Source organism: Dyella choica, from assembly GCF_003977665.1.
In the GTDB taxonomy this organism is placed as follows: domain Bacteria; phylum Pseudomonadota; class Gammaproteobacteria; order Xanthomonadales; family Rhodanobacteraceae; genus Dyella_B; species Dyella_B choica.
Genome location: NZ_RYYV01000004.1, coordinates 172,513 through 230,183, shown reverse-complemented (window position 1 = coordinate 230,183; position 57,671 = coordinate 172,513). Strand labels below are relative to the sequence as shown.

44 protein-coding genes and 1 pseudogene (2 of these 45 only partly in view) are annotated in these 57,671 nt (G+C 59.8%); 29 read left to right on the top strand and 16 right to left on the bottom strand.

Annotated elements, in window-relative coordinates; translation table 11 throughout:
• Positions 1–124: the end of a 2-hydroxycarboxylate transporter family protein gene (locus EKH80_RS07135; RefSeq protein ID WP_126684036.1), read on the top strand. The gene continues 1,229 nt to the left of window position 1, outside the view; 124 of the gene's 1,353 nt are visible here — the last part of the coding sequence; its start codon lies off the left edge, out of view; it ends in the stop codon at positions 122–124.
• Between the two features lie 95 nt (positions 125–219).
• Here the strand turns inward: EKH80_RS07135 and EKH80_RS07130 are convergent, their stop codons facing one another.
• Positions 220–1,191, bottom strand: a complete 972-nt coding sequence (locus EKH80_RS07130) for a hypothetical protein (RefSeq protein WP_126684035.1) — start codon at positions 1,189–1,191, stop codon at positions 220–222.
• Between the two features lie 249 nt (positions 1,192–1,440).
• Between EKH80_RS07130 and pxpB the strand changes: the two genes are divergently transcribed.
• Together pxpB and EKH80_RS07120 are read left to right on the top strand one after the other, a co-directional pair.
• Entirely contained in the window at positions 1,441–2,148 is a 708-nt protein-coding gene (gene pxpB, locus EKH80_RS07125; RefSeq protein ID WP_126684034.1) for a 5-oxoprolinase subunit PxpB, read from the top strand.
• A gap of 93 nt (positions 2,149–2,241) precedes the next feature.
• A complete protein-coding gene (locus tag EKH80_RS07120; protein ID WP_126684033.1) occupies positions 2,242–3,237 on the top strand; it encodes a 5-oxoprolinase subunit C family protein in 996 nt (331 codons plus the stop codon).
• A gap of 33 nt (positions 3,238–3,270) precedes the next feature.
• Here EKH80_RS07120 and EKH80_RS07115 read toward each other — a convergent pair whose 3' ends face one another.
• Positions 3,271–4,158: a LysR substrate-binding domain-containing protein gene (locus tag EKH80_RS07115; RefSeq protein WP_126684032.1), complete on the bottom strand. Its 888-nt coding sequence runs from the start codon at positions 4,156–4,158 to the stop codon at positions 3,271–3,273.
• 338 nt (positions 4,159–4,496) lie between these two features.
• Here EKH80_RS07115 and EKH80_RS07110 point away from each other — a divergent pair, with 338 nt between their 5' ends.
• From EKH80_RS07110 to EKH80_RS07055, 12 genes and pseudogenes are all read left to right on the top strand, one after another.
• On the top strand, positions 4,497–6,206 hold the full coding sequence (locus EKH80_RS07110) for a GMC family oxidoreductase (RefSeq protein ID WP_126684031.1): 1,710 nt from the start codon (positions 4,497–4,499) through the stop codon (positions 6,204–6,206).
• Between the two features lie 3 nt (positions 6,207–6,209).
• Positions 6,210–6,641, top strand: coding sequence for a tautomerase family protein (locus EKH80_RS07105; RefSeq protein ID WP_126684030.1), 432 nt, complete (start codon positions 6,210–6,212; stop codon positions 6,639–6,641).
• 116 nt (positions 6,642–6,757) lie between these two features.
• Positions 6,758–7,564, top strand: coding sequence for a LamB/YcsF family protein (locus EKH80_RS07100; RefSeq protein ID WP_230473477.1), 807 nt, complete (start codon positions 6,758–6,760; stop codon positions 7,562–7,564).
• Positions 7,561–8,238: a DUF969 domain-containing protein gene (locus tag EKH80_RS07095; RefSeq protein WP_126684029.1), complete on the top strand. Its 678-nt coding sequence runs from the start codon at positions 7,561–7,563 to the stop codon at positions 8,236–8,238. The genes EKH80_RS07100 and EKH80_RS07095 overlap by 4 nt, the downstream gene beginning before the upstream one ends.
• 2 nt (positions 8,239–8,240) lie before the next feature.
• Positions 8,241–9,209, top strand: a complete 969-nt coding sequence (locus EKH80_RS07090; RefSeq protein ID WP_126684028.1) for a 5-oxoproline transporter, DUF979 family subunit — start codon at positions 8,241–8,243, stop codon at positions 9,207–9,209.
• 26 nt (positions 9,210–9,235) lie between these two features.
• Positions 9,236–9,883 carry a pyroglutamyl-peptidase I gene (pcp, locus tag EKH80_RS07085; protein ID WP_126684027.1) on the top strand — a complete coding sequence of 216 codons (648 nt, stop codon included), beginning with the start codon at positions 9,236–9,238 and terminating at the stop codon, positions 9,881–9,883.
• Positions 9,884–10,098: 215 nt separating this feature from the next.
• Positions 10,099–10,335, top strand: coding sequence for a hypothetical protein (locus EKH80_RS07080; RefSeq protein ID WP_126684026.1), 237 nt, complete (start codon positions 10,099–10,101; stop codon positions 10,333–10,335).
• A gap of 635 nt (positions 10,336–10,970) precedes the next feature.
• Entirely contained in the window at positions 10,971–14,063 is a 3,093-nt protein-coding gene (locus EKH80_RS07075) for a TonB-dependent receptor (RefSeq protein ID WP_158628783.1), read from the top strand.
• 35 nt (positions 14,064–14,098) lie between these two features.
• A pseudogene (locus tag EKH80_RS07070) lies at positions 14,099–15,505 on the top strand (sulfotransferase family protein); the annotation flags it as partial.
• A gap of 417 nt (positions 15,506–15,922) precedes the next feature.
• Entirely contained in the window at positions 15,923–17,905 is a 1,983-nt protein-coding gene (locus EKH80_RS07065) for a hypothetical protein (protein WP_126684023.1), read from the top strand.
• 444 nt (positions 17,906–18,349) lie between these two features.
• Entirely contained in the window at positions 18,350–19,327 is a 978-nt protein-coding gene (locus tag EKH80_RS07060; protein WP_126684022.1) for a zinc-binding dehydrogenase, read from the top strand.
• A 300-nt stretch (positions 19,328–19,627) separates the two neighbouring features.
• A complete protein-coding gene (locus tag EKH80_RS07055) occupies positions 19,628–21,025 on the top strand; it encodes a serine hydrolase domain-containing protein (RefSeq protein WP_126684021.1) in 1,398 nt (465 codons plus the stop codon).
• Here EKH80_RS07055 and EKH80_RS07050 read toward each other — a convergent pair.
• On the bottom strand, positions 21,018–22,139 hold the full coding sequence (locus tag EKH80_RS07050; protein WP_126684020.1) for a helix-turn-helix domain-containing protein: 1,122 nt from the start codon (positions 22,137–22,139) through the stop codon (positions 21,018–21,020). The two genes, EKH80_RS07055 and EKH80_RS07050, sit on opposite strands and share 8 nt — an antisense overlap.
• 186 nt (positions 22,140–22,325) lie before the next feature.
• Between EKH80_RS07050 and EKH80_RS07045 the strand changes: the two genes are divergently transcribed.
• Positions 22,326–22,886 (top strand): hypothetical protein, encoded by a 561-nt coding sequence (locus tag EKH80_RS07045; protein WP_126684019.1) that lies wholly within the window; start codon positions 22,326–22,328, stop codon positions 22,884–22,886.
• Positions 22,887–22,989: 103 nt separating this feature from the next.
• On the opposite strand, the gene EKH80_RS07040 is transcribed toward EKH80_RS07045, so the two are convergent.
• Positions 22,990–23,769: an alpha/beta hydrolase gene (locus EKH80_RS07040; RefSeq protein WP_126684018.1), complete on the bottom strand. Its 780-nt coding sequence runs from the start codon at positions 23,767–23,769 to the stop codon at positions 22,990–22,992.
• Between the two features lie 274 nt (positions 23,770–24,043).
• Between EKH80_RS07040 and EKH80_RS07035 the strand changes: the two genes are divergently transcribed.
• On the top strand, positions 24,044–24,769 hold the full coding sequence (locus EKH80_RS07035) for a DUF1223 domain-containing protein (RefSeq protein ID WP_126684017.1): 726 nt from the start codon (positions 24,044–24,046) through the stop codon (positions 24,767–24,769).
• 152 nt (positions 24,770–24,921) lie between these two features.
• On the opposite strand, the gene EKH80_RS07030 is transcribed toward EKH80_RS07035, so the two are convergent.
• The gene (locus EKH80_RS07030; RefSeq protein ID WP_230473491.1) at positions 24,922–25,917 is read right to left on the bottom strand and encodes a cytochrome-c peroxidase; all 996 of its coding nucleotides are present in this window, start codon (positions 25,915–25,917) and stop codon (positions 24,922–24,924) included.
• Between the two features lie 95 nt (positions 25,918–26,012).
• On the bottom strand, positions 26,013–26,468 hold the full coding sequence (locus tag EKH80_RS24090) for a hypothetical protein (RefSeq protein WP_230473475.1): 456 nt from the start codon (positions 26,466–26,468) through the stop codon (positions 26,013–26,015).
• Between the two features lie 302 nt (positions 26,469–26,770).
• Between EKH80_RS24090 and EKH80_RS07020 the strand changes: the two genes are divergently transcribed.
• The 7 genes from EKH80_RS07020 (at position 26,771) to EKH80_RS06990 (ending at position 39,839) form a co-directional block, all read left to right on the top strand.
• A complete protein-coding gene (locus tag EKH80_RS07020; RefSeq protein ID WP_126684016.1) occupies positions 26,771–30,178 on the top strand; it encodes a pre-peptidase C-terminal domain-containing protein in 3,408 nt (1,135 codons plus the stop codon).
• A 66-nt stretch (positions 30,179–30,244) separates the two neighbouring features.
• Complete coding sequence (locus EKH80_RS07015) at positions 30,245–35,536, top strand: RHS repeat-associated core domain-containing protein (RefSeq protein ID WP_230473474.1); 5,292 nt, start codon at positions 30,245–30,247, stop codon at positions 35,534–35,536.
• An 11-nt stretch (positions 35,537–35,547) separates the two neighbouring features.
• A complete protein-coding gene (locus EKH80_RS07010; protein WP_126684015.1) occupies positions 35,548–36,177 on the top strand; it encodes a hypothetical protein in 630 nt (209 codons plus the stop codon).
• 568 nt (positions 36,178–36,745) lie between these two features.
• Positions 36,746–37,360, top strand: coding sequence for a HEAT repeat domain-containing protein (locus tag EKH80_RS07005; protein ID WP_126684014.1), 615 nt, complete (start codon positions 36,746–36,748; stop codon positions 37,358–37,360).
• Between the two features lie 130 nt (positions 37,361–37,490).
• Positions 37,491–38,051: a hypothetical protein gene (locus EKH80_RS07000; protein WP_126684013.1), complete on the top strand. Its 561-nt coding sequence runs from the start codon at positions 37,491–37,493 to the stop codon at positions 38,049–38,051.
• Between the two features lie 637 nt (positions 38,052–38,688).
• Positions 38,689–39,120, top strand: coding sequence for a hypothetical protein (locus tag EKH80_RS06995; RefSeq protein ID WP_126684012.1), 432 nt, complete (start codon positions 38,689–38,691; stop codon positions 39,118–39,120).
• 107 nt (positions 39,121–39,227) lie between these two features.
• Positions 39,228–39,839, top strand: coding sequence for a hypothetical protein (locus EKH80_RS06990; protein ID WP_126684011.1), 612 nt, complete (start codon positions 39,228–39,230; stop codon positions 39,837–39,839).
• Positions 39,840–40,299: 460 nt separating this feature from the next.
• On the opposite strand, the gene EKH80_RS06985 is transcribed toward EKH80_RS06990, so the two are convergent.
• Entirely contained in the window at positions 40,300–40,509 is a 210-nt protein-coding gene (locus EKH80_RS06985) for a hypothetical protein (protein ID WP_126684010.1), read from the bottom strand.
• Positions 40,510–41,041: 532 nt separating this feature from the next.
• Positions 41,042–42,079: a hypothetical protein gene (locus EKH80_RS06980; protein ID WP_126684009.1), complete on the bottom strand. Its 1,038-nt coding sequence runs from the start codon at positions 42,077–42,079 to the stop codon at positions 41,042–41,044.
• Positions 42,080–42,208: 129 nt separating this feature from the next.
• Between EKH80_RS06980 and EKH80_RS06975 the strand changes: the two genes are divergently transcribed.
• The gene (locus EKH80_RS06975; protein ID WP_126684008.1) at positions 42,209–43,423 is read left to right on the top strand and encodes a bifunctional alpha/beta hydrolase/OsmC family protein; all 1,215 of its coding nucleotides are present in this window, start codon (positions 42,209–42,211) and stop codon (positions 43,421–43,423) included.
• Positions 43,424–43,428: 5 nt separating this feature from the next.
• Here the strand turns inward: EKH80_RS06975 and EKH80_RS06970 are convergent, their stop codons facing one another.
• From EKH80_RS06970 to EKH80_RS06950, 5 genes are all read right to left on the bottom strand, one after another.
• Positions 43,429–43,977 (bottom strand): hypothetical protein, encoded by a 549-nt coding sequence (locus EKH80_RS06970; RefSeq protein WP_126684007.1) that lies wholly within the window; start codon positions 43,975–43,977, stop codon positions 43,429–43,431.
• Between the two features lie 452 nt (positions 43,978–44,429).
• Positions 44,430–46,973, bottom strand: a complete 2,544-nt coding sequence (gene galA, locus EKH80_RS06965; protein WP_126684006.1) for a beta-galactosidase GalA — start codon at positions 46,971–46,973, stop codon at positions 44,430–44,432.
• Between the two features lie 173 nt (positions 46,974–47,146).
• Entirely contained in the window at positions 47,147–47,545 is a 399-nt protein-coding gene (locus EKH80_RS06960) for a cupin domain-containing protein (RefSeq protein WP_126684005.1), read from the bottom strand.
• Positions 47,546–47,569: 24 nt separating this feature from the next.
• Positions 47,570–48,589: an alpha/beta fold hydrolase gene (locus EKH80_RS06955; RefSeq protein ID WP_126684004.1), complete on the bottom strand. Its 1,020-nt coding sequence runs from the start codon at positions 48,587–48,589 to the stop codon at positions 47,570–47,572.
• Positions 48,590–48,630: 41 nt separating this feature from the next.
• The gene (locus EKH80_RS06950; RefSeq protein ID WP_126684003.1) at positions 48,631–49,038 is read right to left on the bottom strand and encodes an organic hydroperoxide resistance protein; all 408 of its coding nucleotides are present in this window, start codon (positions 49,036–49,038) and stop codon (positions 48,631–48,633) included.
• A 318-nt stretch (positions 49,039–49,356) separates the two neighbouring features.
• Here EKH80_RS06950 and EKH80_RS06945 point away from each other — a divergent pair, with 318 nt between their 5' ends.
• Genes EKH80_RS06945 through EKH80_RS06930 form a run of 4 tightly spaced genes read left to right on the top strand, consistent with a single transcriptional unit; the run spans position 49,357 to position 52,891 of the window.
• Positions 49,357–49,908, top strand: coding sequence for a redoxin domain-containing protein (locus EKH80_RS06945; protein ID WP_126684002.1), 552 nt, complete (start codon positions 49,357–49,359; stop codon positions 49,906–49,908).
• A gap of 29 nt (positions 49,909–49,937) precedes the next feature.
• On the top strand, positions 49,938–50,678 hold the full coding sequence (locus tag EKH80_RS06940; protein WP_126684001.1) for a response regulator: 741 nt from the start codon (positions 49,938–49,940) through the stop codon (positions 50,676–50,678).
• Positions 50,675–51,997, top strand: coding sequence for a sensor histidine kinase (locus tag EKH80_RS06935; RefSeq protein ID WP_230473473.1), 1,323 nt, complete (start codon positions 50,675–50,677; stop codon positions 51,995–51,997). Before EKH80_RS06940 ends, EKH80_RS06935 begins: the two co-directional genes overlap by 4 nt.
• Before the next feature lie 51 nt (positions 51,998–52,048).
• Positions 52,049–52,891 carry a class I SAM-dependent methyltransferase gene (locus EKH80_RS06930; RefSeq protein ID WP_126684000.1) on the top strand — a complete coding sequence of 281 codons (843 nt, stop codon included), beginning with the start codon at positions 52,049–52,051 and terminating at the stop codon, positions 52,889–52,891.
• Positions 52,892–52,976: 85 nt separating this feature from the next.
• Here EKH80_RS06930 and EKH80_RS06925 read toward each other — a convergent pair whose 3' ends face one another.
• From EKH80_RS06925 to EKH80_RS06915, 3 genes are all read right to left on the bottom strand, one after another.
• Positions 52,977–53,525 carry a hypothetical protein gene (locus tag EKH80_RS06925; RefSeq protein WP_126683999.1) on the bottom strand — a complete coding sequence of 183 codons (549 nt, stop codon included), beginning with the start codon at positions 53,523–53,525 and terminating at the stop codon, positions 52,977–52,979.
• A gap of 71 nt (positions 53,526–53,596) precedes the next feature.
• Complete coding sequence (locus tag EKH80_RS06920; RefSeq protein ID WP_126683998.1) at positions 53,597–57,133, bottom strand: hybrid sensor histidine kinase/response regulator; 3,537 nt, start codon at positions 57,131–57,133, stop codon at positions 53,597–53,599.
• Between the two features lie 200 nt (positions 57,134–57,333).
• On the bottom strand, positions 57,334–57,671 hold the 3' portion of the coding sequence (locus EKH80_RS06915; RefSeq protein ID WP_126683997.1) for a hypothetical protein. Its footprint extends 13 nt past the window's final position; the window shows 338 of its 351 coding nt (coding positions 14–351); the start codon falls outside the window, past its right edge; the stop codon is at positions 57,334–57,336.

Genomic DNA, 57,671 nt, shown 5'->3' with positions numbered 1-57,671 from the left:
CGCTATCCTCTCCGCTTCGGAGCGGATGGCCTTGATGCCCTTTGCGCAGATTGCCACCCGTATCTTCGGCGCCATCACCGTGACGCTGGTGCTGATGGTGTTTGCCTACGCAAGCGGCTTCTAGTGCGTAGGCTGGGATGACAATCCCAGCTTTCCACACGACATACCGATGCTGGGATTGTCATCCCAGCCTACATCTTTCGCCTATGGGAATGGCATTTACAGTTTGCCACCACCGATCAGGCGCACAAAATCCCTGGCCGAATTCGTAAAACTGTAAGGCGCCGAGTCGGGCAGCACGGTCTTGGGCTGGCCGGTCCAGCTCTCGATGACATACTGGTCGGGCTTTCCACCGGCGGCGGCATACGAGCGCTGTTCTTTCATGATGCCGTCATACCAGGTCTTGTCGCTGAGCGTGCCGGATTGCTTGGCTTGCCAGAAATCCGAATCCCAATAGATCAGGCTGAATTTCACGCCGCTCGCATGGCAATGGTCTTCGATCTTCTTCAGATCGCTCCACGAGCCCTTGTGCGCGACTTGAAAGGCCACCCAGTCGGGATCGACACGATAGAAGTCCAGCCCCTTTTCCCCGAGCTGATGCAGCCTTGCCTGCAGACGGTCCAGCCAGCGAACGTGCTCATCGACGCTTCTTGAGGGAAATGGCTCGATATCGCCGATCAGCGCGTCCGGATAGTTCCTTCTCACCGCGATGATGAATCGTATCGTCTGTTCGAGGGTGGCGTCCTCAGACATGTGCAGGCTCATCGCCTTGGACAACGGCTCGTCCATGGCGAAACCGCTGATGATCCAGCCGTGCTGGCCGAGGCGATCGAATTCCGCCTTTTGCAGTTGAAAGCTCTTTTCGCCGTCCTGCGACCACTCCTTGATGGCGCCGACCTCCAGATCCAGCGTTTTGTGCCAGGACTTCATCTGGGAACCGAACTGCTGCAGATCATCGTCGGAAAAGTGCTTGAACGTGAACGGCACCGCGAGTAGACCGTTCACCATGGATCGCGTCGACGTCCACTTATCGTCTTCGTAAAACAGCTGTTGAAAGTCTTGGGAGGTAGGGGCATTGATGACGAGCCTTGACATGGGCTGTGCCGCAGTAGCCGAGGTCATGGGGCCGGCCAAGGCCATGGCGGCAAAAAAAGGCAACACCTTCCAGGAAAGCTGCTTGCATGCAGTCATGCTGTGCTCCATGAGTTTTCGTTGCGGTGTGGGAAAGGCTTGGGAAAAATCGTATACCAGGAAGGTGGGATGCGTAGCGGGTCAGGTCCCGCAGGAAGATGGGTCTGGTTAGCTGCCATTCGGTCAACAGGTCGTGAACTCAGGAGCGTAGGCTGGGATGACAATCCCAGCATTGCATGCGACATCCCGATGCTGGGATTGCCATCCCAGCCTACACTCCGCCAGACGTGCAGGTGAGCTGAGATTGACATGACACAAGCCTGGCCGCAGGTGCAAATCGATCCGCTGGCGGAGGATGCGTGGCTCTTGCGCTTCGGTGAAGCCATCGATGAAGCAGTGAACGCGCGCGTCCTGCAGGTAGCCGCGAGGCTGCAGTCCTGCCTTGCCAGCGTGGAATGCGTGCCGGCTTATGCGAGCCTGCTATTGCGCTTCGATCCGCTCGGCTGGCGGGAGGATGAGGGCCGCTTTTCCGAACAGTACTTGCGCGAGGCCATCCAGTCTGCGTTGGATCAGGCAAGCGGCGCGGAAATCACGTCACGCGAAATGACCCTACCGGTTTGCTACGGCGGAGCAGCGGGTGAAGATCTGCAAGAGGTCGCGGAATACACGCACTTGACGCCGGAAGAGGTCGTCGCGCGTCATACCCGCGCGACTTACCGCGTGGCCATGCTCGGATTCGCCCCCGGGTTTCCTTATCTGCTTGGTCTCGATCCGGTGTTGGCGGTGCCGCGGCGGAGCAGTCCACGCATCAGCGTGCCGGCCGGCAGCGTCGCCATCGGCGGGCAACAGACGGGCATCTACCCGCAGGAACTCCCCGGTGGGTGGCAATTGATCGGTCGCACGCCGTTGCGCTTGTTCGATCCGGCTGCCGATGCGCCGTCCTTATTGTGCCCGGGCGATCGTGTTCGCTTCCAAGCGATAGATGAGCATGAATATCTACGCCGCGTCACTCCGTAGGCTGGGATGCCAATCCCAGCGTCGCGGGTATTGCACGCATGGCAATGCTGGGTTTTGCAACGCAAGGCTGCAAGTTGTTACGGGCACCGAGGCATGAGCATCGAAGTCATCAAGCCCGGCCTGCTCAGCAGCCTGCAAGATGCGGGGCGCCGCGGCTTTGCTTCGCTTGGCGTGGGACGCGCGGGCGCGATGGATCAGCCGGCATGGCGGCTGGCCAATGCGCTGGTGGGCAACGCCGATGGCGAAGCCGCACTGGAGATCACGCTGGCCGGACCCCTGCTGCGTTTCCTACAGGATGCCGTGATTGCCGTGACGGGCGGGATCATCGAAGCCCGTGTAGAGGACCAGCCCTTGCCGCCCTGGACGAGCTGCTTTCTGCCTGCAGGAGCCGTGCTGCGCCTCGGTGGCGTGCACCATGGCTGCCGCAGTTATCTCGCTGTGCGGGGTGGTTTCGACTGTGCGCCGGTGCTGGGTAGCCGCAGCGCCGATCTGCACGCACGGATCGGTCCGCTGGATGGACGAGCAATCCAGGCCGGTGACGTCTTGACGATCGGCGAGCGCGCCGCAGTCCCCTGGTTTCATTCAGGCAAGCAGGTGCGTGCACTGCGCTGGGGGCTCGATCCGCAGCCGTGGCTCGACTATGCGCAGGCTCCGCTGGCGCTGATGCGCGGCCATCATTACGCGGCCCTTGACGACGCCTCGCAGCAGGCGTTGTTTTCGCGGCCTTTTCTCATCAGCAAGGACAGCAACCGTACGGGCAGCCGCCTGGATGGCGCGCCACTGGGTCTGCGCCAACCGCTGGAGCTGCTATCCGAAGCCACGTTGCCCGGCACGCTGCAATTGCCACCCTCCGGACAGCCGATCCTGCTGCAGGCGGATGCGCCGGTTACGGGCGGCTATCCGCGCATCGGCCAGCTCGCCGCAGTGGACCTTCCGCGCCTCGCGCAACGCCGGCCGGGCGATGCCGTATATTTTCGCGAGACTGGCATGGACGAGGCGTGTCAACGCCAGCGCGAGCGCGAGGAATCGCTGCGAAGCCTGCTTCAACGCACCGAACAGCGCCTGCTTTCCACATCGCCTGCTGCATAAGTTGTCTGTCCAGGCAGGAGCAAGGACGGCCGTTCAGACACCTCGCGTCATGTCGATCCAGGCGCGAGCAGCGCGCGACAGGTGCGCCGATCGACGCCAAGCCAGCACCAGGCTCCAGCGAATTTCCGGTTCAATGAGTGGCATGGACACAAACCGAGTTGCGTCGGCGTCAGTGCAATAAGGCTCGGGAAGCAGCGCGACGCCCGTTCCTTTATCGGCCAGCGTGGAAATCAAGTCCCATTGACTGCTGCGGCACGCGATACGGGGCGAGAAACCCGCTTTCCGGCAGGCCCGATCAATGACCTCATTGAGCCGGAACGTCTCGTCGTACAGAAGAAATGACTCGCTGGCCAGTTCCGCCAAGGCCACCGCTTTGCGTTTGCGATCGTTCCAGCGAGAAGTTCTGGAAGCAAGCAGCTGAAGCCTGTAATCGCAGATCGGAATGAAATCGAGATCCTCCTCGACAGGTGCCAAAAAGACCCCAAGCTGGAGCGCGTCGGCGCGCAGTGCCTCGCCAATCGCGTGGGAGCCGGATTCGATCGATTTCAGCTCGATGCCGGGCCAGCGCGCATGAAAGGCGGCGATAAACGGAGCCATAAGCTTTGCGCCCAGGGGTGGGATGCCAATCGTCAGTTCACCTCGTTCAAGCGTGCCCAGCGATTCCAGGTCAGCCCGCAAAGCAGTCGCTAATGCGAGCATCTCCTGCGCGCGCGCCTGCACTAGGTGCCCGGCATCGGTCAGCACGACCCGTCGCTTGCGTGCGCCGCTGTCGCGCACGAGCAATGCGGTACCCATTTCTTCCTCCAGGCTTTGCACCATCTTGCTGACCGCCGACTGGGTTACACAGAGTGTGTCGGCGGCTGCCGTAAAGCTTTCGCGGCGAACCAATTCCACAAAATACCGCAAAGCGCGCAGTTCCATAGCTGTAGCTCCATGAGAAAAATTCAAGACACATTAGTCCGGCAAGGCATGATGATTATATAAATAATTCCATTGATGCGATGTATGCACGGTAACTACACTGAATGCAACGAAATACTGTGCTTAAAAAGGTTCGTGATCTTGAATTATTTGTTGCTTACTCAGTCGCTGGTGCGACCCCCATCGCCAACCGGCTCCGCCGCCGACTCAGCGACGATTCAGGCCAGGGTGTCGATGCATCCTCCTTGACGTCGTTCCCCTTCAATGCGCAGTGATGGGCGATGTCGTGCCATGCCGGCGTCGCGGTGGACACGTTCTCCAAAGGGAAAATGAAATTCATGAGCAGTTGCAAATTCGACTATATCGTCATCGGTGCGGGATCAGCGGGCGCCCTGCTCGCAAACCGCCTCAGCGAAGATCCGACCAAAAACGTGCTGTTGGTCGAAGCAGGTGGACGGGACGACTACCTATGGATTCACATCCCGGTCGGCTATCTGTATTGCGTCGATAATCCACGCACCGATTGGCAGTTTCGTACGCAGCCGGAAAGAGGGCTTCATGGACGCCAATTGGTCTATCCACGCGGCAGGACGCTGGGCGGAAGCTCCAGCATCAACGGCATGATCTATATGCGCGGTCAGGCGAACAACTATGACCAATGGGCGGAGCTGACGGGGGACGAGGAGTGGGCGTGGAGTCATTCGCTGAAAGATTTCATGGCGCACGAGAATTATTACAAGCTTGACCCCGAGAATCGTGCATTGCTCAATGGACGGGCCGGGGAGGTTGCCGCTTTCCATGCGCATGGCGGCGAATGGCGTGTGGAAAAGCAGCGCTTGAAGTGGGAACTGCTCGATTCATTTGCACTGGCTGCACAGCAAGCCGGCATTCCGCCCATCGACGATTTCAATACGGGCGACAACTACGGCGTCGGCTACTTCGATGTGACCCAGAAGGCCGGCTGGCGGTGGAATACCTCGAAGGCGTTTCTCGCGCCCATCGAAGGTCATCGCCCCAACTTTACAATTTGGACGGATTCAGTCGTCAAGCAGCTGAGCTTTGGCCGCCATGCCGATGGGTCACAGCGGTGCACCGGCGCGGAAATCGTCCGGGAACGGGAGCTTGTCACTGTTCACGCCGGATGCGAGGTGATTCTGAGTGCCGGCGCGATCGGCTCGCCGCACATCCTGCAGCGCTCCGGCGTCGGCCCCGCCGCCTTGCTTAGGCAGTTCGGGATCGACGTCATTCATGACGCGCCTGGCGTTGGCGCCAACTTGCAAGATCACTTGCAACTTCGCACGATCTACAAAGTCAAGCATGCCGAGACATTGAACGTCATGACTTCCAGCCTGTTAGGCAAGGCGGAGATCGGCATCGAATACGCCCTGCATCGTTCAGGGCCGATGAGCATGGCGCCGTCTCAATTGGGCGTCTTCGCGAGGAGCGATCCATCGCGACCCTACGCCAACCTGCAGTACCACGTGCAACCGTTGAGCCTCGATGCATTTGGCCAGCCGCTGCATACGTTCCCGGCCTTTACGGCCAGCGTCGCCCATATCAATCCGACCAGCCGAGGAACGGTGCAGCTGAAGAGTGCGGACTTCGAACAGGCGCCGGCGATATCGCCGAACTATCTGAGCACGGATGAAGACCGGAAAATAGCCGCCGACGCACTGAGGCTGACGAGGCGTATCGTGCAACAGCAGGCACTCGCCCGTTATGAGCCCGAAGAATACAAGCCGGGTATTCAGTACCAGACGGAAGAGGAACTCATGCAGAGCGCCAGCGACATTGGTACGACGATCTTCCACCCAGTAGGTACCGTCAAGATGGGCAAAGCCGATGACCCCATGGCCGTGCTCGATAGCCACCTGCGGGTGCGCGGCATTGCCGGGCTTCGGGTGGTCGACGCGAGCGTGATGCCTACCATCACGAGCGGAAACACCAGCGCGCCGACCATGATGATCGCCGAGAAAGCCTCGCATTGGATACGCAACGAGAACGGATTGATGGCAGATGCTTTTACACGCAACGGTACCAAGGATTGAATCATGCCGCTAATTAAATTTGACATCTTCGAAGGGCGCAGCAACCAGCAAATCCGTGTCATGCTCGATGCGGCGCACCGGGCTATGCTCGCCGCCTTCAAGGTGCCCCAGCGCGATCGCTATCAAATCGTCAACGAGCACCATGCGTCCCGCATGATAGTCGAGGATACCGGCCTGGGCATCGAGCGGACCGACAAGGTGGTCGTCGTGACGGTCATTTCCCGCCCGCGCAGCGAGCAGGAAAAGACATTTTTCTATGCCGAGCTTTGCCGTGAACTGAAGATCAGCTGTGGTATCGAAGAGAGCGACGTTGTGGTGTCGTTTGTGAACAATACCGACGCTGATTGGAGCTTCGGCAACGGGCGTGCGCAGTTTCTCACCGGCGAGCTGGGCGGTGGTGCGTGCCAACGGGCGAAGCCCAATCCGAGCCAGTGACCGGGCTGTCGTAGGCAGCTCGTCCCGGGCCTGATTTCGGGCTAGGATGAGGACGCCCAGAGCACCCCTGTCGGGCGCGAGGAGGCATGGCGGTACCTGCACCGAAGCATCGAACCATGTCCGGAATCCACATGAAAGGCGCCTTCACCAAGACCATCGACCTCAACAGCGACTTGGGCGAATCCTTCGGCGCGTGGCGCATGGGCGACGACGTCGCACTGCTCGCCATCGTCAGCTCGGCCAATATAGCCTGCGGCTTTCACGGCGGTGACCCGGACGTCATGCGCGGCACCGTGGCCATGGCCGTGCAGCGTGACGTGGCCATAGGCGCGCACGTGTCGCTGCCCGACCTGCAGGGTTTCGGCCGGCGCGAGATGGCAGTGACACCGAATGAGGCCTATGCGCTTACGTTGTATCAGGTCGGTGCGCTGCATGGATTTGCGCAGGCGGCGGGTACGCGGCTGCGGCACGTGAAGCCGCACGGCGCGCTGTACAACATGGCGGCGCGCGATGCAAAGCTGGCCGCGGCGATCGCGCGTGCCGTGCATGATTTCGATCCCACGCTGTACCTGTTTGGCTTGGCCAACTCGGCCCTGATCGATGCGGGCAGGGCAGTGGGCATACCGGTTGCCGCGGAGGCCTTTGCCGATCGCCGCTACCGTCCCGACGGCAGCCTGCAACCACGACGCGAACCCGATGCCCTGATCCAGGAAAGCGACGAAGCCATCGCGCAGGCGATGGCGATGGCACGTGAAGGGCGAGTGCGCGCCGTTGACGGCAGCATCCTCGAACTGCAGGCCGACACTGTGTGCGTGCATGGCGACAGCGCGCATGCGGTCACCTTGGCGCGCCAGTTGCGCGCCGCACTGGAAGCCGCTGACATCGGCATCGCTCCTCCGCACGGGAGCGGGCGGCAGGCATGAACTACTGGCCGCTACTGGGCGTCGCGGTCATCATCGTCGGTTTCGCACTGCGCCTGAATGCGGTTCCTGTCGTGGCCTGTGCGGCGCTCGTCAGCGGCTTGCTGGCCGGGCTGCCGCTGCCAGACGTGCTGGCGCTGCTGGGCAGGAGTTTCGTCTCCTCACGCATGCTGTTGCTGTTCGTACTCACGCTGCCCGCCATCGGCTTGCTCGAGCATGCCGGATTGCGCGAGCACGCCCAGCAATGGATGGGACGATTGCGCGGCCTCACCCTCGCGCGCCTGCTGATCGGTTACCTGCTGCTGCGTGAAGGGCTCGCCATGCTGGGCCTCACTGGCGTCGCAGGCCCGGCGCAAACGGTGCGTCCCCTGCTGGCGCCGATGGGCGAGGCTGCCGCCGAAAAGATGGATCCGGGCCTGAGCGACGCCGATCGCGATGCGCTGCGCGCCGTCGCTGCCGCAACCGACAACATTGGTCGCTTCTTCGGCGAAGACGTCTTCGTTGCGCTGGGCGCAGTGCTGCTCATCCAGAGTTTCTACGCGCAACACGGCATCGATCTCACGCCGTTGAGCATCGCATTGTGGGCCCTGCCGACGGCGATCGCCGCACTGGTGATCCAGTCGGTGCGCATATGGCTGTTCCAGCGGCGCCTCGTACGTCACGCCGGCGGAGATTGAGCATGCTGCGCATCGAATATGTGTATGGATTGATCGCAGCCTTTCTGCTTTTCACCGCATGGCGCAATTTGCGTGAGCGAAAGCTCGCACGCGCCGCCTTCTGGTTGCTGCTTGGTTTGCTGCTTGGCGGTGGCGACAGCGTACTTGCGCAACAGCATGCCGGCCGAGTGTGGCCGGCTCAGCTCGCCGGATGCATGGTCATTGCGCTGGCGCTGCTGTCCCCCTTGCTTCGTCGCCGGCCGCATCCGGAAACCGCGGGTAGCTCGATACGACTCGCATCCGCGTTGCGTCTGGGACATAAGCTTTTTTTGCCCGCCTTGCTGATTCCCCTGCTGACGCTGCTGGTGGCATTGTTCGGAGCCCATCTTGCGATTGGAGGTACGGCACTGTTTGCCAAGCCGCAGATGACGCTGATCGGACTGGGCATGGCCTGTGTGGCGGCTTTGTTCGCCGCTGCACGCGTGACACGGGCGCCATTGCATCAGGGGCTGGCGGAGGGTCAGCGCCTGCTCGACGCCATCGGATGGGCGGCCTTGTTGCCGATGTTGCTGGCAGCCCTGGGGGAAATGTTTACGCAAAGCGGGGTGGGGGCCGCGATCGCTGCGTTGGCGAAGGCGCTGCTGCCGGAAGGCAATGCCTTCATGTGCCTATTGTTGTTCGCTTTCGGCATGCTGCTGTTCACCGTGATCATGGGCAACGCGTTTGCCGCATTCCCGGTGATGATGGCCGGTATTGGGCTGCCGCTGCTGGTGCAGCGCCATGGGGCCAATCCGGCCATCCTCGGTTCGATGGGGATGTTGTGTGGTTACTGCGGTACGCTGCTGACGCCGATGGCCGCCGACTTCAACCTGGTGCCGGCGGCGTTGCTGGAGCTGCGCAATCCCTATGGAGTGATTCGCGCGCAGGCGTGGAGCGCCGCCGGCATTTTCATCGCCAATTTCGTCATCCTGTGGCTGCTGGTTTTTCGCTGAGCCATTCACTCTATAGCGAGATCCCCATGAGCGAGCCCCCGCGCATCCTGCTGACTGGCTTCACGCCGTTCGACGGAGCAGACATCAATCCCTCGTGGGAGGCGGTACGTGCTCTCGACGGCAAGTTCATCGGCGGCCACTTGGTGGTATCGCGGCTGCTGCCCACGGCGTTTGCCGAATCGCAACGCGAATTGGCTTTGATGGTGGACGAGGTCAAGCCGTCGATCCTGCTTGGAGTGGGGCAGGCGGGTGGAAGCAGTTGCATTTCCATCGAGCGGGTGGCGATCAACGTGCAGGATGCACGCATCGCAGACAATACCGGTGCGCAGCCCATCGATGAAGCGATCATTGCAGATGGCCCCGCAGCCTACTTCAGTACGTTGCCGATCAAGGCCATGCTCAAAGCTCTGCTCGCTGAGGGATTGCCTGCCGAGGTATCCAACACCGCCGGCACCTTCGTCTGCAACCACGTCGCTTATCTGATGCTGCACGTTGCCGCCAAACATCGCGACCGGCGTGCTGGCTTCATCCACATACCGTATTTTCCCGAGCAGGTGGGCGACCCTACTCCAAGCATGAGTAGGGCAGATGCAGAGCGTGCCCTGCACATTGCCCTGGAAGTTGCTGCAACCCGGCGTGTCGATGAGCATTTTGGCGCGGGCACGCTTGATTGATGTTTCCGCAAGGATGCACTCGTTGCCTCAGGACCTGATTTCAAGCGGCACGTATTTCACCTCGTTCCGCTCAGCATGCCGCTGAGCGGCATCCGGTTCGTAAGTCATTGCCGCGGCGGCTTTCCCTATTTCCTCCTGAGCGGACAGGCATTTCCATTTTTTGGCCGTCAATCGTCGCAGGACATGGTGGTTCGTGTGCGGAGGAATGCAATAACGTGAGCAAGAAGACCAGGACGCTATGGCTTGCCTTGGCTTGCCTGTTGGCGCTGTATGAGTACGTGCATGCCGCCTATGCGCCGAAGGACACTCTCCAGGTACCGCAAAGCGGCGGCGTTTCGCTTCACTATCTGGGTATTCAATTCGGAATCCAGCGCGTAGGCTGGGATGGCAATCCCAGCACTGGGACGCCGCGCGAAAGCTGGGATTATCGTCCCAGCCTACGCGCAGCCTAAAGCGCACGTAGTGCTGCCCAACGGGTCGGGTAGAGGCATTGCGTTATCGAGAGCTTGGGCCGCGAGCCATCCGACGCGTGGCGTTGCGGCCATGCCACGCAGTCCTATTCGTCTATATGTAAACCAGTAATTTATGGGTAAATAGCCGTAACGCCCCAATCCGGGTGCGGCGCTGAGCCTCATTCCGGATTTTCCTTACACGGAGTCGAAAAACGCCTTTGCGGTGCAGCACGGCGTAATCCAAGGAAAACTTGGATCGATCCAAGCTTCTTTGTTGTCATGCAATATCTTCCTTGCCGATGAATCACTTACTTGGATTTGAATCGATATAAATTCCTATTGACATTGTCTTTTTGCTGTCCTATTGATTGGCCCGCTCGTGACATCCGGTACAACGTTGTCACGAGAGCTTGGATCGATTGAAAGCAAGCGTTAGGGAAGCCCTGGCGATGACGTGGGGCGAGGCAGTCTTTTCACCGGCCGCGCACGCTGGTGATCGGGTCGGTTGTGCTTTTTCAAAACAGCAGTGACGGAGGGCCTCGGCAAACGCCATGGCTCAGAGGTGGTTTTGTGCCCACGAAACAACACCCATGCGGGCACGGAAACAGACAAGCCGAAAGAGTAGGGGAGCAGGAATGAGCAAAGTGCAGTTTCGTTTGGGCAGCAGCTTGCGCGCCAGCATCCGCATGGGCCTATGGGCCGCTGCCATGACCAGTGGTTCACTGTTTGCGCAGGACATTACCGGCGGCGTCTACGGCAACCTGCCGCAAGGCAAGGACATCGCCGCTGAAGTGAGCAACCCGGCGACCGGCTACGACAGCACGGTGCATGCCGATTCCAACGGCCATTACACCGTCACCGGACTGATGCCCGGCAATTACGTCGTCAAGCTGTTGCGCGGCGGCCAGGTGGTCGATCAGCGCAACGTAGTCGTTCAGGCCGGCTCCAACAGCGCCGCGATCTTCACCGCGGCTGCGGCAGCCGGTAACGTGAAAGAGCTCAACGCGGTCACCGTGACTGCTTCGCAACCGCCGGTCAATGCGATCGACGTTACGACGAGCCAACAGATCCAGACCTGGAGTTCCAAAGACATCAATCGGCTGCCGTTGATCAATCCGGATCTGCTCGCGGTCGCCTCGATGCAGTCGAACGTCACGGCCATCACCAGCTCGCACGGCAATGCGCCGCAGTTCAACGGCGCGTCGGGTACTGAAAACCGCTACTTCCTCAACGAATTCAACGTCACCGACATGCAGCAGGGCGCGGTGCCGGACAAGATTCCGAACGAAGCTCTTGCCAGCGTCTCCACTGTCGATGGCGGCATGGATGCGAAGTACGGCAGCGCCATGGGCGGCGTCGTTGCCGGCACGATCAAGCAAGGCTCGAACGACTTCAAGGCCGGGGTGGATCTGGCGTTCACGCCCGCCACCGGCGTGCTCAATGAAAACCCCAGGAACACCTACAACTACAATGGCCAGCTGACCAACGCCAACCAGTTGAACCACTGGTCGCCGAGCCTGTTGCAGGACTACTGGGCATCCGGCGCGATCCTGAAGAACAAACTGTTCTACTACGTGCTCGCCGAAATCGAGCCGAACAATTATGGCCAGGGCGTGCAGGGCGTCAACCCGACCACGACCTACAGCTCCAGCAACAAGACCCTCAATGAAAACCGCAACAAGCAGTTCCTCGGCAATTTCACCTGGAACATCGCTGACGGTCATACGCTGAACATCTTCGTCGACCGTCAGAGCAACCTGCAGACGCAGTCGCAGTATGCGCTGTCTAGGCCATTCGATCCTTCCAGTGCGGCCACTGCCCTGGACAACTGGAGCGGCAACGCCTGGCACGACACCCTGGCGGTGGTCAACTACCACGGCCAGATCACCGATACATTGTCCGTCTCTGCGATGGCGGGTACCTCACAGCAGTATTTCACCTCGTATAACCAGTACGGCATCGACGTTCCGTATCTCCAGTTCTACAACCCAGACACGAAGCAGACGTCGCAGCCGCCTGGCAACGGTACCAGCAGCCTGTACTACCTGAAGTACCGCATGATGGGTGCGCGTATCGACTTCACCTGGAGCCCAACCGACAACCACGAAGTGACCTTCGGTGGCGAGCGTTACAGCCCGACCATGGCGCAGGCCAATATCCCGAACCCGAACTCGTGGACCTACAGCTATTGCAGCACGTCACTGGGGCCGACCGAGCCTTGCACCATCAACGGCCAGTCGGTCGCGCCGGGAACGAAGTACGTCACCTTGGCCTATGCGCCGCGCATCTACTACAACAGCTCGCCCACCTACGGCTTCTATCTGGGCGATAGCTGGCATTTCGCACAGAACTGGACCGCCTATGTCGGCGGGCGTTACGACAATTACGCCATGACCGACAACATCAACGTCAAGATGTACAGCAAGGGCAACTTTCTGCCTCGAGTTGGTGTGGCATGGGACGTCCATGGCGACTCCACGCTGAAGATCGGCGCCACGGCGGGCGAGTATTCCGAAGGCATTCCGCTTTACTTCAATGCCTACGGCGGGACGCCGGGTCAGGGCTACATCCACACCAACACCACTTACACCTATACCGGAGTAGGAGCCGATGGCGTTCCAACCGGCCTGACCCAAGTGGGACCCGTGCAAGGTAGCTCCGGCAGCGGCCTGCATTACCTGACACCCGGACAGTTCATTTCGAGCACGACGCAAAACGCCAAGCTGAAGCAATTTTCGATTTACGCGCAGCAAAAGCTCGGCGACAGCTGGACCGCAGGTGCCACGTTCTTCACCAGCAAGCTGACGGGCTTGCCGAATATCTACAACAACATCGATCAATTGAAGGCGTACCTGACCAATAAGGGCTACCCGAATGCGGTATTCCTCGGCCAATACCTGATCACGCCGGGCAAGGACATCAACATTCCGGTGCAGCTGAACGGCGCCAACAGCCCGCTCACGATGGTCAACTTCCCGAACAGCTACATCGGTTTCCCGTCGCTGCGGCGCAAGATCTATCAGCTCAGCCTGAGCATGGATCACGCCTACTCCGAGGAAGAGCCGTATTACCTGAGCGCGTCCTACACGTGGCGTCATGAGTTTGGCAACACCGACGGCACCACTAGCTATGCCGGTGGCGGTAACAACACTGGTGCAACCGGCTATGACGGCGGCTTGAATGCCTCGGGCTTCCTGCAGGGCGCCGCAGGTAATCTGGGCAACGATATCCCGAACACGGTCAAGGTGTTCGGCTACTACAAGTTTGCCCATCAGGACAATTTGTTGAAGGGTCTGCGTGTAGGTGGTGCATTCACGTACTACGACGGCGGTCCCGTCGATTGCCAATCCCAATATCCCAGCAACGGAAGCCTGGCGATCGGCAGCAACCAACTCGGCAACAACAACGCCTTTTACTGCAACACGTTGTCGAATGTGTTGGCTGGCCAATCTCCCATCTCGAACAGCATCAACTACACCCGCGGCAGCTACGGTCGCCTTCCGTCTTACAAGCAGGTGGATCTAGATATCGGTTACGACTGGGCCTATGGCAAGAACGCCTTGTCGCTGGATTTGAAGGTGCTCAATCTGTTCAACAGCAACACCGTTACCTCGTACGTCACCAATATCAGCAACGGCAACGGGCAGTTCAATCCGAACTTCATGCAGCCCAATACGTTCCAGCAGCCGCGTACCGGCGAGCTGGTATTCCGTTGGCAGTACGACTAGACGGCGGGCGTCGGCGCCTTCATACCTTCCACCGCATGAAGGCGCCGACGGACGGCACGCAAGCGAACGCAATGAATTCGGAGGCGAATTTGAATCCGCTACTGCAAGGCCTGGATCCCGCCGCGGCGAATCGGGTGATCGCAGCGGAGCAAGCGCTGGCCATGGGGCGGCCCGATCAAGCTGCCGGCCCCTTGGGCTCGGTACGGGCCAGTCATCCGGACCATCCGGAAGTCTTGCGCCTCCATGCGAGCTTGCTGAGCTTGCGGGGAGAGCACCGGTACGCCCTGCGCGAAATGCGTCGTGCGCTGGAGCAGCGCCCGCAAGAAACGTTGTATCACAATGCACTTGCCATCTTCCTGGCGGAGGCGGGCGAACTTGACCAGGCGGTCGACGTTTTGCAACACGCCTGCCAGCTGCAGCCAAGCTTTGTCCTTGCCTGGTACAACCTCGGCCTGTTCCTAATGCGCAGTGCGCGCTTTGACGAAGCGAGGACGGCGTTGCGGCGCGCCATCCAACTGGCACCCGATTACGCTGCAGCGCGAGCACAGCTCGCCGATTTGCTGCGCATGGACAATTTTCGCGAGGAAGCCATTGCCGAATATAGAAAGCTGCTGGCCGAACAACCGTGGGCCGGCATGGCATGGTGGGGCCTGGCGGAAATCAAGACCTTGCGCTTGGGCGCGGTCGACAGCGATGCGATCCGCCGTGCACTCATACATCCGCGTGCCAGCGACGGCGACCGCGTCGCGATGGGCTTCGCCCTGGCCAAGGCGCTGGATGATCAGGGCTGTTATGCCGAAGCGATGCAGGCATTGGCTGCAGCCAATGACATTGCCCGCAGACGCAGGGCGTGGCATGCGGCGGGTTTTGCCGCGACGATCGAGGCAATCCGCTCCGCCGCCTGTACCACCAATGCCGGGCAAGAGCTGGGCTCGGAAGTGATCTTCATCGTGGGCATGCCGCGTTCGGGCTCGACTTTGATCGAGCAGATTCTCGCTACGCATTCGAACGTGGAAGGAACCGCGGAGTTGACCGATTTGCCTTTGGTTATCGCCGAAGAATCGAACCGCCGCAAACAGCCTTATCCCCAATGGCTGGCGGACATGGGGGCGGATGATTGGCGTCGGCTGGGGCAGCGCTATTTGGAGCGCACGGCTCGCTGGCGCAAGCGCCGTCCGATCATTACGGACAAGCTTCCCAATAACTGGATGCATATCGGCTTGATCCGCGCGATGCTGCCGGGCGCGCGCGTTGTGATCAGTCGCCGTGATGCGCTCGAAACCTGTTTCTCGTGTTATCGGCAGTATTTTCCGGGCAACGACTACACCCGCACGTTTTCCGACCTGGCCGCGTATTGGCGCAGTTTCGATGCCGCGGCGAACTACTGGGTGCAGAAAGAGCCGGCACACGTTTACCAGCACGCCTACGAAGATTTGATTGCAGAACCGGAAACGCAAATTCGAGCATTGTTGAAATTTTGCGGCTTGTCCTTCGAGGAGGCTTGCCTGCGTTTCAACGAAACGCAGCGCGCTATCGGTACGCCAAGCGCCATGCAAGTGCGCGAGCCGCTGCGCACCGACACGGCGCGCGCGTCACGCTATGGCGAATGGCTGAATCCGCTGCGCCAGGCGCTTTTTCTTCCTCTGCTCGGCGAGCAACGTTTTAGCGCGTAGGCTGGGATGACAATCCCAGCTTTCCACGCGGCATCCCGATACTGGGATTGCCATCCCAGTCTACGCGTTGGGCTCTTCACAACTTTGCCGTTCAGTAGCGCCGAATGCCTGCGGCCATGCGGTCGGGTTCAGGGAGGCAGCAGGGCAGTCAGCGCCTTTTCGTCCATTACCCTCGGGAGGGTGTTCATGAAGCACACGAAGGTTGGGTATTCACGCTTGCGTCGCAAGCCTGCATTGCTGCTTTTTGTTTCGGCTCTGGCATTCGCGTGCGGTAGCGCGCATGGCCAAGCCACGGGCTACACCGGCATCTATGGTGGCGGCCCAATGTACAAGCACGTGGCGAGCAATATCTCCGAGATCGAAAACTCCGGTTTCACTGAAGTGATCGTGTGGAGCGTCGAGGTGAATTCGGTGGGCGATCTGAATCTTAATGGCGAATTCCCGTTGACGTCTGGCGGCACTTACGTGGGCAACAACACCTGGCCGTCTTTCGCGGCCGATCTGGTGACCATGAAGCAGGGCACCCCCAAGCGCATCACGCTCAGCATCGGCTCCTCGAACGTCGGCGACTTCCAGGACATCAAGGCCCTGGTCAATGCGCAAGGAACCGGGTCCGGCAGCATTCTCTACCAGGACTTCCAGGCGCTGAAGGCCGCCTTGCCGTCGGTGGATGCCATCGACTTCGATGACGAGAACAGCTACGACTCGGCCTCGACCGTGGCCTTTGCGGTGATGCTTGGCAAGCTCGGTTACCACGTGACGATTTCTCCGTACACCAACGCTTCCTATTGGACATCGGTGGTGTCGCAAACCAACAGCCAGCTTCCCGGCACGGTCGATGGCGTGCATCTGCAAGCCTATTCCGGCGGTGCAGGCAACAGTCCGTGCTCGGGTTGGAGTTTCGGCAGCGTGCCGGTTTATCCCGGACTGTGGGACAGTGACGACACGCCCCCGCAGATGCAAAGCCAGATGAGCAGCTGGCACTCGCAATGCACGATCACCGGCGGCTTCCTTTGGTTGTACGACGACATTGCCGGGAAGACTTACAACGGCGGAAACGAAACGGCTGCCTACGCCAGCGCCATCAATGCCGGCCTCGGAGGAGGCACGACGACAAGCGGCGTGTATGGCATTTACAGCGATGGAACGGCGTTCACCACCGGCGGGCTGGATGGCAACGGTTACGCCTACTCGGCCAACTTGCTCGGCACTTCGCAGACCTGGAATGGCGATACCTTCAGCTTCGGTGCGGCCAATACCGCCAACGCGTTGAGCAGCAGCACCATCAACCTTACGCAGGGCCAGTACAGTGAGTTGAGCATGCTCGCGACGGGCCTCAACGGCAGCCAGGCGGCGCAGACCTTCATGGTCAATTACACCGACGGTACCAGTACCGTCATCAATCAAAGCTTGAGCGACTGGTTCAGCCCGCAAAGCTATCCGGGCGAATCGAACGCCGTCACGATGGCCTATCGCAATACCAGCAGTGGCAGCAAGGACGGCCGGACGTTCTATTTGTATGGTTATGCGTTTCCGATCGACAGCACCAGGACCGTCAAGAGCGTCATGCTGCCGAACAACCGCAACGTAGCGGTACTGTCTTATGCGTTGAGCAACCCAAGCATTAACGCCGCATCGGTCAGCCTTGCATCGGCCTTCAACAAGACCAGCCTGTACAACGACGGCGCCACCTTTGCTTCCAATGGCGGCGTGGATGGCGTGGGTGATGCCTATTCGGCGCAATTGCTCGGATCGTCGCTGGAGTTCAACGATGTGCTGTATCGCTTCGGCAACGCCAACGTTGCCAATGACGTAAGCGCGTCAGGACAGGCGATCACCCTGCCGTCGGGGCAGTTCTCCGCCCTGCAGTTGTTGGCAGCCGCAGTGAATGGAAACCAGACCTCGCAAACCTTCACCGTCACCTATACCGACGGCAGCAAGTCGACCTTTACCCAGAGCATCAGCGACTGGTTCAGTCCGCAGAGCTATGCCGGTGAATTGCAGGCCGCCAAGCTGCCTTATCGGGATACTTCATCCGGCGGCCGTGATAGCCGTACGTTCTATCTCTACAACTACAAATTCAACTTGAACAACAGCAAGACGGTCAAGAGCATCCAGCTGCCGAACAACCCGAACGTACAGGTCATGGCCATCACGCTGGTGCAGTGAACCATCCTTCCGTGCGCGGGGCGAAAGGCCCCTCACGTGCGGCCATTCAAGCCATCCGGAAGATCCCCGCTGCCACTCATTGGCGAACCAGCGAAGCTTGCTTCGCTGGTCTTTTTTTAACGTCGGGCGCTTGCTCTTGCTGTGCGAACCTGGCTGCATGCGGCAGGGCCAGGCTGGAGCTTTGCAGCTGGCCTGGGCTCGGTGAATGCCGGCAACTTGCTGGTTGCCTGCAACCGGGGGGGGGCTGGTCCGGCACGATCGTCGTCGATACCGACATGCCGGTTTTGCTGGAGGAAGGCGGGACATGGGTTTAGTCTGGCCTCAAGCCTTTGACAGTCGATGCGCATGCTGGATTGAACACCGCAATCCTCAGGTGGCGGCATCTGCCCATCTGGCCGGCGGCGCCACTCCCGATGAATCGCCCACTGATGAAGGAGCAGCTCCATGCGTAGTGCCATCCATGCCTCGTTTGGTGTTCCCGGTGAAGTCCTCGCCATGCGGGATAGCCCGATGCCGGAGCCTGGGGCAGGGCAGGTTCGGGTCCGTACCCTGCTCGCGCCGATCCACAACCACGATTTGTGGACCATTCGAGGCCAGTACGGTTACAAGCCGGCCTTGCCGGCGATTGGCGGCTCCGAAGCGGCCGGCGTCGTCGACGCGCTGGGCGACGGGGTGCAGGGTATTGCCGTCGGACAGCGTGTCGCGGTGGCGTCCGTACACGGAACTTGGGCGGAGTATTTCCTCGCCCCGGCGCAGATCCTGGTGCCGGTGCCCGACCTCATCGCCGACGAAGTGGCGGCGCAGCTGATCGCCATGCCGTTCAGCGCGATCTCGCTGCTGGATTTCCTGCACGTGGAACACGGCGACTGGATCATCCAGAACGCCGCCAACGGTGCGGTCGGCAAGACCCTGGCGATCCTGGCCAAGGCGCGCGGCATCCACGTCATCAACCTGGTGCGGCGTGAAGCAGGCGTGGACGAGCTGGCTGCGCTCGGCATCCAGCATGCCGTGTCCACCGCTCAGGATGAATGGCAGCAGCGCGTCCTTTCGATCATGGCTGGCGCGCCGATTCGCGCAGCCGTCGATTCCATCGGCGGCAAGGCCAGCGGCGAGTTGCTGGCCTTGCTGGGTGAGAACGGCCTGCTGGTGTCCTTCGGCTCGACCGGCGAGGGCCCGATGCAGCTGTCCTCCGCCGAGCTCATTTTCAAGCAGGTCACGGTGAAGGGTTTCTGGGGCAGCAAGGTGGGGGCCGCCATGCATGGGGAAACCCGACGGCGCTTGATCGGGGAACTGTTGCGCCATGCCGCAAGCGGTGAATTGAAGCTGCCGGTCGAGGCGGTCTTCCATCTCGCCGACGTGGCCCAGGCCGCTTCCGCGAGTGCGCAACCGGGTCGCAAGGGCAAGGTGCTGCTGCGCCCCTGACGCTTTGCGGCCATCCACCGGCAATCTCTGCTCCCTCCCCTACGTTTAGTAGGGGAGGGTTGGGGTGGGGTGAAGCAACCTCGCGGTGAACCCAAGTAACGCGGCAAGCTCGTACAACCCCTCCCCAGCCCTCCCCTGCGAGCAGGGGAGGGAGCTGTATGTCACGTGGCTGACACGTGGGGCGTCCTCATACAGAGGGCACGTCCGAGATCGTGGTGCGGGCGTACGAATCCGCCGGACAGGACGATAGGACGGCCCTTCAACCCTATCCTGCAGGCCTCTAGTCCCGGAGTCCAAGCCATGAGATTCGTTCGTTACATCCCGTTGGGCCTGCTCGTGCTGCTGTTGATCGCTACCGCCTTCGTGGGGTTCAAACGAGAGGCGCTGCGTGTCGCCGCCGCCTCGGTCAGCCAGTCGGTGTGTGCCGCGGCGTTCGTATCCCATGTCGACCCCGACCGGGTCTACGCAGAAGAACAGCGTCCGCAGATGAGCGGCATTGCCTGGGCGGTGCGCTACACCGTGGACCGCTCACGCCGCGACGTGCACAGCAGCGTGCTGGGATTGGTCCACGCGCGGTCGGCATACCGGGATGGCCTGGGTTGCACGCTGGCCTACGGCGACGATCCGGCCCCGGAAGCAGCCGTCGCCCACGAACAGACGCAGCCCGATGCCTTCGGCCACGAGGTCGTTGCGCCGGCAGACCCTGCGCTGCGTGCGGCGCTTGAACGTGCATTCGCCGAGCCGGATCCGGCGCATCCGCGCTTGACCAAGGCCGTCGTGGTGCTGCATGACGGCCACTTGGTCGCCGAGCGCTACGCTCCCGGTTACGGTCCGGAGACGGCGATCTGGGGACATTCGATCACCAAGTCGGTGATGCAGGCGCTGGTCGGCGTCCTGGTGCGCCAGGGGCGGCTGCGCCTCGATCAGGCAGCGCCTATCGCTGCCTGGGCCTCGCCGGCCGACCCGCATCGCGTCATTACAGTTGATCAATTGTTGCGCATGGATAGCGGGCTGCCCTTCGATGAAACCGATGGCCCGGTCAGCCCCACCACCCACATGTGGTTCCGCGAGGCCGATACGGCCGCCTACGCGGCACGCATGCCGCTTGCCCATGCGCCCGGCACCACTTGGGGATACAGCAATCTCAGCTATGCGCTGCTTTCGAAACTGATTGGCGACGCCAGCGGCGACACCGCCGCCAGTACCGAGAAATTCGTACGCGAAGCCTTGTTCGAGCCGCTGGGCATGCACCATTCGGTGATCGAGACCGATGCCAGCGGCAGTTTGCTTGGCTCGGGCTTCATGTACGGTTCCGCGCGCGACTTCGCCCGCTTCGGCCAGCTTTACCTGGATGACGGCGTGGTGGCCGGCCAGCGCATTCTGCCTGAAGGGTGGGCGGCCTATGCCCACTCGCAGACGCTGGACACCGGCTATGGCGCCGGTTTCTGGACCAATCTGGTGAACCACGGCAGCGTGCCGGTGTGGGACGCACCGTGGGGCATGCCGCAGTTGCCCAAAGACATGTTCTATGCGCGCGGCGCCTTCGGCCAGTACGTCATCATCGTGCCCTCAGAGCACCTGGTGGTGGTGCGGATGGGGCTGAGCGTGCAGGGCGGAGGCACCGGTATAGGCGACGCGACCGCCGCGATCATCGCCGCCCTGCATCACGCCACCCCAGCCGGGATTGCGCTCAGGTGATCGCTGCGGCGGCCTGATGTCGGCGGTAGTTGCTGGGCGTATCGCCGACCTGTCGCTTGAACGCGGCGTTGAAAGTGGATTTGGAGGTGAAGCCGCAGGCGTAGGCCAGGTCGAGGATGGTTCGCGACTCGGAAGCATCCGCCAGGTATGTGCGCACTGCTTCCACGCGCAGGCGGTTGACGTAATCGCAGAAGCTGCCACCCAGGCGCCGGTTGATCACCGCCGAGACGAGATATTCCGGGTAGCCGCTGCGCTTGGCTACCTGTCCAATGGTGAGCGCCGGCTCAAGGTAGAGAGGCGCGTCACCACCCATAAGGTGCGCCAGGCGTCCTTCGACTTCCGCAAAGCGAGTGGAATCGATGTCCGCGGCAGGATCACGTTCCTCTTGTTGCACGACGGCAGCTGCTGGTTTTGTCACCACCGGCGGCTGTCCCAGGCTGAACCAGCCCACCATGCACACCCATGCCGCCACCAGGCCAAACAACAGTCCGTAATTCAGGATCGGCAGATACACCACGGACTGCACGATGGCCACGCCCCAGATCGCGATCTGGAAACCGGCCATCGCATCGATCCAGCGCAGCGACAAGCGATCGGCATCCGACCGATACTCGCGCAGCTGGCGGCGATAGCTGCGTACCCGGACCAGCGCAGCCACGACGTAGGACAGGCTGTAAAGAAATAGCGGCCCGTCAAACCAGGCGCCGACGCTGCGCTCGCCGGCGATCCAGCGGGCCGACATCGCCTGCAACTGCGCATGGCTGCCGAGCAGGGCATAGCTGTTGAGCACCAGCATGACGGCGAAGCCGGCCAGGTGCACCAGGTCGCGTGACCGGAATCGGCGTTCCTCGACCAGTGCGCGCACATACAGATAGAACAGGCTGCCGTAGAGAAACGGAAACAGTGCGACGAAGCGGTAGGCGCGGAACCATTCCGGTGACAGAACATGCCAGTACATCGCCTTCACCGCCAGGTCCACGCCACTCAGCGCCACCCATACGGCCAATAGATGGTTGGCGCCTCGGTTGGCGGGGCGCCGCCATAAGGTCAAGGCCAGCAAGGCGGCCTGCACAGCCCCTGCGATGTAGACAAAAGTCCAGAACGTGAAATCCACAAGCGCTCGCGTCATCAATGAGAAAGAACAGCTCTTCTTATCTTAAATTGTATGCGCGTCTAACGAAGCGTAGGCTGGGTTGCTAAACCCAGCATTGCCATGCGTGCAGCCGCGTGATGCGGGGATTATCATCCCAGCCTACGCTCAATGCTGGACCCGGCACCTGGGAAGGCGGGAGTCTAGTTCATGGCCATGAAGTTCAACCCGGTTTCCATGCAAGAGCTGGGCAATGCGTGCATGCCGGACCAGGCGCAGCCCGGCTTCTACTACCGGCAAGGCAAGGAAATCGTGCTGGTCGCCTTGAACATGGCGGAGCAACAAGCGGAACCAGGCCCCACCTATCTGTGTTTTTCGGGCGAGCGGGTCGAGCATCGCAGGAGCATCCCGAACGCGCTGTTGATTCCGTTGAACTCGCTGGAATTACGCTTTCATATCGAAGGCGCGGCCGAGCAGGTCAAGTTCACGGCCGGGATTGCCATCGACTACTACCAGGAACCGGCCTTGCTGCTGGTGGATGATCACCCGCACATCCTGCTGAAGGATTTTCCGGATGAGCCGCGCGGCGATCCCCGCTTCCATCGCTATCGCCTGATGCTGAACCTGGCGACCCGGCAGGTGGTGCGCCTGTCGCCTGGAAAGACCCTCATCGTGTTCGACCATGTAGTCATGTCGGGCCAGCAGCAAGACGTGGCCGCATCGGAAAAAATGGCGGTGTTGAAACTGCGGCCCGATGACCGGGGGCGATGAAGGGCAGTCGAGACGTAGGCTGGGATGGCAATCGTAGGCTGGGTTGAGAAACCCAGCACTGCGCCGCTTGCATGCATGACAATGCTGGGTTTCGCAACCCAGCCTACAAATGAAGCCGGTCAAGGAATCCAAGGATGGCCTTCCAATTGTCTTCGGCCCCTTGCGGATCGCGGCTGGCGATCAGCGTGGAAGAGCCATGCACGCCGCCTGTAGTGGGAACGTATTGAACCTTGAGTTTGGAGGGTGACGCCGCCAGGATGGCCTTGGCCGCAGCGATCTCACGGGCATCGTTGGCCGAGGTGACATAGAACGGAACCGTTACCTTGGCCGCGGCAGAGCGGATCATGGAAGGCGATGCGTCGAAATATTCGCCCGGTGAAAAGACCGCGATCGCGCTGACTTCGTTGACGTGTTCCGATGCAACCACCACGGTCAGCGATGCGGAGTAACTGCTGCCCCAAAGGATGATCGGCAGTTTCTGTTGCCGGGCAAAGGACAGCGCGGCTTCGAGATCAGGCTTGGCATCAAGATAGTCGGCGGAATGGCCCAGCGCTTGAACGGTCTGGTTCGGGCCGAACAGTTCGCCACCCGAACGCTGATCGATGGCCAAGGCGCTGTAGCCGGCCGCAGCGAGTTTTGGGGCAATGGTCTTGTATTCATCCTTGCTGGAGCCGGCCTGATGAAACAGGACAATCAAGGCCCGCGGCGATGCCGCACGATAGTACCGGCCATGGATCACCACGCCATCGCTGGCCTTGAAACTGACATCGGAGGTGGCCGTGGCCGGTGACGGCTGCATGCTGGCGGCAATGACCGGTACGGACGCTGCCATACCGCTCAGCGTGATCAGCGTCGACATTGCAAGCGAGAGTACTGCGCGCATATGAACTCCTTGGTGACGCCTTTAGAAGCAAGTAGGCTGGGATGACAATCCCAGCATCGCACAGGTTGCGTGCATGGCAATGCTGGGGTTTGCACCCCAGCCTACGCGGTTACGCTGGACTGTCCGGAACATGGAGTCGTCGTTGCGCCAGGACATGACGCCCGTGCGATCGCCATTCATCGAAGTGTAACGCGCAGACCCGCTCAAGCGAACGGATAGGAGAGGATCGAGACAATTCGTCTCGATGGCGATTTCCACCATCGGTGAGTGAGATATGCGACGTTCAACTACCTACGCGGGTGCGATCTTGGGTATGGCCCTGGCCATGGGCGTGCATGCGAGCGATGCGTCAGCCATCGGCCAGACTTCTGCATCGAAGCTGGTCGTCGTTGAGCTCTTTCAAAGCCAGGGCTGCTCTTCGTGCCCGCCGGCCGAGGAAAACCTCAACGCGCTTGCGGATGATCCGACGGTCCTCGCCTTGTCGTTTGGCGTGACCTATTGGGACGGCTTAGGCTGGAAGGACAGCTTCGCGACCGATGCCTATACCGACAGGCAATGGCGCTACGCCCACTATCGTCATCGCGATACGGTCTGGACGCCGCAGATTTACATCAACGGCCATGCCGATCTGGTAGGCACCAATCGCATGCAGTTGAACGAAGCCATCCAGCAAGCCCAAAGCAGCGGACCGTCCATTGCCTGGGTCTCGGCCGACCGGGTGCAGATCAAGGGCGCACCCGATCGTTATGCGACAAGTGACGTATGGCTTGTGCGTTATGACCCACGCACCCTTCATGTCCCCATTGGCGGAGGTGAAAACAGCGGACGCACACTCGACCAGCGGAATGTGGTGCGCGAACTGGTCCGTTTGGGCGAATGGACGGGCAACGATGCGGTCTATTCGTTGCCCGCGCCATCACTACCTGGCTTGTACACCGCGGTCCTTGTCCAGGAGCAAAATGGCGGAGACATACTGAGCGCTAACATATATCCGCAATAGGTAGGCTGGGATGACGATCGTAGGTTGGGGTGTAAACCCCAACATCGCGATGTTGTGTATATGACAATGCTGGGGTTTACACCCCAGCCTACGCGACTTTGCCAAGGATTCCATCGATATATGCTCTAGTTGCGGGTGCAGCGATTCAGTCTTCAGAGCGACTGGAGGAAAGCCTTCAAGTTCTCCCTTTCCTCAACGCTAAGCTGCAGAGGATGACCCGCTTGCAGGCTACGGTAGTAAACCTCGCGGTCGATCGCATCGTCCAGCGTCGCTACACTGCCATCGTGCATATAAGGCGCCGTATGCGACACGTCGCGTAAGGAAGGTGTTCGGAACAAGCCGATGTCGGCAGGGTCCTGCGTGATGTTGAAGCGGCCCAGTTGGGCTTCATCCGCATGAGTGGCGACACGATTGCCCACGGCGCCACCTTGCAAGGAGCGTTTGATAACTTCTTCGGTGAGGGTGGGCAGGTTCGTCGTGATGGCATCTAAACCGACGCCTGTTCGGTGATAGGTGTGGTCCGTCAGCATGGCCGGCGTGCCTTCCAATCGATGGCATTCGGCGCAACGTCCTTTGCCTTGGAAGAGGGCGAGACCCAGTAGCGCGCGTGGACTCAGTGCCGTTTTGTCGTTATGCGCGGCATGGCGATCGTAGGCGCTCTCGGGTGAGCGCAAGGATCGAACGTAATCCACCAGTGCCGCAGCGATATGTTCGGACGAGATGGCCGGCTTGGCTTCGGGAAAAGCACGTTCAAAAGCCGGCGCATAAGCCGGATCTTGCTGCACGTGTTGAAGCAGCTCAGCCCGGTCATGCAACCCCATCTCCACCGGATTGGTCAGCGGATCCAGCACGGCCTGATCCAACGCGCTACGCCGGCCATCCCAGAAAAAGGAGGTTTCTTGCGCATCCGCAAGCGTCATCAAGCTTGGCGTATTGCGCGTACCCGTGCGTCCATTCACGCCAACTGCCACCTGCCGCCCATCGGTATAGTCTTTTTCGGGCATGTGGCACGACGCACAACGGACTTTGCCATCGGCACTGAGATGGGGATTGTTGAAGAGCTGCTTGCCTAGGGCGATGCGCTGGGCAAGCAGCGCCTTTGTATCGGCCTGATGTCCAATTTGATGGCTGACAACTACTGCGCCCACGGCCAAGCAGCCGAGCAAGGCGATTAATCCTATGCGACGGAAGATGTCTGACGATGGCGATACCGACACAGGCGTGTCCTAACCGGCTTGTCGAACTACATGGCGACAAAACGCAAGGCTGCGCCGCTGGGCTTAAGTGCAGTGGCGTCGACGGTTTGTTCGGAAATATCATTCACGACCATCACGACGATGCCCTTCATGGCATCGGCTTTGAGCTGTTTGCCAAGATTCGTAACGAACAGGGTGGTCTGTTTCGAATCCGCGCCACCAAGTATCAACATGCCGCCTGGCTTCAGGATGGGCCCAATGCCATGCACGATCGAATCGGTTTCATTTTGCCGTCGATCATTCGCTGCTACGTTGTCACCGCCCGGAATGACGTAAATATACGGCCGCACACTTACATCTTTGCCGTGCAATCGGCCTTGTTCGGAAAGGTAGTTGCCCCAGGTGCTTTCGTCCGCTTTTGCGGCAGGTTTTGGGGGGCTGGCTGAAGGAGTATTCGCAGTGCTGCCCTCAGAGGCAGGGTGATTGCAGCCTACCAATGCCACCGCCAGTGCGCATACATACAATCCTGTTCGACTCATGGGTTCCCTGATAAAAAATGATGCTCTCGTGGACGTCGGGCGTGTTTACTTGTTTTCATGCTTGCGCCTGGCGCCGTGCATTAGAGCTCATGAGAGCCGAGGATGGCTACCGCGAGGGTTTTCACATAAATTTTACGTAGTCGATCACATGATGTTGTTTCTTCACCTTTCATTAACATGATGGGTGAGTGTTTGAAATCAAGGGTTTACACGTTTAAATCAGGCCAGTCGTTTCCGACGGAACGGCACGTAGGGATGGTGGGTGTATGGAATTGCAAGAAAACGGCGGATGTGCCGTCGGCCGGGCTTTTCCTCAAAGTCTCGTAGGGCTGCTCTGCAGCTTATTGTTATTTGCGTGTGGCGTAATTCACGCGCAGTCCACGAGCTACGTCTACGACGCCCAGGGTCGTGTCGTCGCGGTTACCGCGAACAATGGCACTAGCGCTCAATATAGCTACGACGCATTAGGGCATGTCAGCCAGATAGGTGCGCCGCTCCCGGCTGGGCAGCTCGACACCTTCACCTTCACACCGACCCATGGTGCGGCGGGGACGCAGGTCACCATTCAAGGGCAGGGGTTCGACAGCAACGCAGCCAATGATACGGTGAGTTTCAACGGCGCTGTGGCATCGGTGCTTACGGCTTCAGCTACGCAACTCATCGCCACAGTTCCGAGCAATGCCTCGACTGGGCCTATCAGTATTTCAGCGGGAAGCCAAACCGCCACTACGGCAACGCCGTTCGTCGTCGATGACACCAGCGCGCCGACTATCACGCAGGTTAGTCCGCTTGTTGTTTCAGTAGGTAACACGGTTACGGTGACAGGAACTCGCCTTCAACCCGTAGCGAGTGGCATAACGGTTGTGGACATGGGCGGAAGCGCGATCCCCTCGCTTTCTGCAGCCTCGAATTCGCAATTGCAATACGTCGTGCCAAATAGCGGCACTACCGGTTATGTCAAGGCAAGCACTCCCTATGGCTCGGGCATCAGCCCACTGCCTGTAGCCGTGTTGCCCGGCACTTTCAGTGCTTTCAACATGGCTGGCAGTGGCTACGCAGCTATCGATGGCAATGGCGTCAATCTCAACATCGCCACTGCCAGTCAATTTGGGGCGGTGATTTTCACTGCGCCCTCAAGTGGCTGGGTAAGCCTGCAGGCAAGCGGTATCAGTGCATCTGCAAGCTCCATCAATTACATGGTTTACGCGCCTGGCAATAGCCTTGTGCAGCAAGGCGCGATTTCATCCTCGTCGCCATCGATACACCTACCCTACCTGGTAGCTGGTACACCTTATCTTGTGATTATCCAGCCGGTGGGCGGTGGCGCCCAGCTCACCATGAACGCGGTAAGCAACGCACCACTGGTTCTCAATACCGAGGCAACCGTGGCAACTGTCGTGCCCGGCCAGAGCAAACGATTGATATTTCAGGCCGCGGCCAACCAGGCGCTAACGATCTTCATTGACAGCACTTCCACGAATCCTGCTGGCAAAAGCGTCAGTTACAACATCTATAACACCGCTCAACAGAGCGTTCTCAGCGGCTCGGTATCGAATTCGGGCATCATCGCTGTGCCCGTCACCAGTGCGGGCACGTATCAAGTCGTTGTCGGTGCGGATAGTGGTGTCACAAGTACGGTCCAACTGCATCTGGGGCCTGGAAATGCGCTGCCTACCAATGGCCAGGCCGTGTTGCAAGGAGGTCTCCCTGCGGGTCAAAGTGACACCATCACCTTTGCAGCGAACGCAGGCGATAACCTGGAGCTGACACTGAGCAATATCAGCATCAATGGCAGTTGGGCTTGGCCGGTGAGTGTGAGCGTGACTGCCCCGAATGGCACCAGCGTGGCTAGCGGGCAGTGCTATACCCCTGCGGAGAGTGCTGCCCAATCGACCTGCCGCTTCCCCCTGTGGAACTTGGTGCAAGGCACGTACACGTTGGTAGTGTCGCCCCCGAATTCGGGTAGCTCGGTAGCCAGCTTCAATGCCGTGCTGCAGGCAGATACGGTCAGCCCGCCCCTGACCTTGCATACGCCTGCTACGGTGACGCTGGGTTTGGGCCAGGTCGAGCGTATGACTTTCGTCGCCAACGCGGGTGACAATTTGGCGTTGAGCGTCGCCAATGTAAGTACCACTAACCCGTCGGGTCAGCCGGTGGCGATCGCGGTGTACCAACCGGGCGGCACGATCCTCACGACCAACGCGTTGCAGACCGAGGCGTTCACAGGTAATGGCACGTTCAACCTGACAAACCTGCCGGCAAGCGGCACCTATACGTTGGTCATTACCACCGGTGGTGAGCCAGGTGCAGCACAGTTGACGCTAGCTCAACAGACCATTACGACGAACGGGCAGGCAAGCACGTATAGCGGTTATCAGGCGGGGCAGAACGCAGGCTTAAACTTCACGGCCAATGCCGGTGACAACCTGGAGCTGACGCTAAGCAACATCAGCATCAACGGAAGCTGGGCGTGGCCGGTGAGTGTGAACGTGTTCGGCTCGAACGGCACCAACGTGGCCAGTGGGCAGTGCTATACGCCAGCTGAGAGTACCACCCAATCGACCTGTCGCTTCCCGCTGTGGAACCTGGCGCAAGGCACGTATTCGATCGTGGTGTCGCCGCCAAATTCAGGCAGCGCGTTGACCAGCTTCAATGCCACGTTGCAGGCAGACTCAATCGGCGCGCAGCTGAGCTTGAACACGCCAGCAACGTTGACGCTGGGCATGGGCCAGGTTCAGCGCGTAACTTTTGCCGCTAACGCTGGCGACAATCTTGCATTGAATGTCGCCAACATAAGCACCACGAACCCTTCAGGCCAGCCCGTGACTGTCGCCGTGTACCAGCCAGGTGGCACGATACTCACGACCAACTCACTTCAAACCGTGGCGTTTACCGGCAATGCCGCGCTCAATTTGCCGAATCTGCCCGCGACCGGCACCTATACGGTAGTCATCAGTACGGGCGGTGAGGCAGGAGCGGCACAGTTGACGTTGGTCCAGCAGGCTATCACGCCGAACGGACAGGCGAACACATACGGCGGTTATCAGGTAGGACAGAACGCAGACATCAACTTCGCGGCCAGTGCAGGAGACAACCTGGAGTTGACGCTGAGCAACATCAGCATTAATGGCAGTTGGGCATGGCCGGTAGCCGTGAGCATAACTGCCACGAACGGCACTACCGTGGCCAGTGGACAGTGCTACACCTCTGCGCAAAGTACTACCCAATCAACCTGCCGCCTCCCACTGTGGAATTTGGCGCAAGGCACGTATACGTTGGTAGTGTCGCCGCCGAATTCGGGCAGCGCGTTGACCAGTTTCAATGTCACATTACAGGCGGATACGATCGGTTCTTCCTTGAGCCTGAATACACCCGCGACGGTAACGCTGGGCCTGGGCCAGGTTGAGCGTATGACTTTCGCCGCCAACGCCGGCAGCAACTTGGCGTTGAGCATAGCCAACGTAAGCACTACGAACCCGTCGGGCCAAGCGGTGGCGATTGCGGTGTATCAACCGGGTGGCACGATCCTCACGACGAACGCGTTGCTGAGCGGATCGTTCACCGGCAACGGCACGCTCAGTCTGACCAACTTGCCGGCGACCGGCACGTATACGGCGGTCATTTCCACCTCAGGCATGCCGGCGAGCGCGCAAATGACCTTGGCGCCGCAATAACAAATTGAACGACCGTGGTTGCGCTGAACCACATGGACTGCGCAGCGGTGCTCTCAGGAACAGGCTATGAAAGCGATGCGGACAAATAGGAATGGGGCAACGGCGGCAAGTTTGGTCGTCCTGGTGGCACTCAGCGCAATGGGCTTGGTGCTGCCACCACCTGCTACACCTGAATACATCAGCAGTGTCGGGCATAGATATGCGTTGCCGATGTCCGCTGAAGTCAGTCGTACTTTGTTGCCGGATGGTCGCGTCCTGGAAGTTCATGGCGCACAAAGCCTGGCCTATTTGATCGACAGGAATCAGCGCCAAGCGGTTTTGCTGCCGGAAGTGCGTCGGTTTGCCTCGGTGACCGTCATGCCGGGCGGTGAAGTGCTGCTCTGGGGCGGTATCGACGCCCAAGGCCGCGTACTCGACCATGGCGAATGGTTAAATCCCTCCACGCACCATTTCGCGCGCACGGGTTCCTTGGGCTTACCAGCCCGTGCCGGCCATACGCTGACCGTGCTGACGGATGGCCGCGTATTGATGACCGGGGGGTGGTCTGCGGATGGCACCCCTGCGACCAGCGCCGTCGTGTGGCAACCGCAAACACACCAATCCACCGTGCTCAGCGAAAGCTTGTCGCCGCGGATGGAGGCGAATGCCATCCTCCAAGGTGACGGCACGGTCGTGATGGAGGGCGGCGTGGATAAACACGGCCTGTCGCGGCACGAAGCATGGCAATACGATCCCATCCGATCTCGCTTGAATGATGTTGTGGCTTCATCCGTCAGGCCGGTGCCGCTCATCGCAGCAACCTTGCCTGGCAAGGACAACTCGTCCGCCTCAATTCATGGCCCGCTGGTGGTTCGCTTTGCCGCGCCCGTCGACCTGCGCCAACTCAACGACCGCGCGGTGACCTTGCTGGGCCCCGAAGGCACGGTGGCGGCCAAAGTCGTGGGCGCCGAAGGCGGTCGCCTGGCCTTCGTGCAGCTGCCGGATGATCTCTACCCGGGTTCGCGTTACACGCTGTTCGTAAAAGGCTTGCACACCGCAGCGGGTGCGGCGGTGCCGTACACCGCGGTGGGCTTTACCACGGCCAGCCATGACGAGAGCGGCGTGGTACTGGCAGGGCCGGGCACGCGTCCAGTGTCGACCACGGAAGCTGCTTCGGCACCCGCTCAGCCGCCACTGTACGTGATGGCGGGCGGTGGTCAGGCCGATTGTGCAGGCGATCAACTGTGCCGCGCCCAGGGCATGGTTCGTGATGGCGCGTTCTATCCCGGCAAGAACAATGCTCCGGATGCCACGGGCGCCCATTGGCGCCTGTACACCACCTACCAACACCTGCCCGACACGCACGTGCTGGAGGCCGCGCTACCCAAAGACACGGCAGCGCTGATCGGCCAGGTGCGTCAAATCGACGAAACGCCGGTGGCCAACGTGGCGATCAGCATCGGCGGCCAGCAGGTCAAGACGGACGCGCAAGGCGTGTTCGTGTTGAAAGACCTTGCTGCCGGGCATCAAGACATGTTCGTGGACGGCGGCTCGGCCAGTCATGGCGACGTGACGTACGGCCGCTTTGTGGTGGGCGCGACTGTCAAGGCGAAAGCCATCAGCCACATGCCGTTCGTGATGTACCTGCCACGCATCCTGCCGCGCGACGAGATCGCCTTGCCGACCCCGACGACGCGTGAAGTGGTGCTCACCCATCCGGACATGCCGGGACTGGCGTTGCACATCCCGGCCGGTGCCGTGTTCAAAGACCACGATGGCCATGTGCTGACGCATATCGCCTTGGTCCCCACGCCGGTCGATCACGCGCCGTTTCCGCTGCCCGACAACTTCCCGATGTACTTCACCATCCAGCCGGGCGACGCGGTGGTGCAAGGGCTGACGCCGGAGGCGGCCAAGGGCATTCGCGTGGTGTATCCCAATTACGGCCACGCCAAGCCGAATACGGCCGGTGACTTCTGGGCCTACAACGCGGACACGGGCTGGCAGATGTACGGTGCCGGTCACGTCACCGCCGATAGCAAGCATCTGGCCCCTGATCCTGGGGTGGGCTTTACGATGGCCTTGGGGGCCGGTGCATCGATCAACACTTCCAATGGGCCTACTGCTAACAAGTGCGGCAATGTGACTGCGGCAGATCCTATCGATCTGCAGACGGGCATTTTTACTCACCAGTGGAGCGATTTGGCCATAGATGATGTGCTACCGCTGGCATTAACCCGCGGTTATGACTCCGCTGATAGCAATGCACACGCCTTCGGTATCGGGGGTAACACTAATGCTGGAATGTACCTTTACAACGGTACGGGCAACTGGAACAGCATGACATTAGTCATGAGTTGCGGGGAAGGAGTCGTTTTCAATTTAGTCAGTGGTTCCGCGACTTGGCCATTCCCTGCGGGAACAATGTGGTTGCATAGCGGTACTGATTCTGCTTTTTATGGCGCCACGCTTCAGTTCTTGTTTGATAACACGCCCATAGGAGCGCATTGGCTCCTAACAAAGAAGGACGGGACGCAATATGCGTTTGCCCGGCACGCACCTAATTCCCTCGAGTGGATTCAAGACCGCTTCGGCAACCAGACTCTATTTAACTATAACGGTGGACTGTTAGATCAGATGGTGTCGCCAAGTGGTCGTAGCATTACGCTAAATTACGACAGTAGTAACCGGATCGTCGGTGCAATAGACAACAGCGGTCGCGCAATCAGTTACAGCTACGATAGTGCAGGTACTTTGGCCAAGGTTATTTATCCTGATCAGACTGCCGAACAGTACACTTACGACTCTAGTCACCATCTCTTAACGATGCAGGACAGGCGTGGCAACGTGACGGTAACTAACCAATACGATGCCAGTAACCGCGTGATTAAACAGATGTATGCGGATAATTCGTCCTATCAGTTTACCTACGCCACGGACAGTAATAATAGCGTCACAGCAACCACCGTAACCGATCCGAATGGAAATAAGGAACAAGTGGCCTTCGATTCGGTAAGTGGCTATCCGAGCAGCGATACCCGCGCCTATGGTACGCCATTGGCACAAACCACGACTTATGTCCGTGAACCTTCAGGAATTGTCGATTCACAAACTGATGCCCTGGGTCGAACCACTTCCTACACCTATGATGAGGTGGGCAATTTGTTGAGCGCTACGCGGTTGTCCGGCACTTCTAACGCGGTCACCACCAGCTTTACCTATATTAGCGACTATAATCAGCTAGCCTCTGTGACAGATCCACTTGGTCACACTACTAGCTTCAGCTACACCAATGGTTGTCTGACTCAGATCATTGACGCGTTGGGCAATAAGACCACGATCCAGTACAACAGTGCTGGACAGCCAACCGCGTTGCAAGACGCGTTGGGTAACACGACGCAGTTTGCTTATCAGGGTTACGATCTGCAAAGTGTCACAGATCCTCTGAATCGAACTGTCAACTACGTGGTAGATACGTTGGGCAGGCGCATCGCTACGCGCGATCCGCTTGGTAATGTCACGTTGACCCAATACGACACCAATGACCATATCGTCTCAGCTACGAATGGACTCAACCAAACCATCACGTTGAGTTATGACGAAAATGGCAATCTACTGAAAGTGATCTTGCCAAATACAGGGGCCATTAACTACGCCTACGATACTCGTGATCGCATGATCACTCATAGCGATGCAATGAATCAGAGCGAATCGTGGACGTATGATGGTATGAGCAACGTGCTCAGCCATATCGACCGAAAGGGGCAGGTCACCGATGTTAGTTTCGACGCGCTCAATCGAAAAAGCCTGGTGTCTTATTCCGACGGTTCCGGCATCCAGGCCGCTTATGATGCCGGCAATCGCCTGATCAGTTTGGTTGATTCGGTTTCGGGCACACTGAATTGGAGCTATGACGGCCTAGATCGCGTGACAACCGCGGCTACACCGGGGGCGGGCGTTAGTTACATATATGATGCGGCAGGTCGGCGCACTAGTATGACGCCCGCATCGCAAGCCACGGTTAACTATACTTATGACAACGCTAACCATGTGACTGGCATCACCCAAGGTGGTGAAACGGTGCAGTTGGTTTACGATGCTGATCACAGGCGCGCCACAGTGACGCTACCCAATGGCATCGTAGTGAACTATGGCTATGACGCTGCCAGCGAGGTGACTGGACTTGGCTATACCCAACGCAACGGCAGCACGTTGGGAAACCTGACCTATGCCTATGATACTGACGGACGAATCGCTAGTAAGGGAGGCAGCTTTGCTACGGACACAATGCCGAGATCGACCGCGCAGCCGGCGACATTCGACCTCAATGATCGAGAGACCAGCTTTAATGGTGCGGCGTTGCGCTATGACGCCAATGGCAACCTGGTTTTTGATGGCACTAATACATACACGTGGGACGCGCGTAACCAGCTGGCACAGGTAAGTCAGAATGGCACCGTCCAGTTGAGTTTTAGTTACGATGCCATGGGGCGGCGTATTAGCAAGAGTGTGCAGGGTGTCGCGACACAGTTCCTATACGATGGCAGTAACATCGTGCAAGAAACACAAGGCAACACTATCAACCCAATCTTGGCGGGCCTGGCTGCTGATGAGCGTTTTGCTCGGAACGACGTGACGGGGCGTGCATATTACCTGACGGACTTGTTGAACAGCACTATTGCCTTGACCGATCCAACGGGAGCGATCAGAGAGCAATACAGCTATGACCCATACGGAAATGCCGTACTGTCTGATACGACGACGGGGTTTACAAATCCATACCAGTATTCAGGACGTGAAACTGACGCATCGGGGCTTTACTACTACCGGGCGCGTTATTACAGCCCTGTCATGGGTGGATTTATCGGGGAAGATCCAACTGCGTTTGCAGGTGGGCAGCTGAGTTTCTATGCCTATGTGGGTGGAAACCCGATAAGTTATAACGATCCATCGGGTTTGCTTCTTGCGCCTGCAGCAGGTAGTGCGCTTGCGAACGCAATTGCTCGCGCAGCCGCCGTTGATGCTATGGGGGGAGGGCCTGAAGACCCGCTCGGAGATGCGGCTGCAGCTGGTACTTTTATCGGTACATTGATAGGGGCTGCAATCGATGGTGCAATTGATTCCATTGAATACAGAGCTAACTATCGAGAATATAAACGTATCTGTAACGAAAAAGCGCCCAACGGATTGAATGACCCGTGCGAACGTGCAAAGTGGGAGCTAAGCAAAGCTTTGAGGTGTAAGGCCGCACGACAAGCTTTTACTGATAAATGGTACCAAGGAGTGGATGCGGCACATGACCCTCAACTGTATAATGATATAAATAATCAAATAGCGAATGCACAAAATGCAGTTAAGCGTTGGTGCAATTGTAAATGACGAGGCTTGTGATGAAGACCATGAGTTACGATGAATTTGTTTACTTCGTATTTGAGGGCTTATTTGATGAAGAGGGCCTTGAGGGGGATGGAAAAGGAAATGACATCCTTTTGAGTGATCTAAATCATGTGGTCTATGCAAAAAAAATTTTTGCCGAAATTGATCTAGTGTCGTCTAGATTCTCGGAACATTCAGTATCGCGCGGCCTTCAATATTTGCTTGATCCAGCTATATGTTGGTGGTCGACATTTAGCTATGCGACCTATGAGGATGTAAGAGAGGAAGTTGGCACCATTGAGGCAATGAAGAACGTATTTTCTGGGCTTTTTAGCTCAAAGTGTAAGGGTGGGCTTGTTGAAGTTGGTTCCACATATGAATCCATTTGTTTGAGGTGGTGGGCTATATTTCCTTTGATTTTAGTGTTTGATAGGCGATGTCATGAGATAGATGAGGCGATAATTGATGTTATGGATTATTGTCTGCGAATTGATAATTTGGCGTGTAAAAGATCGGCTCTAATAGGCTTAATTTTGGCGGAATCGTCATGTTTGGAGAGGGTTGAGAAAGTTTTGGAGGATAATGTTAAAAATTATGATAGTGATCTTTTGTTGTGGGTAAGAAAAAATGCATATTTATATTAAAAGAAGAGAGTTTGTTCAGAAGCATTGAACTCCAAGTCATTGCATTACTCCAAAGTGGAGCATCGTGGTGACTGGGCTTTATCTCCACAAAATTTCGCGCTGATTTGTGATCGTATAATCGTAAGCGCTCTACGTCCCCGCCTTCCAAACGCACGCTGTTTCACCCTGCGCTGGTATGCCGGGTAACGTGGGCGGGAGATCCGGAGATCCGGCATCGAGATCCGGGACATCCATCAAATGGCCATTCGCCGACGATCGCGCGAGCCATTGGCTGATCTGAACGTCTTGCGGTCGGGCGTTCGGTCGGGTTTCTTGGCGGACAGCTCACATTCTACGGTTATGCCGGCAGCGATCCATTGGATTTCAATGATCCGACCGGACAATTCTTGCCACTAATTACTGGGGCGATCGGCGCAATTGCGGCCGGTGGCGGCGACGCAATCGCACAATAAGAATAGATACAGGCCTGATCAAGTAAAAGCTACTGAAAAGGCTTGGGGTTGTAGAAGAAGCAGGGCGGGAAGGTAAATTGGGTAGGTAACTCAGAAATCATTTTGGAAAATTTGCAATGATAGACAATCTAGATGCATCCGACTCGCTTCTGCGGCTACTTGTCGCAGACGGTCTTAAGCATTGGAGTTCGCAAGCTCTGGTTGGTGCTGCTCAAGATAAGTCTGCGATAGTCCGTACAGCTGCGGCTCGCGAGTTACATGCTCGGCCGGATGTCGACGCGATCCTTGAGAAAATAATTCCATTGATTTCCAGCAAAAGCGCATATGTGAGAGAGATATCAGCGTTTGTGCTTGGGCAGCTCGGTACACCTACTATGCCAAGGAGAAAGGATAGCTATCCTTATTTAATCGAGCTGCTATCAGATGATGATGAAGACGTGAGGGCTGCAGCCGCAGCCGGCATAGGACATCTTTCGTATGAGAAGATGCCCAAGGTGGCGGAAGTAAGATTGATCGCTCTCAAAGACGACAAGAGTAAGAAAGTTAGGGCTTCCGTTGCTTATGCTTTAGGCAACTCTTCAGGTGCGCGCGATGCATTGAATGCCCTCAAATCTCTTTCTAAAGACAGGCATTCTGCCCCTTATGCAAGACTTGGTCTTGACATTTTAGAAGAGCGCGGCAGCAAATCGCATAAGGCTGGTAGCAAGGCTGCAATTCGCAAAAAAGGATAGTCCAATCGGGCCATTGGAAAAATCGAGGGATCTGGAGGGATCTGGGACACCCATGAAATGCTCCGTCGCCGACGAGCATGTGCGCCAATGACTGATATGGGCGGCTCACGGCGGGGAGTAGCGTGGGGCCATGACGTACCCCCGCCATCAAATCGTCGATCCAGCGTCTGGCGGCTTCTTTCACTGCGTTTCGCGCTGCGTGCGCCGAGCCTTCCTCTGTGGTGAGGATGCTTATAGCGGACGCTCCTACGAGCATCGAAAGACGTGGGTAGAAGAGCGATTGCTGGCCTTGGCGGACTGCTTCGCGGTCGGGCTTTACGCCTATGCCGTCATGAGCAACCACGTACACGTCGTTCTCTATGTGGACCCGCAGGCGGCCAAGGACTGGTCGGATGAAGAAGTGGCTGAACGGTGGGTTCGGGTATTTCCAGTGTGCGTCGACGAGTCGCCTGATGAGCGGCTATGCCAGGAAAAGGCACAGCGTCTGCAAGGCGATCCGGAGCGAATGATGGAGCTACGTCGTCGCCTGGGCGATCTGTCATGGTTCATGCGTTGTCTAAACGAGCCGATTGCCCGCCAGGCCAATCGCGAGGACGGGTGCACGCCGCCTCGGAGCACACGTCGATTTGCCATCGTTTGCAGGGCGCAGAGACAAGAACGGCTTCGCTGGGCGAAGCATTGCGCCCACTAGCGGGTATGTTGCTAGCCCCGGCGCTTTCGTTGCGAACGCTCGATTACCTGGAGTTGGTCGACTGGAGCGGCCGCGTGGTGCGAGAGGGTAAGCGTGGGTCGATTGCGCCGGCAGTGCAATCGGTACTGGCGCAGCTTGGCTTGCACGGGCGGCAGTGGCAGACACAAATGTTGGGTATCGAGAGTCGTTACTGGCGCGCGGTGGGGACGGTAGAATCCTTGATCGCAAAGGCGAGAGCCTTGGGGCAGTGCTGGTTGAAAGGGGCGGGAAGCGCAAGGCGGCCTGTATATGGGGGCGGCTGATGGAGAAAGCGGTGCACGTGCGCCGATGGTAACGGGCATGTGCTCCTCTAACCCGCTTTCGGTAATCGGAAGGATCGGCAACGGGCGAGATGCATCTATTCGTGTAAGCAGGCCTAGCGCTATTGGCTTGCCGGGTCATTGCGTTTGTCGTTCAAATCGAGATAAATAGTGAGTGTCCCGGTTGCCGGACGCAAGTAATGAAGCGGCCGCGTATCGTGCAAATACGGCGGCTGGCAAATCGGCTAGAGGTGCGGGCAGTGGGCTTGCGTCAAACGCCCCGATTTCACTGACATTCTTTCCAACTTTGGATGTAAAAAAGAGAAGTGAGACGAAGTATGACAAGCATTGCTATACCAGCGATAGGTATGTATGTAAAATCATTCATGGCGATTGTCGGGTTAATTCCGATCGTATCTTCGCTCGTCATCTTGGTTTTCTATATGGGAAAGGCTGGGGCAGATTTGTATGGGCCTGAGGTGACGTTCCTGGGTACGCTACTTGGAACGGCCGTTCTGGCTCTGCCAGTAATGTCATCTCTATCGATAAAGTTATCTTCGGATGGTGTGGAGCAGACTTCATTTTTATTGAAAGGTGTCTTTCGAAAAAGGATTGCGTTGAAGTGGGTGGACGTTGAGCGTGTGACACACAAAGGAATGACTCTGTCTTTGTATGGTGGAGTGGATAAGGTTGTAATTGGTTTTGTCTGGTTTAACGACTATAAGAGCGTCATTGCTTTTTTGAGTGATAAGTTGCCCGGAAAGTTTTGATATGTCGAACGTTCTTGGCGCCATTTTTGTCGCGTTGGGAAGTGGCCTGATTGGTGGTGCCATCGGAGGCGCAGTTGACATCCCGACCCCTTGGGGATACGCGGGAAGTGCTGCAAGCACTGAGATGGTCGATGCCAGCAATGACGCCGCAGCGATTCGTGCCAACACTGGTCTTAGCTCTTTGGCTAGAGGTTTTGGAGGCGGGGAGGCATCAAGTTCTCCCAATCCTGCAGATGGATCGGATTCGGACTGTGGTTGTTCTAAGTAAGGTCAGAGAAATGGAAATAGATAGCATTCCAAAAATTAACGCCTTTGCGAAATACTTCATTCTCGCCATGGCGGTGGTGTCGACTGCCATGACCATATGGCTGGCCACCACTATCCCTGGCCAAGATGCGCAGGGTCGTTATCTGGTAATTGTAATTATTGCTGGTTTGGTACTTCTTTCGTGCCTGTTAGTGCCGTACATGATACGCGTCGCTTCTACTCGATTCTCTGCTGATGGTGTTGAACAAATAGTTTTTTTTGAGAGAGGTCGTTTTTTGGCGACAACCAATCTCAAATGGCAATCTGTCGAGAGAGTGTCGTATAAGCAACTTGCTTATAAGCTCTTCGGAGGAAATTCAAGAGTTTTGATCTATCTTGGTTGTTTTGGTGACTACCAAAAAGTAGCTGATTTTATTAATGAAAGGCTGCCAAAAAATGCCGTATGGGGGTGACTTGTCTTTTTCTATACAAAAAAATCCGAAGGTTGGCATATTGTCGCTTAACGGAGTGTCCGTGACTCAGGGGCAAGATCAGTTCCATCATATTTGACGGTTTTTCCGAAAAGGGGGATTTAGGGGGGGGCTGGGACACCCATGAAATGCTCCGCCGCCGACGAGCATGTGCGCCAATGACTGATATGGGCGGCTCACGGCGGGGAGTAGTGTGGGGCCATGACGTATCCCCGCCATCAAATCGTCGATCCAGCGTCTGGCGGCTTCTTTCACTGCGTTTCGCGCTGCGTGCGCCGAGCCTTCCTCTGCGGCGAGGATGCTTATAGCGGACGCTCCTACGAGCATCGAAAGACTTGGGTAGAAGTGGCGGCCCATCAATCATGGATACCCCTAATACCTCTCTGCGACACATCATCCTCCTGCTGATGTGTCGCACTAGAGACATGCGTACGCAGGTGAACTACCTGTCTTGCTCGGCCATCAGCATGTTATCGCCATGGCGACGGAGCACATACAAAGCTGCATAAAGGCCATCGACTTGGCTAGAGGAGAGTGGCCATTGGCCGGGTGCGGGCAGCCTGTCGGCGGCTTTTGCACGGCTGAAGGCTTCGCTATTCCTCAGCAGGTTTTGAATGACGTGAATGGCCAGGCTGGTGCCGGCGAGCTTCATCAGGTAGGTATATCGCTCGCTTCTTTGTGGGTCTTGGGGGCGCCGTGGCGGCTCACCAAGCCAGAAGGGTTCAGAAGGGTGCGAACGTGACGTACTATGTCTGGAGACCATGATCAACTCTCCCAAGTTGTTTGTGGTTTAGCGGGTCGTGGGAGCGCCAACTCTCACGATCCGCGCTTTTCCTAGCATTGCTGCAAGGGTCACTCATGCGAGGCGATTGCCGATGGCATGGGTGACAGGCATACGCTAACAAACTTGCTTGAATGATGATGTAGGGGATGGTCGGTTTGCGTGTACGGCTTGGTATATAGATCGACGATTAAAATCAGGAGTGAAAAGAGGAGCGAAGTGCGCTGCTTTTTTTCCTGATTCGATCGCATTACTGGACTGCCGCCGGCTTTTTAAAGTTGAGTGCTTCGCACGACGTATTTGAACTGGATTCCGGCCTTCGCCGGAATGACGATGCGCTCTGAAATAGCATGCCTTTAACGCCGATTTTCCGAGATGCAAGCCAAAAAAACTTGGATATAACTCAGGGTTTATCCCGATGTATGGGCTTTTTACCGAGGTTTTCATCCATACATGCTTTCGTTGAAGACCCATTCGGGTTTCTCAAGGATGTGATGGACCGGCGAAGTTCCGCCAGCGGTGCGCGATCGTCAAAGCGAATCACGCTTGCTTCTTCGGATATTCCCAGCTGCCGCAGCATGCCATCAAGATCGACGCTGACAGCGCGATCCTTGAGCTGATCGTATAGGGACGCGAGCACGTCGCTTTTCACCGCGGTGTCGCCCACTCGGGCAGTCTGAGCCACGCTCCAGTAGGCCGTGTTGCCTCCGCTTGCACGGTTGATGGCGCGCAACGCGTCCTGCAAGGAATATTTGCCGTTGCTGTGCTTGTAGATGGCTATTTCGGCGAGCAGCCAGTACATAGCGCCGCCCCAGTAGGTTCTTGCCCAGGTGTGCGTATGATCGAGTCCTTCGTCGCCCTGTTGGGGTTGTCCTTTGGGCATGGCATCGACAGCCCATCGCCAGACTTCCTGGGGAGGGATCTGTCCCAACTGGGCACGGGCAATCGGTTCGACATAGGTGGCGTTGCCTTCCATGAACCATTCGCTGCTCAGGGGGACGCGCGGGAGCGCCAGATGGATCATTTCGTGCACCATCACCCAGTCGTCGCGCAAGGCTTCATCGCTGACATCGCGTCCTACGCTGAGGCGCGTTATCGAACCTGGATAGCCCCAGGTAGTGGCAGGGCCGATATGCGAGCCTTCCGTGCGCGTAACGAGCAAGCCCCACTGCTCGACGGGAAAGCGGCCAAAATAGGTGGAGACGGCGGCTGCGCTGCGCCGGACCCAGGCTTCCACACGGTGCTGGTCGAGCGGCCCGGAATCGCCGTCCAAGGCGATGGAGAGGGTCCCGCCACACATTGAAAAGTGCAATTCGGCTGAGCTTTTCAATCTGGCGTAGATGTCCTCGGGATCATCGTCCGTGCGCGCGAATGCCGGCCTGGATGGTTGTGCCGCAACGATCAGGCTGCCAATCATCTGCAGAAAGTATCGACGGTTCATGCGTGCGCTCCCGCGAGCCTGATCTTTACCCAGTGCCCATCCGAAGGAATGAAGGCCATCGGCGGGTATTCGAGTTTCGCTCCGTCACCGTTACAGTATCGTGCGATACCGGCCAACCGAGCATGCAGCATGGCAAGTGAAACTATCCGTTTTGAAGGCAGCAGGGGTTATCAACTGTCCGGTCGCATGGACATGCCGGAGGGGCAGCCGCGTGCCTGGGCGATCCTCGCCCATTGCTTTACCTGCGGCAAGGACAGCTTGGCCTCAGCACGTATTGCGGGAGCGCTTGCGCGCGCCGGGATCGGCGTATTGCGGTTCGATTTTGCGGGGCTGGGGGCCAGTGGCGGGGCCTTTGCAGACGGCTCATTCGCCGCCGACGTGAACGACCTCATCGCTGCCGGTCAGCACATGACGGCTGCAGGCCGCACGCCCAGCCTTCTGATCGGGCACAGCCTCGGCGGTGCCGCGGCACTCGCGGCAGCCGCAAGCATGCCATCGATCAAGGCCGTGGCCACGATCGGCGCCCCGGCTGACGTGGCGCATATCCTGACGCAGTTCGCGCCCGAGAGCCTGGCCAAGATCGCGGCGGAGGGCGAGGCCGAGGTCAGTCTCGCCGGCCGTCCTTTTGTGGTTCGCAAGGGCTTCGTGGAAAACGCGCGCGCCGAGGATCTGGAGGCTAGGATCGCGGCATTGCATCGACCCTTGTTGGTCATGCATTCGCCCACTGACGACACGGTAGGAATCGATCATGCCACGCGGATTTTTCTGGCCGCCAAGCACCCAAGGAGTTTTGTCTCGCTGGACCACGCCGATCACTTGCTGACCAAACGGGAGGATGCCGATTACGTGGCCGATGTGATTGCCGCATGGGCCTCGCGTTATCTCCCGCATGCCGAGCCCCTGGCGGCAGCAAACAGCGAGCCGGTGGGCATCGTCGCCGAAGAAACGGGCAAGGGCGGTTACCAATTGGCCATGCGCAGCGGGCCGCATCGCTATTTCGCGGACGAGCCGACGGCGCTTGGCGGATTGGGCAGCGGCCTCTCGCCGTATGAATTTGTCGCTTCCGGGCTTGCTGCCTGCACAGCGATCACGGTACGAATGTATGCCCAACGTAAAGGGATGCCTTTGCAGCGCATCAGGGTGCGAGTCGAACACACGAAGCTGCCTGAGCAGACGCCCCAGGATCAGTTCGCACGCAGCATTGTCCTGGAAGGGCCGCTCGATGCGGAGCAGCGCGCCAAATTGTTGGCCATTGCCAACAAGTGTCCTGTCGACCTGACCCTTACGCGTGGTTCCAGCGTGCCCACCAAAATGCTGGAGGACGGCGAGTCTGTCGACTGGTAGCGCCTTCAAAGAAACGCGGCGAACTGGTCGATCAGGCGAACCTGCAAGGCCGCCATATCCCAGGCGAGCAGACGCGCGATGGCCAGGCTGTCATCGTTGATTTGCCGGCGACGGACAGAGACCAGTCGCAGCATGCGGTTCCACCAGCGGGACTGGGTCTTGAGTTCGAACACGATCACTGCCGCGGCCAGGCGGGCGAGGTCGTCGGTCAGGTCATGGCTGATCGCCGCGCGTGCAATCGCGATCAGTCGGTCGTGCGATACCAGCCGGCTTATGCGCTTTTCCACGGACACGGGCTTGGCGCCTAGCAGATCGCCAGGTTCGAGCAACGCGTGATAGAGCAGCGCTGCCAGTACCCGCTCCACACGTCGTGCCAAACGCTGCTCAGCCGGCTCGAGTTCCACCGCGTTCGGGCCGCTGGGACGCACCTGAACTCCCCGCGATCGAAAGGAGCGGGCGCCCAAGCCGCGCAGGTTGCTCCTGGTACGTCGAAACGGCACCACGTTGGTCGGGATGTCGTCTCCCGCTTCAGCCAGGAGCTTGGTAGTCGTCATAGCGCTTTCCAGTCAGTCGGGCGTGCCGGTCAGCGCCCCTTGAAAGGCTATCGGCCACCGAGCGGGTCGCTTGAATGCGGGGCTTGGCCAAGCGAATGGCGTCAGTGGCCGCGAAAAACCCGTTGGGTATTGAGGTGTCCCCACGTTTTTGTTGGTCATTCCGGCGCAGGCCGGAATCCCGCTTCAATAGGGTGTGCGTAGCACTCAAAGCCCGGTTTTGTGTCCTTCGGACGCGTATTTAAACTGGATTCCGGCCTGCGCCGGAATGACGGTGAGGTACTACAAGGTCCTGCGACCAAGCGTCGAATTTTCCGCGGACAGAAGTGGGCCTGCGCCGAAATGACGGTTCGCTCCGAACCAGCTTCAACGTGAATGCTGACTTTGCCGGAATGACGGGCGAATTAGGTATGCCTGGAAAGGCGAGTTCGTCATGACAACCGTCAAGAGGCCGATCAGTCAGCGCGCGGGGCTTTCAATGTGGGCTTGGTTGTTCTGATCACCAAAGAGGCGGAGCGCAACGGGTGTCCGGTGGCTGCTTCCTCAACCGCTTCAATCAGCACGGGGCCGGCTTCGTCCGTCGATTGGATGATGATCTGGGCCAGCCCATGGAACAGCGATCGCCTGGGTTCCTTGTCACTCTCCAGGCAATTGGGATTGCCGTTGCCGACGCCGATCAGTCGGCCCTTGCCGGAGATGCGGAACGCGAGCTTGTGGTTGGCCGTGGGCACCAGCCGGCCGTGTTCATCCAGCGCCTCGACCGTGACCAGGGCTACGTCCTGCCCGTCTGCGCTTATCTCGGAGCGATCCGCGCTCAAGCGGATTCTTTGCGCGGGGCCGGTGGTTTCGCGCCGCTCGGTCAGCACCGTCTGGCCGTTGCGGCGGCCACGCGCCTCGATCACTCCGGGCGTATAAGCGACCGTCCACTGAACGTGTCCCAGGTGCGGCACTTTTTTGCTGCCAAGACTGTTGCCGTTGAGCAGCAGTTCGACCTCATCGAGGTTGCTGTAGACCCACACCGCCATGTCCTGGCCTTCCTTGCCCGGCCAATTCCAATGCGGAAAGACATGCAGGCTGGGTTCTTTTCGCCACCAGGCTTTGTAGTAGTAGTAATAGTCCTTCGGAAAGCCGCATAGATCGACGATGCCGAATTGCGAACTGACCGAAGGCCAGCCATAAGGCGTCGGTTCGCCACGATAGTCGAAGCCGGTCCAGGCGAAGCCGCCGGCCATCCATTCGCGGCTGCCGTAATAGCTCCACCATTGCTCCGGCGTCTGTCCCCATTCCACGACGCCGTCATAGCTATTGACGGTGTTCTTTGCTTTGTCGGAGGCATATTCGCCGCGGGTGGCAATGGCGCTGGAGGTTTCCGATCCGAACAAGGGGCGCTTCGGATGTTTCAGGTGGTAGGCGTCGGGAAAGTCGGTGTGATAATTGAAACCGATGATGTCCAGCGCATCGGATACGCCTTGCTCGTTATCCCCGTTGACGGCCGCGGAAACGACACGGGTGGGATCCAGTTCGTGGCAGCGCTCGACCATGCTCGCGGCGATGCGTGCGCCCTGTTGCGCCATGTCGCCTTTTTGCAGCTTCCACTCTTCGTTGCCGATCGACCAGATGATGATCGAAGGCGAGTTGCGATACCGCTTCAGCATGGTTTCGAGCTGTTCGAGGCCGCCAGAGCTGGAGCTCATCTGGCGCGTTTCGCACATCATCAGCATGCCCATACGGTCGCACGCCTCGACCCATTCGGGCGTCGGCATGTTGTGCGAAGTGCGCACCGCGTTGCAGCCCATTCCTTGCAGCACGGCGATCCGGAACGCTTGCAGCCGGTCGGGCAGGGCGGCGCCCACGCCAGCATGGTCCTGGTGATTGCAGGTGCCTTGCAGCTTGAGCGGTTTGCCGTTCAAGAAAAAGCCATGGTCGGGGTCGAACACGGCAGTGCGGATGCCGAAGGGGATCTGTTCGGCATCGCGCAAGCTGCCATCCACCAGGACTTTGACGAGGGCGGTGTACAGATGAGGCTCGTTAGGCGACCAGAGTACGGGATGGCTGACGCTCGCACTGGCCCGATAAGCCATCGACGTATTCGGTGCAATGGCCTGTGCCGCTGATGTTGTCTGGGCAACCGTGCGGCCGGAGGCGTCGACAACGGTCCATTCGAGCGCGGCGTCGACCGGATGCCCGTGCTCATTCTCGATGACGGTCGCAAGTTCGAGCGTGGCTGCATCGCCCTTGACGGTCGGGCGCACCACGCTTTCCCATCGGCCCAGGTGCACCGGATCGAGCTTGGTCAGCCAGACATGCCGATAGATGCCGGCGCCTTCGTAAAACCAGCCGTCGCCGAAACTGGCGTCGACCCGTATGGCGACATGGTTCTTGCCGCCGTAGTTGAGGAAGTCGCTCAGATCGAAGCGGAACGAGGTATAGCCGTCGTCGTGGCGACCGATGAAGCAGCCGTTGACGAACACCATGACGTCACGCATCGCGCCGTCGAACTCGATCCAGATGCGGCGTCCGCGATCGCTCGCGGGAATCTCGAACGTGCGCCGGTACCAGCCCACGCTGGTGGCGGGATAGCGTCGCCCCAGCGGCTTGTAGCCATGCGAGAGCATTCGATTGTCTTCATCACCCTGGTCATCGTGCACGAAGGGGAGCTCAACCGCCCAGTCATGCGGCAGGTTGAGCTGGCGCCAGCCGGCAGCATCGAAGTCAGAGGTGGCGATCTTGAAGCTGCCGGTCTTGGAAAAATCGCTCTGGCCGAAACCGAAGCCGAAATCCTTGGCCGGATCATCGCCGTGGCCGAACGCGAACTGCCAACCGAAATCGAACAGCAACTGTTCGCGGGGCGCGATGGCCGTTCCGCTTTGCGACAGCGCTCCGAACTGTTTTGCTGCGATCTGCGTGCTGTTGCCGGCCCACACGAAGCGCGGCAGCAGGCCGGCGCCGAACAATCCAACACTGGAGAAGACGAAGCTACGGCGTGTGATGTCGATCACGAGTATCACCCTCTCCAGTGGCTGGTTACCAATTTCGTCATATCATAGTATGACTTGTCCACGGTACACGCCAGCGCGTAGGCTGGGATGACAATCCCAGCATTGCCATGCTGCAGCGCACGCAATGCTGGGATTGTCATCCCAGCCTACGTTGTAAGCCCGTCCGGGGTGGCTCACTTCACCAATTCGGCCAGCGGCTTCCCGATCGGAACCACATAGGTTCCAAGCTCGGCTGCGTTGGTGTTCCCGACGTTCGCCGCACTATGGACGACTCCCGCTGGGACAAACAGGACATCGCCAGCCTTTAGCGTCACCGGCGTTTCGCCTTCGAGGCGATACTCCATCGTGCCTTCGATGACGTAGATGATTTCCGCGCCGGGATGTTTGTGATTGGGGGCGGTCTTGCCAGGATCGATATCGACACGCATCTGGACTTCCTCGTAGCCTGGAATGCTGAGGTGGTGGCGCGACAATTCCTTGCGATGCACTCCTTGCAACGGATTTGTCTGTCCTGCTGCCGTGAGGCTTGCGATGGAGAGTAGGGTTGCAACGCCAACGATGAATGCTTTCATGGGATGGTCCTCGTTTGGTTCACGTCAAAGGTGGTCGGCATCGACCACGGCCTGGGTGAATGCCTGCGGCGCTTCCTCCGGCAGGTCGTGGCCGATGCCGCCGCTGATCAGCCGGAATTGGTACTTGCCGGTGAATTTCTTTGCATACGCCTCCGGCAGCGGGTGCGGGGCGCCATTGGCATCGCCTTCCAGCGTGATCGTTGGCACCGTGATCGCCGGGAATTGGGCCAGCCGCTGCTCCAACGCGGCGTATTTCGTTTCGCCCTTGGCCAGGTCCAGGCGCCAGCGATAGTTGTGGATCGTGATGGCAACCTGATCTGGGTTGTCCAGCGCTTGCGCACTGCTTTCGAACGTGGTGTCGTCGAACTTCCATTTCGGCGAGGCCAGCTGCCAGATCTGCTTGGCGAAATCATGACGGTACTTGTCGTACCCGATGCGGCCACGCTCGGTGGCGAAGTAGTACTGATACCACCATTGCAGCTCGGCTTTGGGCGGCAGCGGCGTTTGTCCGGACTCCTGGCTGCCGATGAGGTAGCCGCTTACGCTCACCAGCGCTTTCACCCGTTCCGGCCACAGCGCCGCGACGATGTCCGCCGAACGCGCACCCCAGTCGAAACCACCCAGCACCGCATGCTGGATATGCAATGCATCCATGAAGTCGATCACATCCTCGGCCAGGGCGGCCGGTTCCGCGTTGCGCAGGCTGCTGTCGGACAGGAAGCGGGTCTGGCCGTAGCCACGCGCATAGGGGATCAGCACCCGGTAGCCTTTCGCGGCCAGAGCAGGTGCGACCTCGGCATAGCTGTGGATGTCATAGGGCCAGCCGTGCAGAAGAATCACTACCGGACCATTCGCCGGCCCGATCTCGGCATAAGCGACATCCAGTACGCCAGCGTGGACATGCTTCAACGGCCCCCAAGGGTCCTGGGATGCAGCCGGTGTTACGGGCGCTTGGGCCGAGGTGTCTTCGGCGTGTGCGAACAAGGATAGCCCGGCGAGGCTCAAGGCAAAGGCGCTCGCGAGTGCTGCGTAAGTGCGCTTCATGGTGATCTCCTGGAATACGTGCGTGGCGGCGTGGGCGGGGCTTATAGCGCTGTAACGACCGCCTGGATGTTTCCGCGCGTCGCCTTCGAATACGGGCAGATCTGGTGGGCGCGATCGACCAGGGATTGGGCGAGTGCGTGTTCAAGTCCCGGCAGGCTTACGTTGAGACGTGCCTGGAGGAAAAAGCCTTGCTCGGCGTCGGCGCCCAGGTCGACTTCGGCGGCGACCGAGGCATCCGCCGGCAGCTTGACGCCGATCTCCTCGGCAGCGCGTCCCATGGCGCCAAGGAAGCAGGCGGACCAGCCCGCGGCGAACAGCTGTTCCGGATTGGTGCCGACGCCGGGGGAGCCAGGCAGCGACAGCTTGATGTCGAGGCGGCTGTCGTCGCTGCGCGACTGGCCGTTGCGGCCGCCGGTGGTGGTGGTCTTGCCGGTATAGAGGATGGACATGATCGGTTTCCTGTGGGTTTGAATGACCGCCTCGGCTGGGTAGCGAGGTCTTGGCCGGTGTGCATAGGAAACCGCGGTGACGTATCCGGCTTGTGTCGGGGCAGGGGCCAAAAGGCATCGCAATGTATAGGGGGCTAGCCCTGATACGTTTCGATACAAACCGCGTCCCCGGTGGCTGGCTGGCTTCGAGCCCTGTTGCTACAAACGGATACAAAAAGCCGTCGAAGCGGACATGTTCGGGATAAACCAGGGAAGTCCAATACCTGTCATGGCGGCGTGTTGGCGCAGCCATTTGTCCTCATCTTTGGCAGACCACCCATGACTACACTGCGAATGGCCACCCTCCTGACCGCCCTCGGGGCGGCCCTGCTCGCCTTTTGGCCCAATGCCTGGACTACAGCCAGCAGCGGCGGGCCGGTTGCCGACACCCCAGCGCCCGATTTCACCGGCGCCGACCGCTGGTTCAACTCCGCCCCGCTCAGCATCGACCGCCTGCGCGGCAAGGTGGTGCTGGTGGAGTTCTGGACGCGCGAATGCATCAACTGCATCCATGTGCTGCCGCACACCAAGGCGCTTTACGACAAATACGCCGGCAAGGGACTGGTGATCGTCGGCGTGCACACGCCCGAATACGATGAAGAGCGCGATCCGGCCCTGCTGCAGGCAGCACTGAGCCAATATCAGATCACCTGGCCGGTGGCGATGGACAACAGCTACCGCATCTGGAACGCCTACGGCAATCAGTACTGGCCGGCCCTCTACCTCATCGACCAGCACGGCCATATGATTTACCGCCACGTCGGCGAGGGAAGTTACGACGAGACCGAGCAACGCATCCGGCAGTTGCTGGGCAATCCGCAGGGTACGTAACCGCAACGCAGCTTGGGAGGCGCATGCACATGGACCACATCGACCACATCCTCGTCGTCGATGACGACCGCGACATCCGCACCGGTGTCGTGGATTATCTTCGCAAGAACGGCCTGCGCGCCAGCGCCGCCGTCGATGGCCGCGACATGTTCGCGCAGTTGGACAGCTCGGCGTTCGACCTCGTCGTGCTGGACATCATGATGCCCGGCGACGACGGCCTGGTGCTATGCCGTACCTTGCGCGGCGGCAAGCATCGCGCACTGCCGATCCTGCTGCTGACCGCGCGCGACGACGAAACCGATCGCATCATCGGCCTGGAGATGGGGGCGGACGACTACCTGGTGAAGCCGTTCTCGCCGCGCGAACTGCTCGCGCGGATCAAGGCGGTGATTCGCCGCACGCGTATGCTGCCACCGAATCTGCGCATCACCGAAACCACCGAGGTGTTGTCGTTCGGGCGCTGGCGCCTGGATACCACGGCACGCCATCTGCTGGACGAGAACGGCACCATCGTGCCGTTGAGCGGCGCGGAGTTTCGATTGCTGCGCGTCTTCCTGGATCATCCGCAGCGCGTGCTTTCGCGTGACCAGTTGCTCAACCTCACGCAGGGCAGGGATGCGGAGCTGTTCGATCGCTCCATCGATCTGCTGGTGAGCCGGCTCAGAACCCGTCTTGAAGACAACGCCAAGGAGCAGTCCTACATCAAGACCGTGCGTAGCGAGGGCTATGTGTTCAGCATGCCGATCAGCGTATCCGGGGACAACGCGTGAGCCGAACGGCACTGCTCAAGCCGGGGCGCTGGCTGCCGCGCAGCATGGCCACCCGCATCTACCTGATCATCTTCGCTGGCCTGATGCTGGCGCAGGGATTGTCCTTCGCGGTGATGTTCCATGAGCGCTACGAAAGCGCCACCACGGTCATGCTCAACACGGTCGAGCACGAAGTGGCAACTTCGGTGGCCGTGCTGGATCGCCTGCCCGCGGCCGAACGAGCCGACTGGCTGGGCCGCCTGCAGCGCGACAATTACCGCTTCCTGCTCGGGCACGGTCAGCGGGGTACGCCACTGATTAGCGGGCGCTCGCGAGAAGTCGCGCGGCGAATCGAGAACGAGGTCGGTCCCGATTATCAGGTGCAGGCTGACACGATCTCGATGCATCCGGAGCTCTATCAGCTGCACTTCCGCCTGCACGATGGCGCACCGCTTACCCTGGAAATCACGCCGCGAGGCGTGCCACCGATCGCGCAATGGCTGCCGGTCGTGCTGGCCTTGCAGTTGGCCCTGTTGCTCGTATGCACCTGGCTGGCGGTGCGATTGGCGGCGCGTCCGCTGGCGCAACTTGCGCAGGCCGCGGAAGCCATGCTGCCGACCGCGGAGGGTCCGCGCATGAACGAAGCAGGTCCGACTGAAGTGGCCCAGGCGGCGATCGCCTTCAACACGATGCAGGAACGCATCGCCCGCCACCTCAAGGAACGCTTGCACATCCTCGCTTCGATCTCGCATGACTTGCAGACCCCCATCACGCGCATGCGCTTGCGTGCGGAATCGCTGGAAGAGGGCGAGGAGCGCCAGAAGATACTCGGCGACCTGCATGAGATGGAGCATCTGGTACGCGAAGGAGTCGCCTACGCACGCAGCGCGCATGGCGGTGCGGAGGCGCCCGTGCGGATGGATGTGAAGGCGTTCCTGGAAAGCCTCGTCTTCGACTACCAGGACATCGGCAAGCCCGTCACCTTGACGCAATCCGTCAGCGGCGCATCCATGGTCCGCCAACAGGCGCTGCGGCGCGTGCTGGGCAATTTGATCGACAACGCCATCAAATATGGCGGTGCAGCCGAAGTCAGTGCCTGGCGAAACGATGAAGGTGCGCTGTGCATGGCGGTGTGCGACCGCGGACCAGGCATACCCGAAGACCAACTGGAGCAGGTGCTGCAACCGTTCTACCGCCTGGAAGGTTCGCGCAACCGTGGCACCGGTGGGGCCGGACTGGGCCTGGCCATTGCGATGCAATTGACGCGCGCCATCGGCGGCGGCCTTGAGCTTTCCAATCGACCGGGTGGCGGTCTTGCGGCGATGATTACTTTGCCTTGAAAAGGCTGGCCTCAGCATCGGGCCGACCGATCACTTTGTGGAGTCCTACCCATGAATGGAAGAGAGTCTGGTTCCGGCCTTCTTGGTGATACGAAAGATCGGGACTATGCGCGCCAGCTGTCGCTCTTCAACCGCTTCGCTGCACCGGAGCTTCGCCGGGCGATAGCGAGTCTGGACCTTGAGCCTGGTGCCAGGTGCCTGGACGCAGGTTGCGGCACGGGCGAAGCACTGCCGTGGCTGCGTGATGCCGCGGGTGCCAACGGCACGGTCATCGGTATGGACTTGTCCACGGCGCATCTGTCAGTAGCGCGCGCGCAAATCCCGGCGGATGTGGCCTTGATCCAAGCGGACCTGACGAAGCCTCCGATACAACCAGGAAGCTTCGATCTGATCTGGTCGGTCAATACGATCAACCACGTGTGCGACCTGCACTCGGGTTTGGCCGCGCTGCGAAACCTTTTGCGGCCGGGTGGCCGGATCGCCTGGGGGCAGAGCGCCTTGCTTGCGGATATGTATTTTGCTTGGGACGCCCGGCTTGAGCGGATGACGACAGCGGCTGTTCGGCAGTATTACCGGGACAAGTACGGCTTGACCGAAAGTGATCTGACGGCGGCGCGAGCGCTGGTCGGCATGCTGCGAAGAAATGGCTTCAAAGACGTTTACGCGCGCACTTTTGCGATCGAGCGCGTTTCGCCGCTCGCATCGGAGGATAGGGATTATCTCTTCGATACCCTTTTCCGCGACAAGTGGGCAGCGAGGTTGCAGCCGTACCTGTCGGATGCGGACCATGCGCAACTGGCTTTGTTATGCAATCCAGACAGCGCGAGCTATGCGCTCAGCCGGCCCGATTTTCATTTTCTGCAGACCTTTACCCTGGTCGTTGGCAGTCTGTGAGGATCGCATCTTCAAGAATGCGCTGCTACGAGCAATAGGCTATTTGCCTTGATTTGTGCGGCAAACGCCATGGCGGCCGCTGCGCTCAAAGAAACTTGGCGAACTGGTCGATCGGGCGAACCTTCAATTCGTCCAGGTCCCACGCGAGCAGGCTTGAGACGGCCAGCGTGTCGGCATTGATCTGACGGCGACGGGCCGAAAACAGGCGCAGCAAACGGTTCCGCCAGCGCGCCTGGGTTTGCAGTTCGAAAGTGATCGCGGCGGCCGCCAGACGGGTGAGGTCGGCAGTCAAGCCAAGGCTGATCGCTGCTCGCGCAATCGCCGTCAATCGATCGCGTGACACCAGCTGCCCCCCGCGTTTTTCGATGGAAAGGGGGTTCGCGTCACCAGCTTTCGCTGGTTCCAGCAGCGTGTGATAGAGCAAGGCACACAGCACGCGTTCCACGCGGCGTGCCAAGCGCTGCTCCGGCGGTTCCGGTTCCAGCAAGTTCGCGTCGATGGCGTGCACCTGGGCGCCCCGTGCTCGGCGTGCCATGGCGCCCGGCTCCCGCTGGCTGCCCCCGGCAGGCCAGAGCGGGATCACGTTGCTGGGAGCGTTGCGCTCCGCTTCGAGCAGGAAATTGGAGGTCATCATGGCCTTTGCCATGCATCGACCGTGCCAACCAACGTGCTTGTGGTTTGCGGCAGCCAAGTGGCGTGTAAGGCTCAATCGACTGCTGCTGGAGCGCGCAGCAGGACCGCCGCCAGGGCCTGCGCCAGCTGTTCGCCATGCAGCGGCTTGCGCAGGAAGCCATCCATGCCGGCGGCGTAGGCGCGGCTTTCTTCATCGCCACCGGCACGGGCCGTAATGGCGACCATCGGCAGCGCATCGTCAGCTTGGCGCGAGCGGACCAGCGCGGCCCATTGCAGCCCGTCCAGGCCAGGCAGGTCCAGATCCACCAACGCCGCATCAAAGCGCACTCGTTCGAGCGCCTCCAGCGCGCGCAGCGCGGTGGTTACATGCTCGACGGTGTGCCCTTGCACGGCCAACAAGCCTTCGACGACCGCCGCCACCACCGGGTCGTCCTCCAGCAGCAGCACATGCCAACGTGGGTTTTCGTTGCGGGCGATCGTCGGTGCGGGGTGGGTTGGCGCGGCCATTGCTTGCAGGGGCAGCAACACCTGAAATTGGCTGCCGGAGCGCGGCGCCGATTCGAGCGTGATGGCGCCGCCCATAAGGGTTGCCAGCTCGCGGCAAATGGCCAGGCCCAGGCCGCTGCCCGAGTCGCGCTGCGGGCTGTCCAGTTGCTGGTAGCGCTGGAACAGCTTGGCCTGGTCGGCCGGCGCGATGCCCGGGCCGGTGTCGCTGATGGTGAATTGCAGCCTCTCGGCGTCACAGGTGAGCTCCAGGCGCACTTGTCCGCGTTCGGTGAACTTCACGGCGTTGCCGCTGAGATTGAGCAGGATCTGGCGGATGCGTACGGCATCGCCCAGTACCTGCGCGGGCACGTCATCGGCGATATCCGCACGCAGGGCCAGACCTTTCGCCAAAGCCTTGACCCGCTGCAGCTCAGCCACGTCCTGCAGCAAGGCGCGCGGATCAAAGGGCGCGTGGACCAGCTGCAGGCGGCCCGATTCGATGCGGGCAAGGTCGAGCGCGTCGTTCACCAGCGTGAGCAGGACTTCGCCGGAATTGCGGATGGTCTGCGCGTAGCGTCGCTCGGTTTCGTCCAGCGGGCGGCTCAGCAGCAGTTCGGCCATGCCCAGCACGCCGGTCATCGGGGTGCGGATCTCGTGGCCGAGCTGCGCCAGGAATTCGGTCTTGGCCTGGTTGGCGGTACGCGCCAGCTGGTGCTCCTGGGTGATCAATTCCAGGCGGTGGCGCTGCACCTGGCGGCGGCGCATGGCATGCAGCAGCGCCGCGAACAGCACGGCCAGCAGCAGGGTATAGGCAAGCCAGGCCCACCAGCGCAACCACGGCGCGCGATCTACATGCACGCGCAGCGGCGCGGCCAGCTCGCCCCAGCTGCCGTCAGGGCCTGCAGCTTGCACGTGCAAGCTGAAATCGCCGGCTGGCAGGGGGCTGAAAGTGCGATCGCCGCGAGGTCCGGTATCGACCCAGCCGTTGTCGAGACCATCGAGATGGAAGCGGTACACGTTGCGTTCCGGCGCCATGAAGGACATGGCGCGCGCCATCACGGTGAGGTCGCGATCGTTCCAGGCCAGTGCAATGGAGCTGCTCCCTGGCATCCATTCGCGCACGCCCTTGCGGCCGTGCACACTCAGCGCACTCAGGCGCACTTCCGGCTCACGGTGGCGAGGCTGGATCGCTTGTGGCTGGAAGCCGACGATGCCGTCCTTGGAGGGGGCGTATAGCCATCCATCCGCCAAACGTGCAATCGCATTGCTACCGAAATAGGTGTCGACCAGACCGTTTTGCACGCCGAAGCCGCGTAGGCTGCCGCCGGCCGGGTCGTACAGCCACAGCCCGCTGCGGGTGAACAGCCAGGCGCGGCCGGCGCCGTCCACACGCAGGCTCATCACGCTGTTGATCGTGCGCTGGTCGTTGAGTGGATAGCGGGCCACGCGTGTCGCGTTATTACCCTCGCAGCGATACACGGAAAGGCTGTCGGCGTCCGCTACCCATAGCTCATCCCCATGAAAATCCAACGCGCGAACGAAGCGCCGCTCGACGCCCTGCACGTAGCGCACGGGCTGGCCCGGTTCCCAGCGAGCCATGCCTTTCTCCGTGGCTATCCATAAGGCATGCCCGTGCCAGCGCATATCGTTGCTCGAAGCCGCCGCCAGTCCAGAGTCGGCAAAGGTTGCCGGTTCGCAGTGCGTGCCGTCGGCGGGAGCAACACATAGGCCGGCAGGCACCAGACCCAGGTAGGCACTACCGTTTTCACCCAGTTCCACATTGTATGGTTGCGCAGGCACTACAATGGGCTCGAGGTGACCTTGGCTATAGCGGAAGCTGCCGTTGGAGGCGTTGATCCAGAGCCGGCCGTTTGCGTCCGCGGCCATGCCATAAATATCGTGATGCGCGCCGGGCAGCTGTATCACGGCGGGTTCTACCGCCTGCGTGGCGGGGTTGAGCCGGTCGATGACGCCATCCTCATGACCGACCCACAGTTTGCCGTCCGTCGCGGCGGTCACTGCGGCAAAGGCGCCCGGGCTGAGGCTGGCCGGATCGTCGGGGCGATGGACGCTGCGCGTGAAGTCACGCCAGTCCGGCGACAGATAGGCCAACCCATTATTGGTGCCCAGCCACAGGCCGCCTTCACGATCGCGCAGCAGGCGCAGCACGATCTGGCCGGGCAGGGCGTGGGGCAGCAATGGATCTGCGCCGAAACGATGCACACGCCCATTGCGCTCGCGCAGCACCAGGCCGTTGATGGTGCCTAGCCATAGGCCACCGGCGCCATCGGGCGCGATCGAGAGGACCGGACTAGGCGGAACGCCTGGTACGTGTCGGGCAACACCGCCGTCATGGTCCAGGCGGAACAGGCCGCGCACGGTACCGATCATCAACGCATCGCCGTCGCGAACCAACGTAAAGACCTGGGCCGGGTCCAGTGCGTGACCTTCCTCGCTTTGGAAAGGCACATGGCGGTAACTGCCGTCTCGCTCGCGCAGGTCTACGCCTGTACCCGTGCCGATCCACAGGCGGCCGTCGGGTTCGGAAAGCAGGGCGTGGATCTCATCGCTGGCGAGGCTATTAGGATTGGCCGGATCATGCCGTGCATGCGCGAAGTGATCTTCACCCAGCCAATGATCCAGGCCGCCGTCGCTTAGCCCCACCCAAAGCGTGCCGTCGGGATCTTGCGCCAGGGCTTCGATCTGGTTTTCCCCCAGGCTGGCGGGCGCCTTGTCGCCATGGCGCCAATGCAGGAAGCCGTCGCGTGTGGAGTCATAGCGCGCCAGGCCGTCCTCGCCACCGCTCCACAGCTGTCCCCGCGCATCCGCCAGCAGCGCACGTACGCGATCGGATGGGGCCGCGAAGGCATCGCCGGCGTGGTGCGGCCAGGTCTTGAACTCCTCGCCGTCGTAACGCGTCAATGCCGAGCCGGTAGCTACCCACACATAACCGTCGCGATCCTGCAGCAGGGCGCTGATGGTCGGATCAGGCAGTCCGTCGGCGCTGCCGAAGCGACGGAATTGCGGGGTGGGCGCCGGCATCATGGTCGCCGTTGTTGCCGTGCTAGCGGCAGCCGGCTGCGCGCCGCCGAGCAGCAGGGCGGCAAGCATGAGGGTCAGCATGGGCGCTCCGATGGCCGCGTGGCCTGGCACGGCGCGTGTTCGGTGGCGGTCACTTCGCTCGGTCCTGTCCAATCAGCGGAGCATGATGCCGTGTGCGGGACCTGTTGGAAACGTACCCGGTCACGTAGAGATGCTCTGAGCTATTGCGCGTATCCGTCACCGCGTAGGCTGGGATGGCAATCCCAGCACCGGGACGCCGTTCAGTCACCCTTCTCCAACAAGCCGCGAGCAAAGAAATAAGCCAGCACGGCTGCGAACGCAACGCCTACGGCAAGCAATAGCCAGCGAGCCCGCAGCCAAGTCGTCCGGTAAGTCGAAAGTTGCAACACGACGTCCACCACGTAAGCGGCGCAATAGGCGACATTTGCCGACACAGCCAATACGAACAAGGCGGCAAACAGATCGAAACTCAGTTGGCTGCGCATGATGGGCAGGTTGACGAGGAATACCGCCACTACGACCAGGCCCAGCGCAAGGTTATACAGGATGCGCCGCGGCTCCCAGTATCGAAGGGCGTCGGACAACGCCTGCCTGAAAG

What these genes read in the sequence shown, in the direction of transcription:
- EKH80_RS06985 (WP_126684010.1), bottom strand. Translation starts at nt 40,509, where the DNA reads ATGAAGCTCGCCGGCACCAGCCTGGCCATTCACGTCATTCAAAACCTG.
- EKH80_RS07095 (WP_126684029.1), top strand. Translation starts at nt 7,561, where the DNA reads ATGAACTACTGGCCGCTACTGGGCGTCGCGGTCATCATCGTCGGTTTC.
- EKH80_RS07100 (WP_230473477.1), top strand. Translation starts at nt 6,758, where the DNA reads ATGTCCGGAATCCACATGAAAGGCGCCTTCACCAAGACCATCGACCTC.
- EKH80_RS07000 (WP_126684013.1), top strand. Translation starts at nt 37,491, where the DNA reads ATGACGTACCCCCGCCATCAAATCGTCGATCCAGCGTCTGGCGGCTTC.
- EKH80_RS07115 (WP_126684032.1), bottom strand. Translation starts at nt 4,158, where the DNA reads ATGGAACTGCGCGCTTTGCGGTATTTTGTGGAATTGGTTCGCCGCGAA.
- EKH80_RS06930 (WP_126684000.1), top strand. Translation starts at nt 52,049, where the DNA reads ATGAATGGAAGAGAGTCTGGTTCCGGCCTTCTTGGTGATACGAAAGAT.
- EKH80_RS07035 (WP_126684017.1), top strand. Translation starts at nt 24,044, where the DNA reads ATGCGACGTTCAACTACCTACGCGGGTGCGATCTTGGGTATGGCCCTG.
- EKH80_RS07130 (WP_126684035.1), bottom strand. Translation starts at nt 1,191, where the DNA reads ATGACTGCATGCAAGCAGCTTTCCTGGAAGGTGTTGCCTTTTTTTGCC.
- EKH80_RS06925 (WP_126683999.1), bottom strand. Translation starts at nt 53,525, where the DNA reads ATGATGACCTCCAATTTCCTGCTCGAAGCGGAGCGCAACGCTCCCAGC.
- EKH80_RS06975 (WP_126684008.1), top strand. Translation starts at nt 42,209, where the DNA reads ATGGCAAGTGAAACTATCCGTTTTGAAGGCAGCAGGGGTTATCAACTG.
- EKH80_RS06980 (WP_126684009.1), bottom strand. Translation starts at nt 42,079, where the DNA reads ATGAACCGTCGATACTTTCTGCAGATGATTGGCAGCCTGATCGTTGCG.
- EKH80_RS07090 (WP_126684028.1), top strand. Translation starts at nt 8,241, where the DNA reads ATGCTGCGCATCGAATATGTGTATGGATTGATCGCAGCCTTTCTGCTT.
- EKH80_RS07005 (WP_126684014.1), top strand. Translation starts at nt 36,746, where the DNA reads ATGATAGACAATCTAGATGCATCCGACTCGCTTCTGCGGCTACTTGTC.
- EKH80_RS07105 (WP_126684030.1), top strand. Translation starts at nt 6,210, where the DNA reads ATGCCGCTAATTAAATTTGACATCTTCGAAGGGCGCAGCAACCAGCAA.
- EKH80_RS07015 (WP_230473474.1), top strand. Translation starts at nt 30,245, where the DNA reads ATGAAAGCGATGCGGACAAATAGGAATGGGGCAACGGCGGCAAGTTTG.
- EKH80_RS07075 (WP_158628783.1), top strand. Translation starts at nt 10,971, where the DNA reads ATGAGCAAAGTGCAGTTTCGTTTGGGCAGCAGCTTGCGCGCCAGCATC.
- EKH80_RS06960 (WP_126684005.1), bottom strand. Translation starts at nt 47,545, where the DNA reads ATGAAAGCATTCATCGTTGGCGTTGCAACCCTACTCTCCATCGCAAGC.
- pcp (WP_126684027.1), top strand. Translation starts at nt 9,236, where the DNA reads ATGAGCGAGCCCCCGCGCATCCTGCTGACTGGCTTCACGCCGTTCGAC.
- EKH80_RS07120 (WP_126684033.1), top strand. Translation starts at nt 2,242, where the DNA reads ATGAGCATCGAAGTCATCAAGCCCGGCCTGCTCAGCAGCCTGCAAGAT.
- EKH80_RS07040 (WP_126684018.1), bottom strand. Translation starts at nt 23,769, where the DNA reads ATGCGCGCAGTACTCTCGCTTGCAATGTCGACGCTGATCACGCTGAGC.
- EKH80_RS07110 (WP_126684031.1), top strand. Translation starts at nt 4,497, where the DNA reads ATGAGCAGTTGCAAATTCGACTATATCGTCATCGGTGCGGGATCAGCG.
- EKH80_RS07045 (WP_126684019.1), top strand. Translation starts at nt 22,326, where the DNA reads ATGGCCATGAAGTTCAACCCGGTTTCCATGCAAGAGCTGGGCAATGCG.
- EKH80_RS07010 (WP_126684015.1), top strand. Translation starts at nt 35,548, where the DNA reads ATGAAGACCATGAGTTACGATGAATTTGTTTACTTCGTATTTGAGGGC.
- EKH80_RS06970 (WP_126684007.1), bottom strand. Translation starts at nt 43,977, where the DNA reads ATGACGACTACCAAGCTCCTGGCTGAAGCGGGAGACGACATCCCGACC.
- EKH80_RS07055 (WP_126684021.1), top strand. Translation starts at nt 19,628, where the DNA reads ATGAGATTCGTTCGTTACATCCCGTTGGGCCTGCTCGTGCTGCTGTTG.
- EKH80_RS06920 (WP_126683998.1), bottom strand. Translation starts at nt 57,133, where the DNA reads ATGCTGACCCTCATGCTTGCCGCCCTGCTGCTCGGCGGCGCGCAGCCG.
- EKH80_RS06950 (WP_126684003.1), bottom strand. Translation starts at nt 49,038, where the DNA reads ATGTCCATCCTCTATACCGGCAAGACCACCACCACCGGCGGCCGCAAC.
- EKH80_RS06995 (WP_126684012.1), top strand. Translation starts at nt 38,689, where the DNA reads ATGACAAGCATTGCTATACCAGCGATAGGTATGTATGTAAAATCATTC.
- EKH80_RS07060 (WP_126684022.1), top strand. Translation starts at nt 18,350, where the DNA reads ATGCGTAGTGCCATCCATGCCTCGTTTGGTGTTCCCGGTGAAGTCCTC.
- EKH80_RS06945 (WP_126684002.1), top strand. Translation starts at nt 49,357, where the DNA reads ATGACTACACTGCGAATGGCCACCCTCCTGACCGCCCTCGGGGCGGCC.
- EKH80_RS07020 (WP_126684016.1), top strand. Translation starts at nt 26,771, where the DNA reads ATGGAATTGCAAGAAAACGGCGGATGTGCCGTCGGCCGGGCTTTTCCT.
- pxpB (WP_126684034.1), top strand. Translation starts at nt 1,441, where the DNA reads ATGACACAAGCCTGGCCGCAGGTGCAAATCGATCCGCTGGCGGAGGAT.
- EKH80_RS06940 (WP_126684001.1), top strand. Translation starts at nt 49,938, where the DNA reads ATGGACCACATCGACCACATCCTCGTCGTCGATGACGACCGCGACATC.
- EKH80_RS07065 (WP_126684023.1), top strand. Translation starts at nt 15,923, where the DNA reads ATGAAGCACACGAAGGTTGGGTATTCACGCTTGCGTCGCAAGCCTGCA.
- EKH80_RS06955 (WP_126684004.1), bottom strand. Translation starts at nt 48,589, where the DNA reads ATGAAGCGCACTTACGCAGCACTCGCGAGCGCCTTTGCCTTGAGCCTC.